Origin of the sequence: Thiocapsa marina 5811 (assembly GCF_000223985.1) — a bacterium.
Lineage (GTDB): Bacteria > Pseudomonadota > Gammaproteobacteria > Chromatiales > Chromatiaceae > Thiocapsa > Thiocapsa marina.
Genome location: NZ_AFWV01000001.1, coordinates 54,224 through 111,894 on the forward strand (window position 1 = coordinate 54,224; position 57,671 = coordinate 111,894).

45 protein-coding genes (2 of these 45 running past the window's edge) are annotated in these 57,671 nt (G+C 63.5%); 27 read left to right on the plus strand and 18 right to left on the minus strand.

Annotated features, from left to right (window positions below):
- Nucleotides 1–897, minus strand: the 5' portion of a protein-coding gene (locus THIMADRAFT_RS00305; protein ID WP_040729267.1) for a Fic family protein. The gene continues 228 nt to the left of window position 1, outside the view; the window shows 897 of its 1,125 coding nt (coding positions 1–897); it begins with the start codon at nucleotides 895–897; its stop codon lies beyond the left edge, outside the window.
- Between the two features lie 150 nt (nucleotides 898–1,047).
- Between THIMADRAFT_RS00305 and THIMADRAFT_RS00310 the strand changes: the two genes are divergently transcribed.
- From THIMADRAFT_RS00310 to THIMADRAFT_RS00365, 13 genes are all read left to right on the plus strand, one after another.
- Nucleotides 1,048–1,278: a hypothetical protein gene (locus THIMADRAFT_RS00310; RefSeq protein ID WP_007190940.1), complete on the plus strand. Its 231-nt coding sequence runs from the start codon at nucleotides 1,048–1,050 to the stop codon at nucleotides 1,276–1,278.
- Between the two features lie 20 nt (nucleotides 1,279–1,298).
- A complete protein-coding gene (locus THIMADRAFT_RS28160; protein WP_007190941.1) occupies nucleotides 1,299–1,433 on the plus strand; it encodes a hypothetical protein in 135 nt (44 codons plus the stop codon).
- A 267-nt stretch (nucleotides 1,434–1,700) separates the two neighbouring features.
- Nucleotides 1,701–1,949: an antitoxin gene (locus THIMADRAFT_RS00320; RefSeq protein ID WP_007190942.1), complete on the plus strand. Its 249-nt coding sequence runs from the start codon at nucleotides 1,701–1,703 to the stop codon at nucleotides 1,947–1,949.
- 195 nt (nucleotides 1,950–2,144) lie between these two features.
- Nucleotides 2,145–2,294, plus strand: coding sequence for a PIN domain-containing protein (locus tag THIMADRAFT_RS27315; protein ID WP_007190943.1), 150 nt, complete (start codon nucleotides 2,145–2,147; stop codon nucleotides 2,292–2,294).
- Between the two features lie 214 nt (nucleotides 2,295–2,508).
- Nucleotides 2,509–4,875 carry an EcoAI/FtnUII family type I restriction enzme subunit R gene (hsdR, locus tag THIMADRAFT_RS00325; protein ID WP_007190944.1) on the plus strand — a complete coding sequence of 789 codons (2,367 nt, stop codon included), beginning with the start codon at nucleotides 2,509–2,511 and terminating at the stop codon, nucleotides 4,873–4,875.
- Between the two features lie 3 nt (nucleotides 4,876–4,878).
- A complete protein-coding gene (locus THIMADRAFT_RS00330; RefSeq protein ID WP_007190945.1) occupies nucleotides 4,879–6,336 on the plus strand; it encodes a type I restriction-modification system subunit M in 1,458 nt (485 codons plus the stop codon).
- Complete coding sequence (locus tag THIMADRAFT_RS00335; RefSeq protein ID WP_007190946.1) at nucleotides 6,333–7,493, plus strand: PDDEXK nuclease domain-containing protein; 1,161 nt, start codon at nucleotides 6,333–6,335, stop codon at nucleotides 7,491–7,493. Before THIMADRAFT_RS00330 ends, THIMADRAFT_RS00335 begins: the two co-directional genes overlap by 4 nt.
- 3 nt (nucleotides 7,494–7,496) lie before the next feature.
- Nucleotides 7,497–9,014 (plus strand): restriction endonuclease subunit S, encoded by a 1,518-nt coding sequence (locus THIMADRAFT_RS24265; RefSeq protein ID WP_007190947.1) that lies wholly within the window; start codon nucleotides 7,497–7,499, stop codon nucleotides 9,012–9,014.
- 410 nt (nucleotides 9,015–9,424) lie between these two features.
- Nucleotides 9,425–10,879, plus strand: a complete 1,455-nt coding sequence (locus THIMADRAFT_RS00345; RefSeq protein WP_007190948.1) for a DUF3375 domain-containing protein — start codon at nucleotides 9,425–9,427, stop codon at nucleotides 10,877–10,879.
- Between the two features lie 2 nt (nucleotides 10,880–10,881).
- A complete protein-coding gene (locus THIMADRAFT_RS00350) occupies nucleotides 10,882–11,532 on the plus strand; it encodes a DUF4194 domain-containing protein (RefSeq protein ID WP_007190949.1) in 651 nt (216 codons plus the stop codon).
- A 332-nt stretch (nucleotides 11,533–11,864) separates the two neighbouring features.
- Nucleotides 11,865–12,302: a DUF29 domain-containing protein gene (locus THIMADRAFT_RS00355; protein ID WP_007190950.1), complete on the plus strand. Its 438-nt coding sequence runs from the start codon at nucleotides 11,865–11,867 to the stop codon at nucleotides 12,300–12,302.
- Nucleotides 12,274–15,723: an ATP-binding protein gene (locus tag THIMADRAFT_RS00360; protein WP_233490099.1), complete on the plus strand. Its 3,450-nt coding sequence runs from the start codon at nucleotides 12,274–12,276 to the stop codon at nucleotides 15,721–15,723. Before THIMADRAFT_RS00355 ends, THIMADRAFT_RS00360 begins: the two co-directional genes overlap by 29 nt.
- Nucleotides 15,720–16,985 carry a DUF3322 domain-containing protein gene (locus tag THIMADRAFT_RS00365; RefSeq protein ID WP_007190952.1) on the plus strand — a complete coding sequence of 422 codons (1,266 nt, stop codon included), beginning with the start codon at nucleotides 15,720–15,722 and terminating at the stop codon, nucleotides 16,983–16,985. The genes THIMADRAFT_RS00360 and THIMADRAFT_RS00365 overlap by 4 nt, the downstream gene beginning before the upstream one ends.
- A gap of 98 nt (nucleotides 16,986–17,083) precedes the next feature.
- Here the strand turns inward: THIMADRAFT_RS00365 and THIMADRAFT_RS00370 are convergent, their stop codons facing one another.
- The 4 genes from THIMADRAFT_RS00370 to THIMADRAFT_RS00385 all read right to left on the minus strand — a co-directional run bounded on the left by THIMADRAFT_RS00370 (nucleotide 17,084) and on the right by THIMADRAFT_RS00385 (nucleotide 22,888).
- Nucleotides 17,084–18,478, minus strand: a complete 1,395-nt coding sequence (locus THIMADRAFT_RS00370; RefSeq protein WP_007190953.1) for a DUF945 family protein — start codon at nucleotides 18,476–18,478, stop codon at nucleotides 17,084–17,086.
- On the minus strand, nucleotides 18,475–20,451 hold the full coding sequence (dxs, locus tag THIMADRAFT_RS00375; RefSeq protein WP_007190954.1) for a 1-deoxy-D-xylulose-5-phosphate synthase: 1,977 nt from the start codon (nucleotides 20,449–20,451) through the stop codon (nucleotides 18,475–18,477). Before dxs ends, THIMADRAFT_RS00370 begins: the two co-directional genes overlap by 4 nt.
- A gap of 173 nt (nucleotides 20,452–20,624) precedes the next feature.
- The gene (locus THIMADRAFT_RS00380) at nucleotides 20,625–21,938 is read right to left on the minus strand and encodes a glutaredoxin family protein (protein ID WP_007190955.1); all 1,314 of its coding nucleotides are present in this window, start codon (nucleotides 21,936–21,938) and stop codon (nucleotides 20,625–20,627) included.
- A complete protein-coding gene (locus tag THIMADRAFT_RS00385; protein WP_007190956.1) occupies nucleotides 21,938–22,888 on the minus strand; it encodes a LysR family transcriptional regulator in 951 nt (316 codons plus the stop codon). The genes THIMADRAFT_RS00380 and THIMADRAFT_RS00385 overlap by 1 nt, the downstream gene beginning before the upstream one ends.
- 279 nt (nucleotides 22,889–23,167) lie before the next feature.
- On the opposite strand from THIMADRAFT_RS00385, the gene THIMADRAFT_RS00390 reads away from it, so the two are divergent.
- From THIMADRAFT_RS00390 to THIMADRAFT_RS00400, 3 genes are all read left to right on the plus strand, one after another.
- The gene (locus THIMADRAFT_RS00390; protein WP_007190957.1) at nucleotides 23,168–24,586 is read left to right on the plus strand and encodes a form I ribulose bisphosphate carboxylase large subunit; all 1,419 of its coding nucleotides are present in this window, start codon (nucleotides 23,168–23,170) and stop codon (nucleotides 24,584–24,586) included.
- 158 nt (nucleotides 24,587–24,744) lie between these two features.
- Nucleotides 24,745–25,101, plus strand: a complete 357-nt coding sequence (locus THIMADRAFT_RS00395; protein ID WP_007190958.1) for a ribulose bisphosphate carboxylase small subunit — start codon at nucleotides 24,745–24,747, stop codon at nucleotides 25,099–25,101.
- A gap of 122 nt (nucleotides 25,102–25,223) precedes the next feature.
- On the plus strand, nucleotides 25,224–26,030 hold the full coding sequence (locus THIMADRAFT_RS00400; protein WP_007190959.1) for a CbbQ/NirQ/NorQ/GpvN family protein: 807 nt from the start codon (nucleotides 25,224–25,226) through the stop codon (nucleotides 26,028–26,030).
- Between the two features lie 193 nt (nucleotides 26,031–26,223).
- On the opposite strand, the gene THIMADRAFT_RS00405 is transcribed toward THIMADRAFT_RS00400, so the two are convergent.
- Nucleotides 26,224–27,141: a Fic family protein gene (locus THIMADRAFT_RS00405; protein WP_233490100.1), complete on the minus strand. Its 918-nt coding sequence runs from the start codon at nucleotides 27,139–27,141 to the stop codon at nucleotides 26,224–26,226.
- A 247-nt stretch (nucleotides 27,142–27,388) separates the two neighbouring features.
- On the opposite strand from THIMADRAFT_RS00405, the gene THIMADRAFT_RS00410 reads away from it, so the two are divergent.
- Entirely contained in the window at nucleotides 27,389–29,770 is a 2,382-nt protein-coding gene (locus tag THIMADRAFT_RS00410) for a nitric oxide reductase activation protein NorD (protein WP_007190961.1), read from the plus strand.
- Nucleotides 29,771–30,043: 273 nt separating this feature from the next.
- Here THIMADRAFT_RS00410 and THIMADRAFT_RS00415 read toward each other — a convergent pair whose 3' ends face one another.
- On the minus strand, nucleotides 30,044–30,679 hold the full coding sequence (locus tag THIMADRAFT_RS00415) for an alpha/beta family hydrolase (protein WP_233490102.1): 636 nt from the start codon (nucleotides 30,677–30,679) through the stop codon (nucleotides 30,044–30,046).
- Between THIMADRAFT_RS00415 and THIMADRAFT_RS00420 the strand changes: the two genes are divergently transcribed.
- On the plus strand, nucleotides 30,678–31,091 hold the full coding sequence (locus THIMADRAFT_RS00420; RefSeq protein WP_007190963.1) for a DUF2177 family protein: 414 nt from the start codon (nucleotides 30,678–30,680) through the stop codon (nucleotides 31,089–31,091). The genes THIMADRAFT_RS00415 and THIMADRAFT_RS00420 overlap by 2 nt on opposite strands.
- A 98-nt stretch (nucleotides 31,092–31,189) precedes the next feature.
- Here the strand turns inward: THIMADRAFT_RS00420 and THIMADRAFT_RS28330 are convergent, their stop codons facing one another.
- The gene (locus THIMADRAFT_RS28330; protein ID WP_007190964.1) at nucleotides 31,190–31,849 is read right to left on the minus strand and encodes a hypothetical protein; all 660 of its coding nucleotides are present in this window, start codon (nucleotides 31,847–31,849) and stop codon (nucleotides 31,190–31,192) included.
- Between the two features lie 256 nt (nucleotides 31,850–32,105).
- Here THIMADRAFT_RS28330 and THIMADRAFT_RS00430 point away from each other — a divergent pair, with 256 nt between their 5' ends.
- Entirely contained in the window at nucleotides 32,106–33,161 is a 1,056-nt protein-coding gene (locus THIMADRAFT_RS00430; protein WP_007190965.1) for an AI-2E family transporter, read from the plus strand.
- Between the two features lie 70 nt (nucleotides 33,162–33,231).
- Here the strand turns inward: THIMADRAFT_RS00430 and THIMADRAFT_RS00435 are convergent, their stop codons facing one another.
- The 5 genes from THIMADRAFT_RS00435 to rpoE all read right to left on the minus strand — a co-directional run bounded on the left by THIMADRAFT_RS00435 (nucleotide 33,232) and on the right by rpoE (nucleotide 37,554).
- Nucleotides 33,232–34,650 carry a DegQ family serine endoprotease gene (locus tag THIMADRAFT_RS00435; protein ID WP_007190966.1) on the minus strand — a complete coding sequence of 473 codons (1,419 nt, stop codon included), beginning with the start codon at nucleotides 34,648–34,650 and terminating at the stop codon, nucleotides 33,232–33,234.
- A 180-nt stretch (nucleotides 34,651–34,830) separates the two neighbouring features.
- A complete protein-coding gene (locus THIMADRAFT_RS00440; protein ID WP_007190967.1) occupies nucleotides 34,831–35,313 on the minus strand; it encodes a SoxR reducing system RseC family protein in 483 nt (160 codons plus the stop codon).
- Nucleotides 35,310–36,284 carry a MucB/RseB C-terminal domain-containing protein gene (locus THIMADRAFT_RS00445; protein WP_139052643.1) on the minus strand — a complete coding sequence of 325 codons (975 nt, stop codon included), beginning with the start codon at nucleotides 36,282–36,284 and terminating at the stop codon, nucleotides 35,310–35,312. The genes THIMADRAFT_RS00440 and THIMADRAFT_RS00445 overlap by 4 nt, the downstream gene beginning before the upstream one ends.
- A complete protein-coding gene (locus tag THIMADRAFT_RS28165) occupies nucleotides 36,268–36,870 on the minus strand; it encodes a sigma-E factor negative regulatory protein (protein ID WP_083829158.1) in 603 nt (200 codons plus the stop codon). Before THIMADRAFT_RS28165 ends, THIMADRAFT_RS00445 begins: the two co-directional genes overlap by 17 nt.
- Nucleotides 36,871–36,975: 105 nt before the next feature.
- Nucleotides 36,976–37,554, minus strand: coding sequence for an RNA polymerase sigma factor RpoE (gene rpoE / locus THIMADRAFT_RS00455; protein WP_007190970.1), 579 nt, complete (start codon nucleotides 37,552–37,554; stop codon nucleotides 36,976–36,978).
- A gap of 293 nt (nucleotides 37,555–37,847) precedes the next feature.
- On the opposite strand from rpoE, the gene nadB reads away from it, so the two are divergent.
- Nucleotides 37,848–39,476 (plus strand): L-aspartate oxidase, encoded by a 1,629-nt coding sequence (gene nadB, locus THIMADRAFT_RS00460; protein WP_040729285.1) that lies wholly within the window; start codon nucleotides 37,848–37,850, stop codon nucleotides 39,474–39,476.
- Nucleotides 39,477–39,978: 502 nt separating this feature from the next.
- Complete coding sequence (ppsA, locus tag THIMADRAFT_RS00465; protein ID WP_007190972.1) at nucleotides 39,979–42,357, plus strand: phosphoenolpyruvate synthase; 2,379 nt, start codon at nucleotides 39,979–39,981, stop codon at nucleotides 42,355–42,357.
- A 171-nt stretch (nucleotides 42,358–42,528) separates the two neighbouring features.
- Here the strand turns inward: ppsA and THIMADRAFT_RS00470 are convergent, their stop codons facing one another.
- The 3 genes from THIMADRAFT_RS00470 to THIMADRAFT_RS24275 form a co-directional block, all read right to left on the minus strand.
- On the minus strand, nucleotides 42,529–43,284 hold the full coding sequence (locus THIMADRAFT_RS00470) for a hypothetical protein (RefSeq protein WP_007190973.1): 756 nt from the start codon (nucleotides 43,282–43,284) through the stop codon (nucleotides 42,529–42,531).
- A gap of 4 nt (nucleotides 43,285–43,288) precedes the next feature.
- Nucleotides 43,289–45,151, minus strand: coding sequence for a phosphoenolpyruvate carboxykinase (GTP) (locus tag THIMADRAFT_RS00475; RefSeq protein ID WP_007190974.1), 1,863 nt, complete (start codon nucleotides 45,149–45,151; stop codon nucleotides 43,289–43,291).
- 120 nt (nucleotides 45,152–45,271) lie between these two features.
- A complete protein-coding gene (locus tag THIMADRAFT_RS24275) occupies nucleotides 45,272–48,865 on the minus strand; it encodes an EAL domain-containing protein (RefSeq protein WP_007190975.1) in 3,594 nt (1,197 codons plus the stop codon).
- A 637-nt stretch (nucleotides 48,866–49,502) separates the two neighbouring features.
- Between THIMADRAFT_RS24275 and THIMADRAFT_RS00485 the strand changes: the two genes are divergently transcribed.
- Genes THIMADRAFT_RS00485 through THIMADRAFT_RS00500 form a run of 4 tightly spaced genes read left to right on the plus strand, consistent with a single transcriptional unit; the run spans nucleotide 49,503 to nucleotide 53,774 of the window.
- Nucleotides 49,503–50,408, plus strand: coding sequence for a cytochrome c3 family protein (locus THIMADRAFT_RS00485; protein ID WP_233490106.1), 906 nt, complete (start codon nucleotides 49,503–49,505; stop codon nucleotides 50,406–50,408).
- Nucleotides 50,408–51,067 carry a cytochrome b/b6 domain-containing protein gene (locus tag THIMADRAFT_RS00490; protein WP_007190977.1) on the plus strand — a complete coding sequence of 220 codons (660 nt, stop codon included), beginning with the start codon at nucleotides 50,408–50,410 and terminating at the stop codon, nucleotides 51,065–51,067. Before THIMADRAFT_RS00485 ends, THIMADRAFT_RS00490 begins: the two co-directional genes overlap by 1 nt.
- On the plus strand, nucleotides 51,064–53,256 hold the full coding sequence (locus THIMADRAFT_RS00495) for a cytochrome c3 family protein (protein ID WP_007190978.1): 2,193 nt from the start codon (nucleotides 51,064–51,066) through the stop codon (nucleotides 53,254–53,256). The genes THIMADRAFT_RS00490 and THIMADRAFT_RS00495 overlap by 4 nt, the downstream gene beginning before the upstream one ends.
- A 35-nt stretch (nucleotides 53,257–53,291) precedes the next feature.
- Entirely contained in the window at nucleotides 53,292–53,774 is a 483-nt protein-coding gene (locus THIMADRAFT_RS00500; RefSeq protein WP_007190979.1) for a coiled-coil domain-containing protein, read from the plus strand.
- 167 nt (nucleotides 53,775–53,941) lie between these two features.
- Here the strand turns inward: THIMADRAFT_RS00500 and THIMADRAFT_RS00505 are convergent, their stop codons facing one another.
- Both THIMADRAFT_RS00505 and THIMADRAFT_RS00510 read right to left on the minus strand, forming a co-directional pair.
- On the minus strand, nucleotides 53,942–54,760 hold the full coding sequence (locus THIMADRAFT_RS00505) for an arsenite methyltransferase (RefSeq protein WP_007190980.1): 819 nt from the start codon (nucleotides 54,758–54,760) through the stop codon (nucleotides 53,942–53,944).
- Between the two features lie 222 nt (nucleotides 54,761–54,982).
- The gene (locus THIMADRAFT_RS00510) at nucleotides 54,983–55,525 is read right to left on the minus strand and encodes a DUF1415 domain-containing protein (protein ID WP_040729185.1); all 543 of its coding nucleotides are present in this window, start codon (nucleotides 55,523–55,525) and stop codon (nucleotides 54,983–54,985) included.
- Nucleotides 55,526–55,942: 417 nt separating this feature from the next.
- Here THIMADRAFT_RS00510 and THIMADRAFT_RS00515 point away from each other — a divergent pair, with 417 nt between their 5' ends.
- Together THIMADRAFT_RS00515 and THIMADRAFT_RS00520 are read left to right on the plus strand one after the other, a co-directional pair.
- Nucleotides 55,943–57,025, plus strand: coding sequence for a hydrogenase small subunit (locus THIMADRAFT_RS00515; protein WP_007190982.1), 1,083 nt, complete (start codon nucleotides 55,943–55,945; stop codon nucleotides 57,023–57,025).
- Nucleotides 57,022–57,671, plus strand: partial view of a nickel-dependent hydrogenase large subunit gene (locus THIMADRAFT_RS00520; protein WP_007190983.1) — the beginning only. Its footprint extends 1,141 nt past the window's final position; 650 of the gene's 1,791 nt are visible here — the first part of the coding sequence; the start codon lies at nucleotides 57,022–57,024; its stop codon lies off the right edge, out of view. Before THIMADRAFT_RS00515 ends, THIMADRAFT_RS00520 begins: the two co-directional genes overlap by 4 nt.

A 57,671-nucleotide genomic window follows, 5' to 3' on the forward strand; every position in this document is an offset into this window, starting at 1 on the left:
CCAGAACCGTGTCTTGACGAACACGGCGTCGAGGCTGTGCTGTGCCTGATCGAGGGCGCGATGGAGGGTGTCGAGAAACCAGGCGAGCCACTCGGTGACATTCATCGACTGTTTCTGAGTCCGTTCCAGAATGTCGTAGTAGGCCGTGCGTTCCCGCTGGATCTGCGCCGACAGGCTGTAGAAGCGCTGGGGGCTGCCGTCGGCGCGCGCCAGCAACAGATCACCGATGGCTCGGGCGATACGGCCGTTGCCGTCGTCGAACGGGTGCAGGGTGACGAACCACAAATGGCCGAGCCCGGCCTTGATGAGCGGAGGATCCTTCGAGGCATCATTGATCCAATCGAGGAATCGACGCGTTTCCGCGTCCAGACGATCCGCCGGCGGCGCCTCGAAATGGACACGCTGTCGGCCGATCGGGCCGGACACGACCTGCATCGGACCGCTAGTATCGTCGCGCCAAGTTCCGACCTTGATCTTGGACAGACCTGAGTAGCCGGTGGGAAACAGCGCTGCGTGCCAGCCGAACAACCGCTCGCGTGTCACCGGCGCATGGCAGTCGGCGGTGGCATCAAGCACCATCTCGACCACGCCTTCGACGTGACGATCAACCGGGGCCAGGGCGCCGATATCCACGCCAAGACGACGGGCGATGGACGAACGCACGGATTCGACATCGAGATGCTCACCCTCGATCTCACTGGTCTTCACCACGTCCGCGGTGAGCGCGCCAAGGCTGGCCTGATCGCGCAGCGCCATCCCGACATCGGCCAGGCGTCCCAGCAAGAAACCCTGTGCGCGACTCACGTCCGCCATCGGACCGGCCAATGTCGCCAGGTCAAAACGCCAGTTCGGCCAGTCGTTGGTCTGCCAGATGTACTTGCAATCACCGCTGTTCATGCGGAGATTGTGGGCCGGATTCTCCGCATCGGGCAAGTTATTCACCGCACCTTGTGCGGTTAAAGTGGGCGCTATTCGCCTTGGTCTGTGGTCAGCCACTCCGCGATGCCCTACCCTGTGACATCAAGATTCATCTTGACGGAATCGGCCATGTCGACCACTGCCCGCGAGAAGTTCTCATCCCAAGCTGCGCCCGAGGTTCTGGCAGCACTGCGTCAGATCGCCGAAGGCCAAGGGCGCCAATTCCAATCCGTGTTGGACGAAGCCCTGCGCGAGTACATCGACCGCCAGCAGAAGGAGCGGCCGCGGCGGCATGTCATGACCGCGTTCGCCTCCAGTCTCGATGAGTTCGAGAGCCTGTATCGCGAACTGGCCAAGTGACCAACCGAGATTATCCAACCATGGCCGATGTCATCGGCATACACACTCTCTTGATCCGGCGCTATGGCGCAGCGCCCGGCATGCGCGATCCAGGCGCGCTGGAAGCAGCGTTGTTCCTGCGTCAGACCGGTTACCACAAAGACATCCTTGCCTAAGCGGTCGCAATGGTAGAGAGGCTCGGCCTCAACCATCTTTTCGTGTACGCAAACACGCGAGTCGCCTTTGCCGCCATCGACGTCTTTCTGCGCAGCGACCGACGGCACTTAGCCCTGTTGCCTCACCCGGCCTGCACGCAAAATAGTTGCCGCGCATGAAGCGCAGAGAGCATTTCCACAACCGCCGCTCCCGACATCTCGCGCGACCCCAGCAATTGGCATATGCTCGCGCGTATGTCTTCGCCCTTCCCGTCGGATCGATCTCCTATGCACCCTGAACGCCACGTCCGCCTGTTTCGCAACGGTCGCAATCAAGCTTTACGCATCCCTCGGGAGCTCGAGCTGGACGCGGACGAGGCGATTATCCGCAAGGACGGCGAGCGTCTGATCGTCGAGCCGGTGAAGCGACGGCCGGACCTCGCCACGCTACTCGCCGGATGGGAGATGTTGGACGAGACCCTCCCCGATGTCGACGAAGGGCTATTGCCCTTTCGGTTGGACGACATCCGACTTTAAACCGCGCCCGGTGCGGTATGCGATGTTTTTGGATGGGATCGGCCCCGGCAAACTTGACGACCGCTGAAGTCGGCGCGGTTTAGATATTAAAAAGAACTAGAATTTTAAACCGCGTCCACGCTAAGGGCCGTGGATGCGCGAAACGTCGTTCTCGCTGGAAAATGGGCATCTCGCTCTGGACGCGGTTTAAGTGCCATGGCAAACATTGCGGGCCTGCGCTACCTGCTCGACACCAACATCCTCTCCGCGCTGATCCGTCAACCCCGGGGAACGGTGGCCGCGACGCTCGCTCGGCGCGGCTACGGAAAGGGATCCGCCCCTTGCCCCCACGACATTCCGTGCTGACCTTGCCGGACGATTCCACCATCGCCGACTATCCACCCTTACTTCCGCCAGAGAATCGTCATCCCGAGCCGCGCGGCCGGGGCTCCCCCTTCCCTATGGAGTTGCGTAGACTGGCGCCCGAACTGCCGGTACAAGGTTGGGCTCGTATTCTTGGGACGTCAGCCCGTCTCCGAGCCCCGCGCACCGTGAATCCAACAGGGAAGCTCACCCGGGCATGAACAAGAAGGCGCTGACCGAAGCAGACATTCGCTCCAAGTTCATCACGCCCGCGCTGGTCGGTGCGCATGGGGACAAGTGGGACCTCCTGACACAGGTGCGCGAGGAGGTCTACTTCACCAGAGGCCGGGTCATCGTTCGCGGGAAGACGGTGAAGCGTGGCGTCGCCAGACGCGCCGACTACGTCCTCGTGTACAGGCCCAACATCCCGCTCGCCCTCATCGAGGCTAAGGACAACAATCACGCCGTCGGCGACGGCATGCAGCAAGCGCTGGACTGCGCGGAAACCCTCGATATTCCCTTCGTCTACAGCTCCAACGGCGACGCCTTTCTGGAACACGACCGCACGGTGACCACCGGAGCCGTGACGCGCGAAATCCCCCTCGACCAATTCCCCACCCCGGCCGAGCTCTGGGCGCGCTACTGCAAGGCCAAGGGGTTGGTCGCGGAAGGGCAGGCCGTCACGGTTCAGGACTATTTTGACGACGGTTCCGGCAAGGCCCCCCGCTATTACCAGCGCATTGCCATCAACCGCACCGTGGAGGCCATTGCCCGCGGCGCGAGCCGAATCCTGCTGGTCATGGCCACGGGGACGGGCAAGACCTACACCGCCTTTCAGATCATCTGGCGGCTGTGGCGATCGGGCGCCAAGAAACGCATCCTGTTTCTGGTGGACCGCAACATCCTGGCCGACCAGACCAAGACCAACGACTTCAAGCCCTTCGGTCAGGCCATGACCAAGATCACCAACCGCACGGTGGACAAGGCGTTCGAGATCTATCTCTGCCTCTATCAAGCGGTGACCGGTACCGAGGAAGAGCAGAACATTTACAGGCAGTTCTCCCCGGATTTCTTCGATCTGGTCTTCGTGGACGAGTGTCATCGGGGCAGCGCCGCGGACGATGCCGCCTGGCGAAAGGTGCTCGAATACTTCTCCACGGCGACCCAGATCGGGATGACGGCCACCCCCAAGGAGACCAAAGAGGTCTCGAACATCGACTACTTCGGCGAGCCCATCTACACCTACTCGTTGCGGCAGGGCATCTCGGACGGCTTTCTCGCGCCCTACAAGGTCGTACGCATCGGGCTTGATCGGGATCTCGACGGCTGGCGCCCGGAGTCCGGGCAAACCGACAGGTTCGGTCATGCCATCGAGGACCGCGAATACAACGACAGCGACTACGACAAGAACCTCGTCCTCGACCAACGCACCACCCTGGTCGCCGCCAAGATCACCGAGTTTCTCAAGGCGACGGACCGTTTCGCCAAGACCATCGTCTTCTGCCAAAACATCGACCATGCGGAGCGCATGCGTCAGGCCCTGGTCAATGCTAACCCGGACCTGGCAGCCGCCAACAGCAAGTACGTGATGCGCATCACCGGCGACAACGACGAGGGCAAGGCACAGCTCGACAATTTCATCGACCCGGAATCCACCTTTCCCGTCATCGCCGTCACCTCCCAGCTCATGTCCACCGGTGTGGATGCCCAGACCTGCCACCTGATCGTGCTCGACAAACGCATCGACTCCATGACCGAGTTCAAGCAGATCATCGGCCGCGGCACCCGCATCAACGAGGACTACAACAAGCTCTACTTCACCATCATGGATTTCCGGCGGGCGACCGCCCTTTTCGCCGACCCGGACTTCGATGGCGATCCCGTACAGATCTACGAGCCAGGCCCCGATCAGCCGCCCATCCCGCCGGACGATAAGCCGCAGGAAGGGGAAGGAGAGGCCGGCGGGGAGGGCGACGCTGATCCGTTCGACGGCAATCAAGACACGTCCGGCCCCGGCGTCACGCGCTACTACGTGGACGACGTCGAGGTCCGCATCGTCACGGAGCGGGTGCAGTACCTCGATGCGGACGGCAAGCTCATCACCGAGTCCTTGCGGGACTACTCCCGCAAGACCTTGCGCAAGACCTACGCCTCCCTGGACGCCTTCCTCAACGCCTGGAACGACGCCGACCGCAAGCAGGTCATCCTGGAAGAGCTTGTCGCCCAAGGTGTGTTCCTCGACGAGCTCGCCGAACAGGTCGGCCGCGACTACGACGCCTTCGATCTCGTCTGCCACGTCGCCTTCGACCAACCGCCCCTGACGCGGCAGGAACGGGCCGAGAAGGTGCGCAAGCGCAACGTCTTCGGCACCTATGGCGACCAGGCCCGCGCTGTCCTCGATGCCCTGCTCCAGAAATACGCCGATGCCGGCATCCGCAGCGTCGAGTCCCTGGACATCCTCAAGGTGGACCCGCTGCCCACCTTGGGCACCCCGATGGAAATCGTCAAACTCTTCGGCGGCAAGAGCGCCTATCTTGCCGCCGTGCGTCAACTTGAAACCGCCCTGTATCAGAAGGCCGCCTGACCCATGCCAAATGTTTCCAATCTCGTCAAGACCATCCAGGACATCATGCGCAAGGACGCCGGCACCTACGGCGACGCGCAGCGGCTCGAACAACTCGGCTGGATGTTCTTCCTCAAGATCTTCGACGACCGCGAGAAGGAGCTGGAGCTGTTGCGGGACGACTACCGCTCGCCACTCCCCGAGCGGCTGCGCTGGTCCAGTTGGGCGGCGGACGACGAAGGCATCACCGGCGATGCCCTGCTCGACTTCGTCAACAACAGCCTGCTGCCCAGGCTCAAGGCCCTGACTGGCGGCGGCGACAAAATCGCCGGGCTCATCCGCATGAGCTTCGAGGATGCCAACAACTACATGAAGAATGGCACCCTGATGCGGCAGGTGATCAACAAGATCAACGGCATCGACTTCAACGCCTCCGATGACCGCCACCTGTTCGGCGACATCTACGAGAAGCTGCTGAAGGATCTGCAGTCCGCCGGGAATGCCGGGGAGTTCTACACCCCGCGCGCCGTCACCCAGTTCATCGTCGAGCAGGTCAATCCTCGCCTCGGCGAGACCCTCCTCGACCCCGCCTGCGGCACCGGCGGCTTCCTCGTCTGCGCCATCGAGCACCTGCGCAAACAGGCCAAGACCGAGGCCGACGAGCGCACCATCCAGGACTGCTTCGCCGGGATCGAGAAGAAGCACCTCCCGCACGTCCTGTGCATGACCAATCTGCTCCTGCACGGCATCGACGTCCCCTCCAACGTCCGCCACGACAACACCCTCGCGCGTCCCTTGCGTGACTGGGGACCCAAGGAGCGGGTGGACGTCATCGTCACCAATCCGCCCTTCGGCGGCATGGAGGAGGACGGCATCGAGGCCAATTTCCCCGCCGAGTTCCGCACCCGGGAGACCGCCGACCTCTTCCTCGTACTGCTGATGAAAGTCCTCAAGCCCGGCGGCCGCGCCGGCCTGGTGCTGCCCGACGGCACCCTCTTCGGCGAAGGCGTGAAGACCCGGATCAAAGAGGCCCTGCTCACCGACTGCAACCTCCACACCATCGTCCGCCTGCCCAACGGTGTCTTCAATCCCTACACCGGCATCCGCACCAACCTGCTCTTCTTCAACAAGGGTGCGCCCACCACCCACGTTTGGTACTACGAGCACCCCTATCCGCCCGGCGCCAAGAGCTACAACAAGGGCAAACCCATCCGCATCGAAGAGTTCGAGGCCGAGCGCGCCTGGTGGGGCGACGAGCAGGACGGCTTAAAGGCTCGCGTGGAAAACGAGCAGGCCTGGCGCGTCTCCATCGACACCATCAAGGCCGGCAACTTCAACCTCGACCTCAAGAATCCTCACAATTCGGACACAGGTCCGGGGGATCTGGACCACCTTCTACCCGAATACGAAAAGCTCCTCGCCCAGATCGCCGAGACCCGCGGGCAGTTGAAGGCACAGCTCATGGAGGCCCTGACGCGATGAAGGCTCAAGAGCTTGCTGACTATCGCGACCTGCTCGGGGACATCAAGGCCCGTGTCCGCCAAGCCCAGCGCCGCGCGGCCCTGTCCGCCAATGCCGAGATGATCCGCCTCTATTGGGATATCGGCTGCCTGATCGCCGCGCGGCAGGAACGGGAAGGCTGGGGGGCTGGGGTCATCCCGCGACTGGCCCTGGATTTGAAGAACGAACTGCCTGAGCAGAAGGGATTTTCAGAACGGAACATCAAGCGGATGCTGCGATTTTTTCGCGAATACCCGAGGTTGCTGCATCCCGCTACTGGTGCAGTGCCGCCGCCTGCGGCACTTTTGCAGAGACTCGACGAGCATGGATCCGCAATTGTGCCGCAGCCTGCGGCACAATTGGCATCCGCCGAGGCTGAAACCGACACCGGTGCAATGCCTGCTGCGCTCGCCTTCGGAATCCCCTGGTTCCATCACGTCATACTCATTGAAAAGATCAAGGATCCGCCGACCCGTCTCTGGTATGCCCGACAGACCCTGGACCAGGGCTGGAGCCGCGAGACGCTCACGGTTCAGATCAAGCAGCGGGCGCACGAGCGTCAAGGCGGCGCCGTGACCAACTTCGCGAGCACACTGCCGCAGATTCATGCCGGCATCGCTCAAGGGCTACTAAAGGACCCCTACCTCTTCGACTTCCTGACGCTGGAAGAGCCATTCCACGAACGCGAGCTCGAAACCGGCCTGCTTGCACACATCCAGACCTTTCTGATCGAGCTCGGACGCGGCTTCGCCTTCGTGGGCCGCCAGTACCGGCTAGAGGTCAGCGACCACGAGTTCTATCTCGACTTGCTGTTCTACCACCTTCACCTGCGCTGCTTCGTCGTGGTCGATCTCAAGAAGGGTGATTTCAAGCCCGAATATGCGGGGAAGATGAATTTCTACTGCTCGGTCGTCGATGACAAAGTCCGCCACGAAGATGACGCGCCAACGATCGGACTTATCCTGTGCCAGACGAAAGACCGCATCCTCGCGGAATATGCCCTGCGCGACATCAATAAGCCGATTGGTATTGCTGACTATGAATTGACTCGGGCGCTGCCTGCGGCATTGGCGAGCAGCTTGCCGAGTATCGAGGATATTGAGGCGGAACTTTCTTTAAGTATGAAGGATGAAGATTGAAGTATGAAATCGGATCGCGCTGCCCCTTCATCTCTCATCCTTCAAACGTTCCTCCAGAAGTTCGACCAGTTCGCCGCCGCACCCGATACGGTGGCGAAGATGCGGAAGCTGATTCTGCAACTGGCTGTTCAAGGGCGATTGAAATCGCAAGGCGATGAATTGAGCTTTCCGCAAGTTCGCTTGGACAGTCTGGGCTCTTGGGCGCAAGGTTGCGGTTTCCCGGTGGCTGAACAAGGGCACGCTGATCGGCCGATTTTGTTCTCAAAAGTAAGCGACATGAATCTTTCGGGGAATGAGCGCGAGATCCTCAAGACGAACCACACAATCGACGAAGCGGCGGCGAAACGCCTGCGGATAAAGGTGCATCCGCCTGGCACAGTGATTTTCCCCAAGATTGGTGGAGCCATTGCGACAAATAAGCGACGTGTGCTCGTGCGGCCTACGGCCATTGACAACAATTGTTCAGGAATCATTCCGAACGAGTCGTGCAGCACGCATTGGCTCTTCCTCGTTCTGAGTGCGATAGATCTCGCGGAGTATCAGTCAGGAACTTCAGTGCCTGCCGTAAATCAAGGCGCACTTGGCGAGATTGAAGTCTCCCTCCCACCGCTCGCCGAGCAGAAGCGGATCGTGGCGAAGGTGGATGAGTTGATGGCGTTGTGTGATCGGCTGGAGGCGCAGCAGCAGGAACGGGAGACGCGGCACGCCGCGCTCGCCCGCGCGTCGCTGGCCCGCTTTGCCGACTTGCCTACCCCGGCCAACCTCGATTTTCTCTTCCATTCATCCTTCAGCATCCAACCTTCAGACTTACGGAAGTCTATCCTCACCCTCGCCGTCCAAGGCAAACTCGTCCCCCAAGATCCCAAGGACGAACCGGCGGAGAACAGCGTCGGTCGGAACGAAGAATTGAGTGCCGATGCGCCATTCGAGATACCTGACCAATGGAAGTGGACTCAGTTGAGCCAACTCGCGGAAATCAACGGTGGCTTCGCATTCAAAAGCACTGCCTACACGGATGAAGGCATAAGAGTTGTTCGAATCTCAGACTTCGACGAATACGGCTTTAAAGATCACAAAGTTGTTCGGTATCCGTTCAGTCCTGATCTTCGAAAGTTCACGCTCGCCGAGAGTAATATTTTGATGGCAATGACTGGAGGGACCGTTGGCAAGAGCTACTTCGTGAGGTGTCTGCCAGAGCCGATGGTTGTGAATCAGCGGGTCGCGACGATCAAAGTGTCCGAGAACATAGATCCGAGTTACGTCGATATTGCGATCAGATCGGAGATGACCCAGGAAGTCATCCGGAAAGCGAAAAACTCTACGAACGACAACATCTCAATGGTTGAAATCAAAGGATTTGCGATCCCAGTCCCACCCCTCGCCGAACAACGCCGGATCGTCGCCAAAGTGGACCAACTGATGGCCTTGGTGGACGCCTTGGAAACGCAGCTCGCAGCCTCCCGCGCCACCGCCGCGAACCTACTCGAAGCCCTCGTCGCTGAGCTCACCGCTCAGGTCTGATCGATGCCGATGCGTCCACAAAGACCCTTCGAGCACGAAGCCACCCTTGAAGAGCTCGCGGGCGTAGGCAAGAACTCCGCTTCGACGCGGTCATCGACGATGAGGACGTTGAAGCGATCTTGTCAGCGCAGTTACGTCATCCCGTTCGTGGGTGCCGGTATGTCCAAGGGTGCGGGATGCCCCGAGTGGATGACGATCGCACGAGCTGATCCGAGGTCCGCACCCCGGATCGGCCTTGCTCGTAACTCCGTCCATCGTGCCACGTGGCGCAGAGCGCCAGGCGCATGCGTGACACCGCAGAGCGGGTGTCACGAGCGAGTGATTCTTTGGGTTGCCGGTCTTCCGAGCAAGGCCCCCCGGATCCACCAAAGGTCGCAGCCGATCCACTCCTGAGGCTTCATCCTCGAACCATGGACTTCGCCACCCTCGACACCCTGCGCACCCATCACCCCGCATGGCGGCTGCTGCGCTCGGATCATGCCCCGCTGGTGGCGAGCTTTCTGAACCGCGTCTTCGTTCAGCCCAACGTCCGGGTGATGGCGGCGGCGGATCTGGCCGAGGCGCTCGAAGACGAGTTGTATGCACTGCGCGAGCGTCTCGGCGAGGGCAGCTTCCCCAAACCGGCGTTGGACTATCTCAACGATTGGGCGGGCCCGGAGAAGGGCTGGCTCCGTAAGTTCTACGCCCGTGACTCGGACGAGCCGCAGTTCGATCTGACACCGTCGACCGAGAAGGCGATCGCCTGGCTCGACACCCTCTCCGAGCGCAGCTTCGTGGGGACGGAGTCGCGGCTCTTGACCCTGTTCGAGCTGCTCAAGCAGATGAGCGAGGGCAGCGAGGCCGATCCCGAGAAGCGCATCGCGGAGCTCGTCAAGCGGCGCGACGAGATCGATGCCGAGATCGCGCGGGTGCTGGGCGGCGACGTGCCGCTGTTGGACGACACGGCGCTGAAGGATCGCTTCCAGCAGTTCATGCAGTTGGCACGTGAGCTGTTGACCGACTTTCGCGAGGTCGAGCATAACTTCCGTCTGCTCGATCGGCGGGTGCGCGAGCGGATCGCGCTCTGGGAGGGTGCGAAGGGCGCGCTCTTGGAAGAGATCATGGGCGAGCGCGACGCCATCGCCGACTCCGACCAGGGACGCAGCTTCAGGGCCTTTTGGGATTTCCTCATGTCCAGCCGTCGGCAGGAGGAGCTGACCGAGCTGTTGGACCGGGTGCTCGCCCTGCCCCCGGTCGCGGAGCTGAAGCCGGATGCGCGCACCCGCCGGGTGCATTACGACTGGCTCGAGGCCGGCGAGCACACCCAACGCACGGTCGCGCAGCTCTCGCAGCAGCTGCGGCGCTTTCTCGACGATCAGGCGTGGCTCGAGAACCGGCGCATCATGGACATCCTGCACGGGATCGAGGCCAAGGCGCTGGCCCTGCGCGAGCATCAGCCGACGGGCGAGGTGATGCGCATTGCCGAGTCCGCCGCCGCTATCGAGCTGCCGATGGAGCGCCCGCTCTACACCCCGCCCCTGAAGCCGGTGATCGCGGATCTAGAGCTGCAGGCAGGCGACGCCGATCTGGACGCCGATGCGCTCTATGCGCAGGTCGTGGTCGACCGCGCGCAGCTTGCCCGACACATCCGCCATGCCTTGCAGGATCGCTCCCAGGTCACGCTGCGCGAGCTGACCGAGCTGCAGCCCTTGACGCAGGGCCTCGCGGAGCTGGTGGCCTATCTTCAGTTGGGTAGCGGCGCCTTTAAGACGACCCTGGACGAGAATGCCCCGGAGGTGATTGTCTGGGAGACGCGCACCGGCGACGGCATGGCGGTCCAAAAGGCCGCCCGACTGCCCCGCGTCATCTTTGTCAGAGAGAGGTGAGGATGGACGACGACCAAGGACAGGCCCGGGACGCCCCGGCGCTCGCGGCCGGGGCGGAGCTGTCCGCGCTGGTGATCGGCCTGCTCAAAGGGGTCATCTATCGCGAGGGCGACGAGCGACTCTGGGGCACGCTGGTCGACCTGCAGGCGCGGGTTCGGGACTATGTGTCGGTGCTCGGACTGGAGCTGGTGCTCGACGAGGCGGAAGGCTACGCCTTCCTCAAGAGCCGCGCCGAGACCGCCGAGGACGAGGCCGCGCCCAAGCTGCCGCGTCTGGTCGCGCGTCGGCCACTGTCGTTTCCGGTCAGCCTCTTGCTGGCCTTGCTGCGCAAGAAGCTCGCCGAGTTCGATGCCGGCGGAGCCGAGACGCGACTCGTGCTCTCGCGCGACGAGATCGTCGAGCTGGTGCGGGTCTTTCTGCCGCAGAGCAGCAACGAGGCGAGACTCATCGACCAGATCGAGACCCACATCAACAAGGTCGTCGAGCTGGGCTTCCTGCGCCGGCTCAAGACAGCCGGCGGCTCCGCCCGCGGCCCGGACAGCTACGAGGTGCGGCGGATCCTGAAGGCCTTCGTCGATGCCCAATGGTTGGCGGACTTCGACGCACGGCTGGCGGTCTATCGGGCGCAGGTCGATCCGGACAAGGGCGCTTGAGCCGTCAGGGCGACGGCCTCGATCATCGTTTCGGCCACATCGGCAGTGTCCAGATCGCCGCCCGGGTACGCCGACTTTAGTCGGCTCCTGGGGAGGCGGACTTCAGTCCGCCGTGCGAGCGCGCTCGGGCGACTGAAGCCGCCCAAGCGCGCGAGCCGACTGAAGTCGGCGTACCCGGGCGTGCGGCCGGAGTTTGGCATCCGGCCGGGGAACCCGAGAGGCCTGGACGAAAGGATCAGCAAGGCCGGGGCGACGAGCGCAAGGGGTTGAAACCATTCGGCAATCGCGTGACGATGTGACGATCATTCAACGCAAAGGGTGCGAGGCGTTTCATGACACCTCTTTACGAGCAGGATTTCTCCGAATGGGTCGAGCGCCAGGCGAGCCTCCTGCGGCAAGGGCGGTTCGATGACTTGGATGTGGCGCATCTGATCGAGGAGTTGGACAGCATGGGGGCAAGCGAGCGGCGCGAATTGATCAACCGTCTGGCGATACTCCTGGCGCACCTGCTGAAGTGGCGGTATCAGCCGGAGCGACGCGGCAACAGTTGGCGCTTGACCATCAAGATCCAACGACTCGATGTGGCGGCCTTACTCCGTGACAATCCGAGTCTTCGCGCCCGTCTCGATCCCTTTATCCACGACGCCTACGCCAAGGCGACACTTCAGGCCGCACGTGAGATCGGCGTCGAGGAGACGCTGTTTCCCGCCGTATGCCCTTTCACCGTCGAACAGATACTGGATGATCACTGGCCCGATGCAGCCGCTTGAATCGCTCGACCTGGACTTCATCGCCGACGACCGCCTGTCCGGCTTTCGTCTGTCGCGTCTGGAGGTCTTCAACTGGGGCACCTTCAACGGTCGCGTCTGGACCCTGTTGCTCGACGGCAAGAACGGGCTGCTGACCGGCGATATCGGCTCGGGCAAGTCGACCCTGGTGGATGCCGTGACGACCCTGTTGGTCCCGGCCCAGCGCATCGCCTACAACAAGGCCGCGGGTGCGGACAGCAAGGAACGCACGCTGCGCTCCTACGTGCTCGGGCATTACAAGTCCGAGCGCAACGAGGTGACCGGGGCGGCCAAGCCCGTGAGTCTGCGCGATCACAACAATTACTCCGTCATCCTCGGCGTCTTCCACAACGCCGGCTACGACCAGACCGTCACACTCGCGCAGGTCTTCTGGATGAAGGAGGCGCAGGGTCAGCCGGCACGCTTCTTCGTCTGCGCCGAGCGTGATCTCGCGATCGCGACCGATTTCTCCCGCTTCGGAACCGACATCGCTCAACTGCGCAAGAAGCTGCGCGGGCTCGGTGCCGAGATCGAGGACGCCTTCCCCAAATACGGCGCCTGGTTCCGGCGCCGACTGGGCATCGACAGCGAACAGGCGCTCGAGCTCTTCCATCAGACGGTCTCGATGAAGTCCGTCGGCAACCTCACCGATTTCGTGCGCGGACATATGCTGGAGCCCTTCGCGGTGGAGCCCCGCATCAAGGCGCTGATCGCGCACTTCGACGACCTCAACCGCGCGCACGAGGCGGTGCTCAAGGCCAAGCGCCAGGTCGAGATGCTCACGCCCTTGGTGGCGGACTGCGAACGTCATGCCGGCCTGACGCGCGAGGTCGAGGATCTCAGAGGCTGCCGTGACGGATTACGTGTCTACTTCGCGGGCTTGAAACTGGCGCTGCTCGAGAAACGTCTCGCGCACCTGCAAGAAGACCGGGAGCGCGTCGATGCCTTGGTCAAGCGCCTTGAGGGCCGCCGCGAGGAGCAAGGCAACCAGGTCTACGAGCTCAAACGCGCGGTGGCCGAAAACGGCGGGGACCGTCTCGAACGCCTGGCCGCCGAGATCAAGAAGCTGGAGGCGCTGCGCGACGCCCGGCAGAACAAGGCACGACGTTACGCCGAGCTGACGGCCGGTCTCGACGAGAGTCCGGCCGCGGACGAAACGGCCTTCCTTGCGCAACGGCGTCGGCTCGCGGAGATGCGTGAGGGTTTGCAGGCGCGCGACAGCGATCTGCAGAACGCGGTGACCGAGCACAGCGTGACCCTGCGCCAAGGCCAGCTCGAACGCGACGCCCTTCAGGCCGAGATCGAGAGCCTGAAGCGTCGCCGCAGCAATATCGACGACCAGCAGATCCGGATCCGTGCCGCGCTCTGCGAGGCGCTGGGTCTTACGGAGGAGTCGATGCCCTTCGCGGGCGAGCTGCTGCAGGTGCGTGATGACGAACGCGACTGGGAAGGTGCGGCCGAGCGACTGATGCGCGGCTTCGGCCTGTCCCTCTTGGTGCCGGACACGGCCTACAAGGCGGTCGCCGAGTGGGTCGACGGCGCCCAGCTGCGCGGTCGGCTGGTCTATTTCCATGTGCGCGCCCGGGTGCGTGCCCAGTTGCACACAGGGGGACGGGGCGACCTGCCCGAGCTGCACCGTGATTCGCTGGTGCGCAAGATCGCCGTCAAACCGGACTCGCCTTTCTACGACTGGCTCGAGCGCGAGCTGGCGCACCGTTTCGACGTAGCCTGTTGCATCACGCAGGAGCAGTTCAGGCGCGAGACCCGTGCCATCACACGCGCCGGCCAGATCAAGGACCCGACCGGACGTCACGAGAAGGACGACCGTCACCGCATCGACGACCGCAGTCGCTATGTCCTGGGCTGGACCAACGCGGCCAAGATCGAAACGCTGGAGGCCAAGCGTCGCCGGCTCGAGGCACATCTCGCCGAGATCGCCGCAACCACGGGCAAGCTCTTGTCCGAGCGACAGGCGCTCGGTGACCGCCTGAACGCACTGACGCGCCTGGAAGAGTTTGTCGACTTCAACGAGCTGGACTGGGCTTCGGTCGCGACCGAGGTCGCCGCACTGATCGACGAGCGGCAACGCTTGGAATCGGCATCCGATCTGCTCAAACAGCTCAATGAGCGCCTGGGCGAGGCCGTCCAAGCGCTTGCGGTGATCGAGGGCGAGCTGGAAGAGGCGAGATCGAAACGCGCCAAGATCGAGCAAAAGCAGGAGGATGCCGAGGCACTCCAAGTGCAGACCCGCGCGATCCTCGCGCCGAGCGGTGACGCGGAGCGGCCCGCGGCGCCAGCCGAGCTGACCGAGCGGCTCGAGACCATGCGCAGCGAGGCGCTCGGCGAGCATCAACTGACCGTGGAGTCCTGCGACAACCGCGAGCAGGATATGCGCGCCTGGCTCCAGAACCGGATCAACAACGAAAGCGGCAAGATCAATACCCTGCTCAACCGGATCATCACCGCAATGGTGGCCTACAAGAACGCCTTCGAGCTCGAAACCCGGGAGCTCGACGCCAACGTCGAGGCGGCCTTCGAGTACCGACAACAGCTCGATCAGCTGGGACGCGACGACCTGCCCCGCTTCGAGGAGCGCTTCAAGGAGCTGTTGAACGTCAACACCATCAACGAGATCGCCAACTTCAATGCCCAGCTCGCCCGCGAGCGCGAGACCATCAAAGAGCGCATCGGCCGCATCAATGAGTCGCTCACCCAGATCGACTACAACCCGGGACGTTATATCGCGCTCGAATCCCAGATCAGCCCGGACGCCGAGATCCGCGATTTCCAGTCCGAGCTGCGTGCCTGCACCGAGGGTGCCCTGACCGGCTCCGAGGATGCGCAGTATTCCGAGGCCAAGTTCCTGCAGGTGAAGACCATCATCGAGCGCTTCCGCGGGCGCGAGGGCCAGACCGATTCGGACAGGCGTTGGACGGCCAAGGTCACCGATGTGCGCAACTGGTTCCTGTTCGCCGCAAGCGAGCGCTGGCGCGAGGACGGGACCGAGCATGAGCACTACTCGGACTCGGGCGGCAAATCCGGCGGCCAGAAGGAAAAGCTCGCCTACACCATCCTGGCCGCCAGCCTCGCCTATCAATTCGGGCTGGAATGGGGCGCCGTGCGCTCGCGCTCCTTCCGCTTCGTCGTGATCGACGAGGCCTTCGGGCGCGGCTCGGACGAGTCAGCCCAGTACGGTCTACGGCTCTTTCAACAGCTCAACCTGCAACTGCTGATCGTCACGCCGCTGCAGAAGATCCACATCATCGAACCCTTCGTCTCCGCCGTGGGCTTCGTGCACAACGAAGGCGGTCGGGAGTCCAAGCTGCGCAATCTGACGATCGAGGAATATCGCGAGGAGTCCAGAGCGCGCAAGGCCGAGCCGAGCGCAAGCGTGCCGGCATGAGCTGGACGACAGCGGCGGATCTCAAGGCGCAACTGAACCGACTCTGGGAGCGTGGCGAGCTGCTGCGCCCGCTGGTCACGGACGACGTGGCCAGCGCGAGCGGATTCCCGCTGCGTCTGAGGCTGAAGGGACCAGGCTCCGCGGATCTGGCCGATCGGTTCGAGGCGGTGCGCGCCTGGATTGCCGAGCTGACGACTATCCCGCGTCTGCGGATCGAATGGCGCGCGGTCAATCATCGCGTGCTCGGTCCTCAGCGTCTGCCCGAGACCCTCTGGGTCGACCGACTCGACGACGCGCTCGCACTGATCGGCCGACGGGGCGATGCGGCCCGGTTCACGCGTTGCCTGGAGATGACGCGATCGCGGCAACCGGCGCTGCTCGAGTGGCTCGGCCAACGTCCCTTGCAGGCGATCGCGCTGGCCGACGACTGGGAGCGCCTACTGGCCGTCGTGGACTGGCTGAGCCGCCACCCGCGTCCCGGAATCTACATCCGGCAGGTCGACATCCCGGGTATCCACAGCAAGTTCATCGAGGCGCATCGTGGGGTGCTCTCGGAGCTGTTGGATCTTGTCTTGCCGGCGGAGGCGGTCGCTGCGGATCGCGTCGGCGTCGGTCGGTTCGCCGCGCGCTACGGCTTTCTCGACAAGCCCAACCGGGTCCGGTTTCGCCTGCTCGATGACGCTGTTCGCTTGCTGCCCAGTCCCGCGCGCGCGGACGTCACCCTGGATGCGGAGAGCTTCGCCCGGCTCGCGATCCCGATTCGACGGGTTTTCATCACGGAGAACGAGGTCAACTTTCTCGCCTTCCCGGACGCGACCGCCTCGCTGGTCGTCTTCGGCTCGGGCTACGGCTGGGATGCACTGGCCCGCGCCGAGTGGCTCGGGGCCTGCACCCTGCACTACTGGGGCGACATCGACACCCACGGCTTCGCCATCCTCGACCAGCTCCGCGGCCGATTCGGTCAAGTGGCCTCCTTCTTGATGGATCGCGCCACCCTGATGGCACACGAGACCTTCTGGGGCGAGGAGCCCGATCAGGTCATGCACGATCTGCCCCGGCTCACGGCGTCGGAACGAGCCTTGTTCGACGACCTGCGCGACAACCGCATCCGCAAAGGCTTGCGTCTGGAGCAGGAACGGATCGGGTTCGGATGGGTGGAGACGGCACTTGCGGATGCGCTGCTCGAGAACAGCGGCCGGGCCGTGGAGGGGATCGACTCGATCGCCGCACCGATCAGGCGTCGTTCATCATCCCGGCTGTAGGGTGGACGAGCGAGAGCGAAGTCCACCGGACCCCGCGCCGGTGCTGGTGGACTGCGCTGCGCTTATCCACCCTACGGCGACGACCAGTTTAGGATCGTCTACCGAAGCGGCACCGTCTTGCCGTTGACGGTCAAGAGTCCGTCGCCCAGACGCAATGCCGAGGAGACCCGGGTATCGCGCCGGGTGACCCAGCCATCCCGGATCCACCCTTCGAGCAGTGTCTCCGCCTCTTGCCGCGCGGCGTGTTCGGCCGCCGGCTCCGAGGCCGGCAGAGCCCGGCCCTCGACGTCGGGGGCGAGCGAGCGGGCGATCCAGTCCAATGCGACCGCCTCGGGAAGCTCCAAATCGCCGTCGGCCCGCAGCAGGACCAGCCAATCGACGACACCCGAGGTCAGCCGGCTCGGTGTATTGGCGCTCGGGTCCAAACGCAGATCGAGCCGCCCCAAGGCAAGGCCATCCGGGGTCTCGATCCGAATCGGCTCAACGCCGATCCGTGTCGCGCTCGCGACGAAGCGCGGGGCAAGACGCGCGATCAGGCCGCCTGTAATCAGACCCCGCATCTCCTGCCCGACCTGGTCCGAGGCCAGCAGGCGGATACCCTCGCCCAGATCGGCGAGCGCCTCGGCGTCCAGGCGTTCGGCCGAGAGTCCGAGCTCCGATCGACCGTAGGCGACGGAGGCCGTGGTGAGCTGCCGCGCGGCGAGTCCGAGACGCAGATCCAGGAGGCCTTCCCGAAGCGCTCGCGACAGGGTCGCCGAGAGTCCCTCGATGCGCAGCGACGGCGGCGCGGTTGCCGCCGAGCCAGTCGCGCCCGCGGCATCCATCTCGACCAAGGCCACCTGCAAGTGCCCCCTGCCGGAGGCATCATCGGGCCGATCGGCCTCGAATCGCAGATCGGTCAAACGTACGAGCGGTCCCGCGGGTGTCGTCAGAACGCCATCGGAGAGCATCAGCCCCATCTCGAGGGCCTCCTGCCCCGCCGACACAAGCAGCTCGCCGTCGAGCGCTCCATGCCGCAGACCCATCACCTCCGCCGTCGGGAGGGTCTCGCCTGGGGGTAGACGCAGCTGCATCCGGCCGGAGCCGTCCGCATGCAGATCGATGCTCGCCGGAAGCGCCGGCAGGGCAACGGGGAACCCCTCGATCTCGATCCGGGTGTGAATGCGGCCGACGACCGGCGGAAAGCCTGTCGTGAGCCAGATCCATGGCCCTTGCTCGATGCGGCTGTCCAGTCGAACCCGGGTGGGCCGCAGCGGCGCTTGCGCCCCCGGATCGGGCGGGATCAGCACCTCGAACGCGGCGCTGGAGGCGAACCAGCCTCGCTGGTAGCTGTTCTGCAGAACCTCGCGTTCCGGAAGATCCTCGATGAGATCGGCGAGGAGATCCTCGTAGCCGGCCTTGGCCAGATATCCGAGTGCGAACGGCCCGCCCGCGAGGAACAGGCCGAGCAGGATCGCGATCGCGAGGACCGTACCGCCGAGAAAACGCCTCATGCGGCGCCGGCGCTCTGATGTCTGACCCGGGCGCCGACCGCCGACCCGGCGTTCGCGACCTCCAGAAGATCGCGATCGGGAAACCGAAGCCCGTAGGCGTCGCGCACGGAGGCGCGGATGCCCTCGGCATCCAAACCGCACGCGGCGAGCTGTTGGGCATGCTCGGCATGGTCGATATAGCGATCCGGCAGCCCGAGATGCACGCAGGGGATGTCGATGCCCTCGGCGGCCAACCACTCGGCGACGCCGCTCCCGGCGCCACCGGCGACGCTGTTCTCCTCGACGGTCACCAGCAGATCATGTCCCTCGGCCAGCGCGCGGATGAGCGGACCGTCGAGAGGCTTGACGAAGCGCATATTGGCCACCGTCGCATCCAAGGGCTCCGCTGCCTTGGATGCAGGCGTCACCATGCTGCCGAAGGCGAGCAGGGCGACCCGGCTCCCCTGCCGGACGATCTCCCCGCGGCCGATCGGCAGTGCGGGCGTCTCGGGGTCGATCGCCACGCCCGGCCCGTTGCCGCGCGGATAGCGGACCATGGCGGGGCCCGGATACTCGTACGCGGTCCGCAGCATGGCGCGACACTCGTTCTCGTGGGCCGGTGCCATGATGACGAGCTTGGGAAGCGGCCGGCCGAAGCTCAGATCGAAGCTGCCGGCGTGAGTCGCTCCGTCCGCACCGACCAGACCGCCGCGGTCGACCGCGAAGGTCACGTCCAGCCCCTGGAGACAGACGTCGTGGATCAGCTGGTCGTAGGCGCGCTGCAGGAAGCTCGAATAGATGGCGACCACGGGTTTAACACCCTCGCAGGCCATGCCAGCCGCCAGGGTCACCGCGTGCTGCTCGGCGATTCCCACATCGAAGAAGCGCTCCGGAAAGCGTTTCGAAAAGACCGTGAGGCCAGAGCCCTCGCACATCGCCGGCGTGATGCCGACCAGGCGCGGATCCGCCTCGGCCGTGTCGCAGAGCCAGCTGCCGAAGATCTGCGTGTAGGTCGGGCCCTTGGAGGCGCCCTTGCGCAGCTCGCCGGTGCGTCGATCGAACGGCGTAACACCGTGATAGGTGACCGGCTGGCCCTCGGCAGGCTCGTAGCCGTGGCCCTTCTGAGTCACCACATGGAGGAAGCGCTGACCCCGCATCTCCTTGATGTTGCGTAGGGTCTTGATGACCGAATGCACGTCGTGTCCGTCGATGGGGCCGATATAGTTGAACCCGAGCTCCTCGAACAGGGTGCTCGGCATCAACATGCCCTTCATGTGCTCTTCCCAGCGTCCGACCAGATGACGCAGCTGCGGCATCCCGCGCAGAGCGGTCTTGCTGCCCTCGCGCATGGTCGTGTAGATCTTGCCCGAGAGCAGCCGCGCGAGATGGTTGGTGATCGCACCGACGGGCGGGGAGATGGACATCTCGTTGTCGTTGAGGATGACGACCAGATCGATATCCATCGAGCCCGCGTGATTCAGCGCCTCGAAGGCCATGCCGGCGCTCAAGGCTCCGTCGCCGATAACGGCGACGGCATCGCGCTGCTCGCCTTGTTGTTTTGCGGCCAAGGCCATGCCGAGCGCGGCACTGATGGAGGTGCTGGAATGGCCGACGCCGAAGCAGTCGTAGTCGCTCTCGCAGCGCTTGGGAAAGCCGGAGAGTCCGTCTTTCTGACGCAAGCTGAGCATGCGATCGCGTCGCCCGGTCAGGATCTTATGCGGGTAGGCCTGGTGGCCGACGTCCCAAACCAGCCGGTCTTCGGGTGTGTCGAAGACGTAATGCAGACCGACCGTCAACTCCACCACGCCGAGGCCGGCAGCAAGATGACCGCCGGTTTGCGAGACGGTGTCGACAAGGAAGCCCCGCAGCTCGTTGACGACCGAGGGCAAGAGATGCTCCGGCAAGGCGCGAAGATCCGCCGGAGAGTTGATCGAAGCCAGCAACGGATAGCGGTGCAGGGTGATACCGGTGTCACTCGAAGGGCGGTCGGGCATGGTCGGCATTCGCGCATAGCTGAGACGGTCGGTTAGTTTAGACGAATCCCCGCGCGGCTGCGAAGCGACAGATCCTTTTCAGTCCGGTCTCGCCGCCGTCGCCCGCGCACCGACACGCAAGTCGGCGGCCGAATCGCGGCGTCGACCGAGCGGACCAGACCGGCCCGCCGCTCTCAGACGGCGGTCCTGCCGAAGACTGCCGCAAGACTCGTCGCCCCGAGTGCCGAGAGCAGAAGAAGCAAGCCGACGCCCGGATGGACGAGCATCTCGGGCGCAAGCAGCATCACGACCCCCAGCCCCGACATCATCAGACCCGAGAGGAGCTTCAGGATCCGCCCCTGGCGCTCAGTGAGCTTCTTCGACCCAAGCGTGAAGGTGAAGGCCAGAACGATGGCCAGCAGCGGCAGGACGTAGATCAGGTTGTAGAGTGCCAGATAACCGTAGTAGGCGGGCGCGGAGAGATCGTGAAGCGTCAGGACGCGCGTGTAAACCATCGGGAAACCCGCGGTGCAGAGCAGCTCGTAGCTGTTCGCCGCCAACGCCAGGACGAGCGTTCCGATCAACATGGCCCCGAGTCGATCGGCCGCGAGCAGACCGCGCATCCGCGCGAAGAGTCCGGGCTTCGCATGGTCGGGGATGGAGAGGCTCGGCCCGCGACGAAAGAAAAAGTAATCCTTCACGTTCAGCCCGCCGACGAGGAGTGCGACCAGCCCGGCAATCGTCGTCACCACCGCCGCCCCGCCGACAACCAGGAAGAGGTTCAGCCAAGCAGCCATAAACAGGAAGTAGACCAGACCGGAAAAGAGCACGAAGGTGCCGCCGATCAGCAGCATCCGCGCCCGGCTTCGGGCATGGACCATCAGACTCAGCAGGAACAAGAGAACAAAGAAGGCGCAGGGATTGAAGGCATCGAGCCCGGCCAGAACCAGCGTGAAGGCGGGCAGCGACATGGCCCCGGGATCCAACTCGCCCAGGAGCGGCACGCGGACGCCCTCGGCCGGCGTCGCGACCGAATCGTCGGCATCGACCGCGCCGTCCTGACCCGCGACCTGACGACAGAATCGCGCCAGCCCGACCAGCTGCGCCCCGACCCCGTCGGCGTCGTCGAAGCCGGTCAGCATCCGCCCGCACACGAAGAAGGCCGGCACCGACCGGGCCTCTTCACCCAGCGACCGAGCCATCTCGACATAGCGCCGGACATGCGCACGATCGGCCGCAAGCTCGTAGGCTCGGACCTGAATCCAAGGTGCCTCTTCGCGCAGCCTGTTCAGAAAACCCAGGGCCGCGCTGCAATGCGGACAGGTCCTGGACCAGAAAACGTAGAGCGGAACCCGGACTTCGCCCCCGCTGTCGGTCACGACCCAATCCGGTAAGGGATCGCCGAGAGGATCGACAAGCGGGTCGATCGATGCGGCAAGAACGGTTGTCGGCAATACCGACAGGCAGGCCAGGACAAGAATCCGCAAGAGACTCGACAAGACCATCATCAACACCGAAGTGACACCGCGCCGGCTTCCGACAGCCGAGCCGGACTTTTCGGGGAGGCGATGAGCGCGGCCTCCGTCAACACGAAATCCCGAAAGGCGTTGGCCGCGGGCGAGAGACGCTTACCTCGACGATAGACCAGATACCACTGCCGCTGATCCGGAAAACCCTGTACGTCCAACGTGACCAGCCGCCGAGTCTCGAGCTCCAGCTCGATGGTATGCAAAGACACCACACTCAACCCAAGCCCGGAGCGAACCGCCTGTTTAACGGCCTCGTTGCGGGTCATCTGCATCCCGTGACGGATCGCCAAACCGCGCTCGCCGAAGAAGCGCTCCATCGTCTGACGGGTCCCCGAGCCGGGCTCGCGCATCACGAAGATCTCCTCGGCCAAGCGCTCGGAACAAATCGCCCGCTCGCCTGCGAGCGGATGGTCGGGCGGAGCGATCACCACCAGCGGATTCTCCATAAAGGCCTCGGACTCGACATCCATGTCGGTCGGCGGCACCCCCATCAGCACCAGATCGACCGTGTTGTCGCAGAGCATGCGCACGAGCTGCTCGCGATTGGTGACATCGAGCTGCAGGCCGATCCCGGGGTAGCGCTGCTGGAAGAACGCCAAAAGGCGCGGCGCGAAATAGTTGACCGTGCTCGCAACCGCAAGATGCAGCCGACCGCGGCTGACCCCTTTCAGAGACTCGAGCACCTCCTCCATTTCCTGCAGCGCGCCGTTGATCGTCCGGCCATAGTCGTAGACCTCCCGACCGGCCTCGGTCAACACGATACGATTGCCGAGACGCTCGAACAACGGCAGCCCGGCCTCGTCCTCGAGCTGACGCACCTGCATCGAGACGGCAGGCTGGCTGAGGTGCAGCTCCTCGGCCGCTCGCGTGTAGCTCAGATGACGCGCGACCGCCTCGAAGACCTTCAGTTGTCGGATTGAGACATGCACGTGCGTTGGTCCTCTCTCGTTCGGAGCCGCCTGCGTCCTGCCGCCTGCCGCCTGCCTCCTGCTAACAGCCTCTGTCCGCTTGCTGGCGGCTGGCGGCTGGCGGCTAAACCATAGACATAAGTCTATGCTTATGTCGACTATAAGCAATATTAACTAGTAATTATAAGGGTTTTGCATATACTGCCGCCCCAGGTTCCAAGCGCGCAGCGCATCAAGCGGGACTGCGGACCAGCCTTCTGGACCGGCGAATTCCTTCACTACTTCCGAGGACAAGCGAACATGGCAAAGACCTACAGCGCGGGCGTCAAAGAGTATCGCGAAACATACTGGATGCCGGACTACACCCCGTCGGAGACCGACCTCCTCGCCTGTTTCAAGATCACCCCGCAAGCAGGCGTTCCGCGTGAAGAAGCCGCCGCCGCCGTCGCCGCCGAGTCGTCCACCGGCACCTGGACCACGGTCTGGACCGACCTTCTGACCGACATGGACCACTACAAGGGCCGCGCCTACGCCATCGAAGACGTCCCGGGCAACGACGACGCCTTCTACGCCTTCATCGCCTACCCGATCGACCTCTTCGAAGAAGGCTCGGTCGTCAACGTCTTCACCTCGCTGGTCGGCAACGTCTTCGGCTTCAAGGCCGTGCGTGCACTGCGCTTGGAAGACGTGCGCTTCCCGATCGCCTATGTCATGACCTGCAACGGCCCGCCGCACGGCATCCAGGTCGAGCGCGACATCATGAACAAGTACGGCCGCCCGATGCTCGGCTGCACCATCAAGCCGAAGCTGGGTCTGTCCGCCAAGAACTACGGCCGTGCCGTCTACGAGTGTCTGCGCGGCGGTCTGGACTTCACCAAGGACGACGAGAACGTCAACTCGCAGCCCTTCATGCGCTGGCGTCAACGCTTCGATTTCGTCATGGACGCGATCGACAAGTCCGAGCGCGAGACCGGCGAGCGCAAGGGCCACTACCTGAACGTCACCGCGCCGACCCCGGACGAGATGTTCAAGCGTGCCGAGTACGCCAAGGAGATCGGCGCGCCCATCATCATGCACGACTACATCACCGGCGGCTTCTGCGCCAACACCGGCCTGGCCCAGTGGTGTCGCGACAACGGCGTCCTCCTGCACATCCACCGTGCCATGCATGCCGTACTCGACCGCAACCCGAACCACGGCATCCATTTCCGTGTGTTGACCAAGATCCTGCGTCTGTCCGGCGGCGACCATCTGCACACCGGCACCGTCGTCGGCAAGCTCGAGGGCGACCGCGAGTCGACCATCGGCTGGATCGATCTGCTGCGTGAGTCCTACGTGAAGGAAGACCGCTCGCGCGGCATCTTCTTCGATCAGGATTGGGGCGCGATGCCCGGTGCCTTCGCGGTCGCCTCCGGCGGCATCCACATCTGGCACATGCCTGCGCTGGTCAGCATCTTCGGCGACGACGCCGTCCTGCAGTTCGGCGGCGGCACCCTGGGTCACCCCTGGGGCAACGCAGCCGGCGCCGCGGCCAACCGTGTCGCGCTCGAAGCCTGCGTCGAGGCCCGCAACCAGGGTGTGCAGATCGAGAAGGAAGGCAAGGAGATCCTCACCAACGCCGCCAAGAGCAGCCCCGAGCTCAAGATCGCCATGGAGACCTGGAAGGAGATCAAGTTCGAGTTCGATACCGTCGACAAGCTCGACGTGTCGCACAAGTAAGCTGTCAGCCATCAACTGTCGGCGATCAGCCATGGGCGGTCGGCGCGAAGCGCCGGCCTGTTGCTGAGAGCTGACGGCTGAAAGCTCAACGCCAGCAACGCTTACGATCGACTATCCAACCGATTTTCACCACGAAACCAGTTTCGGAGTAGCACACCATGAGCACCATGCAGGACTATCAATCCAGCCTCGACGATCCGAACAGCCGCAAGTTCGAGACCTTCTCCTATCTGCCGGAGATGGATCAGGCCCGCATCCGCAAGCAGGTCGAATACATCGTCGCCAAGGGCTGGAACCCGGCCATCGAGCACAGCGAGCCGGAAAACGCGTTCGACCACTATTGGTACATGTGGAAGCTGCCGATGTTCGGCGAGACCGATGTGGACACCATCCTGGCCGAAGCGGAAGCCTGCCACAAGGCGCATCCGGACAACCATGTGCGCCTGGTCGGCTACGACAACTACGCCCAGTCCAAGGGCGCCGAGATGGTCGTCTTCCGCGGCAAGCCGGTCTGAGGATCGGTTTTCGCTTGGGCGAAAACCGATGATCCAACAACGGATCGACGGAAACAGCCCCTGTCCCGACGTGCAGGGCGGGGGCTTTTTTGTCGTCGGCTTGTGAACGAGAGAGCAATGAGATGAGCGAAATCGACCGCGACCAATACCTGATCAAGGACGAGCCCTATTACCGCCCCGTGCAGAACGAGGTCGTCATGTACGAGGCGGCCTACGACGCCCGCATGCCGGTGATGCTCAAGGGACCGACCGGTTGCGGTAAATCGCGTTTCGTCGAATACATGGCCTGGAAGATCGGCGCGCCACTGATCACGGTCGCCTGCAACGAGGACATGACCGCCTCCGATCTCGTCGGACGTTTTCTGCTCGACATCAACGGCACCAAATGGCAAGACGGCCCGCTCACGGTGGCCGCACGCATCGGTGCCATCTGCTATCTGGACGAGGTCGTCGAGGCCCGTCAGGACACCACGGTCGTGATCCATCCGCTGACCGACCATCGCCGTCAGCTGCCGCTCGAGAAGAAGGGCGAGCTGGTCCATGCGCACCCCGATTTCCAGATCGTCATCTCCTACAACCCCGGCTACCAGAGCCTGATGAAGGATCTGAAGCAGTCGACCAAACAGCGTTTCGGTGCCTTGGACTTCGACTATCCGTCCGCCGACATCGAGACCGAGATCGTCGCGCACGAGGGCCATGTCGACAAGGCGACCGCCGAGAAGCTGGTTCAGGTCGCCCAACGCAGCCGTAACCTCAAGGGCCACGGTCTCGACGAGGGCATGTCCACCCGCCTCCTGGTCTATGCCGCCCAACTCATCGGCAAGGGTATCGATCCGCAATCCGCCTGCCGTATGGCGTTGGTCCGACCGCTGACCGATGATCCCGATATGCGCGATACGCTGGATGCGGCGGTGAATACCTATTTCTGAGCGGTTAAACCGCGTCCAGAGCGAGAGGCCAGCTTTCGATTGAGCTCGACGTTTGGTGCATCCACGATCCTTGGCGGGGACGCGGTTTAAAATACTGTCTTTTTATTCTCCTAAACCGCGCCGGCTCCAGCGGTCGTGAAGTCCGCCGGGGCCGGTCCCTTCGAAAAAAATCGCATGCCGTACTGGGCGCGGTTTAGCTTTCGAGTTCAGCGCCCGTCAGCGGATCGAAACGAGCGGATGACCACTGAAGGTTGGATTCGGCTTCTTCCAAACGATGATTGAGATCCGCCGGTGCTTCGAAGAGGAACGCCTGCCCGGCCTTCCGCTTGGAGAGTAGACCCAGCTCGACCAGTTGCAGCAGATCCGAACGGGCGGTTTGGTAGACGACAGCGTGGTTTTGGCGATGCCCCTCGATGGTGTAGGCCGATTTCGGGTGGCGCAACGCATGACGGAGCAGTGCCAACTGCCGGTGATTGAGGCGTTCACGCAGCCGCGCGGAGCTTTGAAGGATCGCTTCAACGACCTTCGTCTCGCCGGCCTTGCGCCGCAGATAGGCATGCAGTCCGTCCATGGCTGCGACGATGGTTTCCAGTTGATGGATCAGAAAATAGGTAACGTCGGACTCGTCGGTTTCCGTAAAAAGATAGGCGCGGGCGTACTGAGCCGGGGCCTTTTTCAGGATGCTGGAGATCGAGACGAATTCAAGCAGCCAGTATCCCTGCGAGAGCGCTGACCAGTAAAAAAGTGCGCGGGCGACCCGGCCGTTGCCGTCGACGAAGGGATGATCATGGGCAAGCGCGAAGTGCAGCAGGATGGCGCGAATGATTGGCGGCACGAAGGGGTCGGTGTCGCGCGCGTTCGCAACATCGCAGAGGCGCTCCAGCCGCGCGGGAAGCTCGTCGGCATGCGGCGGGACATGAAGAACGCGCCGGTCTCGGTGATCGACAATATCGATGTGCTCGTCGGCTCGCCGCAGGCGTCCGGCCGCGGTGGGATCATCCAGCGTGTCGCGAGTCAGAACGCTGTGGAGCTTAAGGATGGCTTCAGGCGTCAGCGGTTCCCCGACGCGCTCGGAGATGGAGCGCATCGCCTGGAAGTTGTTGAAGATCATCGTCTCGCTCTTGTCCCTCGGACGGCGTCCTTGGCGAAGCATCTCCTTTGCGACTTGCCGGGTGGTCGAGGCGCCTTCCAGTTGGCTGGAATTGATAGCCTCCTCGATCAGCGAGCGGATCAGATAGCTGTCGCGTTGCTCGGGGTTCGCGACACGAACTACTAATTTAGTAGCGATTAGTACCAAATTAGGACCAGCAGTGATAGCCCGTCACCGGGTATGACAACCTTCGATCCGGGATAGCGCCATGAGCATCGACTTCTCCGAATACCTCTCCTGCCTCAAGGCCGACGCGGATCACCCGCACACCCAGGCGTTGGAGGCGAGCTACCACGAAGCCGCGCGCGTCATGTCGCCGCGCGGACTGGAGCATTACCTGACCGGCATCAAGGCGATGTGCGGCCTGAACAAGGGCGCCGATCTGGTCCTGACCTATGTGCAGGAGATGCCGCGGGTCGCCAAGGAGGTGGGCGAGGACATCATCCCCGAGGTGGTGAGCGCCTTGATGAAGCTCGCATCCCACACCTCCGGGACGGTGGTGGCGCTGATCATGTCCAGCATGCCGCTGGCCGCGAGCCGGCTCGGGGATGCGGAGGTGCTGCGCGGGTATCTCAACCTGCTGCATCAGCTCTCGGGCAAGTCGCCGCGGGGCCTGCGCCCGATGATGGAGAACATGGACGAGCTGCTCTCCAAGCTCACGCTCGGCGGTCTGCGCCGCTGGGCGCTCTGGGGCGCGCAGGCCCATGCGCGCGACCTCGACGGCCAAATGGCCTATTTCGGGCTTCAAACGGAGTCCTCGCGCGCGGTGCTTCAGAAGGAACGGCGCGGGACCCTGCTCGTCGACAACCAACGCAAGCTCAATTTCTATCTGCGTGCGCTCTGGGCCCGGTCCTTCTTCATGCGCCCGACCTCGGGCGACTACGAGTCGCGCCAAGGTCTGCGGCCCTTCATCGAAGACTTCCAGATCCATCTGCCGGACGCCTTCGACAGCTTCCGCGGCATCTCGGGGATCGAGACCTACCGCGCCGCCGCCGCCCACTGCGCGGCACACATGGTCTACGGCACCAACGCCATCAGCGCCGAGCAGCTAATGCCGGCGCAGATGAAGCTGATCGAGATGTTCGAGGACGCGCGTGTCGAGGCGCTCGCCATCCGCGATTTTCCGGGGCTGAAGAAGCTCTGGCTGTCCTTCTTCACCGCACAGCTCGGACCGATGGACGACGCCGTCGATCTGCATCCGATGATGGATCTGATGCTGCGCCAGGCGCGTGCCCTGCTGGATCCGGACTATGTCGACGGACTCTCGCTGATCGACGACACCGCCGTCGCCTTCCGCGCCGCGCTGGCCGAGCGTCCGCACGACAACCGCATCAGTTGGGACGCGGGCGTCACCTTCTACAACCAGGCCATCAAGACCGTCGCACTGCCCAACTTGCGCATCCTCGAGAGCTGGCCGATCCCCTATCGCGACGACAATCGCTATGTCTGGAACTGCGGCGAGAACCTCTTCCTGACCCGCGGCGTCGACTATCTGCCCGCCTCGCAGCAACAGGTGCGCAAGTACGTCTCAGCGATGGAGATGGCCAACGAGGTCGATGTCGAGACCGCCGGGGACGACGCACAGGAGATCTGGGTCTGCGCCACCGAGTTCTTCCCCTACGAAGACGAGGGCGTCTCCTTCAACGCGATGGAGGGCAAGGAGCCCATCTCGGACCCCTACCACTATCAGGAGTGGGACTATCAGGTCCAACTCTTCCGCCCGGACTGGGCGACCGTCATCGAACGGCGTCAAGGCCGCGGCGACCCGGCGCTCATGGACGAGATCCTCGTCAAGCACAAGCCGGTCGCGAGCCGCATCCGGCGTCTGATCGACGCACTCCAGCCGCAAGGCATCGTGCGCCGGCGCGGCTACGAGGAAGGCGAGGAGCTGGACCTGAACGCCGCCGTGCGGGCCATGATCGACGTGCGCCGCGGCACCATGCCGGATCCGCGGATCAATATCCGCATCACCCGCCATGTCAGGGATCTCGCCATCGTGGTGCTCATGGATCTCTCCGAGTCGACCAACGAGAAGGTCGGGGTCAAGAAGGACGACCCGGATTACGCAACGGCACCGAGCATCCTCAGCCTCACCCGCGAGGCCACCGGGCTGCTGGCCTGGGCCATCGACGGCATCGGCGACCGTTTCGCCGTTCATGGCTTTGCCTCCGACGGCCGCCACGACGTCCAGTACTATCGCTTCAAGGACTTCGATCAGTCTTACGACGACAACGCCAAGTCACGCATGGCCGGCATGAAGGGCGGACTCTCCACCCGCATGGGCGCGGCGCTGCGCCACGCCGGCTGGCACCTCACCCGCCAACCGGCCCAAAAGCGTCTGGTGCTGGTGATCACCGACGGCGAGCCGGCGGACATCGACGAGCGCGATCCGCAGTACCTGCGCCACGACACCAAAAAGGCCGTCGAGGAGCTTCGCATGCAGGGCGTTCACAGCTACTGTCTGACGCTCGATCCGCAGGCCGACCGCTACGTCGCCCGAATCTTCGGCGAGAATCAGTATTCCATCGTCGACCATGTCGAGCGCCTGCCCGAGCGGCTACCGGCGGTGTTTGCAGCGCTCACGGGATAGGCCGCGAAACGGCCCACCTGACTCAGGGTCCGAGAGATGGTCGCTTTCCGTTGACAGGGTGAACAGGCGCCGTAGCCGTAGGGTGGACGAGCAAGAGCGAAGTCCACCGAATCCCGCGCCGACGCTGGTGGGCTGCGCTGCGCTTGTCCACCCTACGAGCCTATTGGCGTGCATATGATTCAGGATGTGGAGACGGGATCGTACCCGAATCGTTGAGCCGCTATCAAAAACCGCGATGTCAGGGCAGCGACAAGACGCGCGGCCCACATCAGGCTACTGGAGCCGCGCGGCGAACGACGCGACGGCGCCTGCCGCCAGGCTCAGGTTCTGCTCCAGCGTGACCCCGGATGCCCGACGCGGCTTAAAGCTATGCTCTCCGTCCGCGATCCAGACGATCTCGATCGACGGACTCAAATCATAGCGAGCGACCTCCTCCCGGCTTCCGAAGGGATCTCGCTCGCCTTGGCAGATCAGCTTCGGCGTTCGCAGCCCGGACAGATGCGCGACACGCGTGCGCTCCGGACGACCCGGCGGATGAAAGGGATACCCGAGGCAAACCAGGCCATCGACGCCGGCCTCGTCCGCAATCAGGCTTGCAATGCGCCCGCCCATCGATTTACCGCCGATCAACAGGCGTTCTCCCGCGCCATGGGCAACACGCTGCTCGGCGATGACCCGCAGCCAGGTCTCGATCAGGATCGGCTCGCGATCGGGAGGACGCCTTCTTCCCTCGGTCTCGCTTCGCACCATATAGGGAAACGAGAAGCGCGAGACGCGCAGCCCGGCGGCCGCCAACGCATGTGCAACCGCGCTCATGAAGGGGGAGTCGGCGCCCTGCCCTGCCCCGTGCGCCAAAATCAGATGGCAACGCGCATCGGCCGGACCATCGATCAGCAGAGGATCCATCATGCAAGCCCTCTTTTTCGTAAAGCTCTATCTCCTGACCGTCCCGGTCTTCTTCGCGATCGATCTGCTCTGGTTGGGCGTCGTCGCCAAGACCTTCTATCGCGAGAACCTCGCCCACGTCCTGAGCCCGACGGTGAACTGGCCGGCCGCACTGAGCTTCTACCTCATCTATATCGCCGGCATCCTCTATTTTGCCGTCGCCCCTGCGCTCGCGCAGGACTCGCTCGGCCGGGCCGTGCTCAACGGCGCACTCTTCGGCTTCTTCACCTACATCACCTACGAGCTCACCAACATGGCCACGCTCCCGAGCTGGCCCATCAAGGTCGTGATCGTGGATACGCTCTGGGGCATCGCACTCTGCGCCAGCGTTGCCGGCGGCAGCTTTATGATCGGAAGATGGCTCGGCGGGGTCTGATGGTCCATTCGAGGCTTCCCCGGGGAGCTTCGGAATGGCAGTGGACGGCCCGCTTCCAGACCGTCTAGCCCGGGCGGCCCAAGGCCGCCCGGTCGGACTTAGTCCTTGTTGCCTTTAAACATCTGCATCGGGTTCGGCATCATTTTCATCGGGTTCATGCCGCTTCCGCCGCGATCATCCTCGCCGGATCCGTAACCGGGTCCGTATTCGGGGCCATAACCCTGACCGTAGCCCGGTCCGTAACCCTGCCCGACGCCGGGGGGCGGAGCGTAGCCCTGGTCGTAGCCTTGGCCGTAACCGGGGGCGTAACCGGGCGCGTAGCCCTGGCCGTAGGCGGGAGCCGGGGGATAGCCCTCTGCGGTGCCTGCTCCGTATCCCGGGGCCTGCCCATAGCCCGGCGCACCCCCGTATCCCTGCGGGGGCATCTGCTGCGTCGGAGCACCACCCATCTGTGGATCCGTGTAACCGGGCGGAGGCCCGTAGCCTTGCGAGGGTGCTCCGCCATACCCCGGCTGCGGGGCTCCGTAGCCGGGTGCGGCTCCGTATCCCGGCGCACCACCGTAACCCGGTGCGCCCTGCGGATAGTAGCCTTGGGGGTAACCCTGCGGCGGCGGATAATCACCCTCCCGACTACGGTCCTTGTTGCCGCCCATCCATTTGGATGGATTCATCATGTCGCCCATGTCTACTGCGGATGCCGGCCCGCTTAGAACCAAGCCCGCAATCCCGGCTGTCAGTGCTGCTTTGATGATGCTCATAGATCTTCGATGCGCTCCTCGTCTGTTGTCATGATGTTGTCTTCCCGAGAGGAGAGTATGGACCCTGCGAGACCGGATGCCAGCACCCGTCCGGGCTCGGCGGGGTTTGCGCGGCCGTCGTGATGCCGCCGGCGGGGCGCCGGGTTAAGATTGCCGCGGCCGAGAAGGGCGGCGGAAAAAGCCCTGGCCCTGCCCCGCTCGCGTTGCCGGCTCAAGACACCATCGAACGAAGCCAATCACCGGAGGATTCGACGACATGACCAATGCACTGAGCGGTTTCAGTCCACCCGCGCGCGGCCTCCTCGTCGCGGGCGCCTTCGCGCTCGTCATCGGCCTCATGAAGATTTCGGCGCCCATCCTCGTGCCGCTCCTGCTGGCCGTATTCATCGCCATCATCGCCACCCCGGCGCTCAGGTGGATGCGGCGGCGCGGTGTACCGAAATGGGGCGCCATGGCGGTCATCATCTTCGTGCTGCTCGATGTCGGCAGTCTCCTGGCCCTGGTCACCACGGGGGCGATCGAGGGCTTCAGGGACAGCCTGCCGACCTATCAAGAGCGCTTTATGCTGCTGAGCGATCAGCTCGGAGGCTGGATGGAAGGCGTCGGCGTCGGCGGCTCGCGCGAAGCGATCCCGGATTTGCTGGACCCGAACAAGGTCGGGGTCGCCGTTCGGTATCTTTTGTCCAATGCGAGCGGGTTCTTCGCCACCGGACTGCTGGTGCTGCTCGCCGTCGTCTTCATCCTGCTCGAGGCCAATTCGCTTCCGGCCAAGCTGAAGGTCGCCTTTCGGATGACCGAGGCAGGCGATGCGCGCCTGAAACGGCTGTTGGACGCGATCAAGGGCTACATGCTGATCAAGAGTCTCACCAGCCTGGGAACGGCCGTGTGCGTCTGGCTCTGGCTGTGGTTTCTCGGCATTGACTTTGCCATCCTTTGGGCGGTAATGGCCTTCTTCCTGAACTTCATCCCCGTGGTGGGCAACATCGTGATGATGATCCCGGCGACCCTGCTCGCGCTGGTGCAGGTGGATGTGTCCACCGCCATCTGGGTGGCTGTCGGCTATCTCGTCATCAATACGGTCATCGGCAATGTCCTGGAGCCCAGGATCATGGGCAAAGGGCTGGGGATCTCGACGCTGGCGGTCTTCATCGCCTTGTTGTTTTGGGGGTGGTTGTTCGGCACGGTCGGCATGTTCCTCGCGGTACCGCTCACCGCAACCCTGATCATCGCACTGGACGCGAGCCCGCATACGCGCCCGATCGCCATCCTGCTCGGCCCCGAGATCAAGGAGGAGGCCGAAGCCGAGCGCTAGCCAGGCGGGCTCTTCGGCCTCTCTCGGGAGGGGCCGTCGATCGGCTTTCGGGACACGGTCTCGGAGACCCTCAAGGGACCCGTATCGCGTGGAACATGCGTCCGTCTCCACGTTGCACGAGAACCGCTACCGACCGACCGGACGGGATCGCATCGAGGATCCTGTTGAAGCCGGCCAAATCCTGCACGGTCTGGTTATCGAGCATCAGGATCACGTCGCCCGAGCTCAGCCCCGCCTGTTCCGCGGGCCCGCGCTCGACGTCGTCCACCAGCACGCCGCCGCCCGTGACCGAGAGCTGCTCGCGTTGCTCGGGCGTGAGCTCGCTCACGAAGAGGCCGATCCGATTCGCAGACGCCTTCTCCGGCTCGCTCGACCGCGCGGCGAGTTGATCCTCCTCGGGCAGCTCGCCGATCTCGACCTCGAGATCGACCAGCTCGCCGCCTCTGAGCACTTGCAGCTTCACCCGATCGCCGACCGGCGTAATCCCCACCATGGGAGGCAATGCGCTCGAGGTCAGGATGTCGCGTCCGTTGTAGGTGACGATGATATCGCCCGGCAGGACCTTCGCCCCCTCGGCAGGGCTCCCCGGAAGGATCTGGGCCACCAGTGCGCCGCGGGGCTGCTTCATGCCGAAGCTCTCGGCCAGCTCGCGCGTGACGTCCTGAATCAAGACGCCGAGCCAACCGCGACTGACCCGGCCTTTGGTCTGGAGCTGATCGACCACGTCCATCACGACGTCGATCGGGATCGAGAACGAGAGCCCCATGAAGCCGCCCGTGCGGCTGTAGATCTGGCTGTTGACGCCGACCACCTCGCCGTCGAGATTGAACAGCGGCCCGCCCGAGTTTCCCGGATTGATGGCCACGTCGGTCTGGATGAAGGGGATGTAGTTTTCGGTGGGAAGGCTGCGGCCCTTGGCGCTGACGATGCCTGCCGTGGCCGATGACTCGAACCCGAAAGGAGAGCCGATCGCCAAAACCCATTCGCCGACCTTGAGCTCCTGAGCCGTGCCGATCTTCACCGCCGGGAGCCCCTCCCCTTCGATCTTGAGCAGCGCGATGTCGCTGCGTTTGTCCGTTCCGACCAGCGAGGCCACGAATTCGCGCCGATCGCTGGTGCGCACGATGATCTCTTCCGCACCCTCCACGACATGGGCGTTGGTCAACACGAATCCGTCGGCCGAGACGATGAACCCCGATCCGAGCGAGCGAGACGGAAGGTAATCATTCGGGAGCTCGCCGTCCTCACCGAAGAAATGCCGGAAGAAATCCTGCAAGGGGCTGTCTTCCGGTAGGTCGGGAACGGAAAACTCGGGCAACTGCTCGACCGTCACCGGCGCCTGCTTGGTGCTGATGTTCACGACCGAGGGCGCGTTCTCGGCGACCAGATCCACGAAGTCGGGAAGCATGCGGCTGGCCGCAAGACCGGGCATGAGCGCGCCGCAGACCAATGCCGCGAGGGCGAAGGAGAAGGTTGGTATGGGACGCATGGACGCTCCGGAATAGATGGATTCGATCGGACGGCCGCCGCGACCGCGGCGGTGCCGGATGTGACGGGAGAGAATTTGGACGGTGCCGAAACAAGCACCGCTGCCGGGCCGGGCCGCTTTACACCTTCGGTTTGGTTCGCCGAGCGCACGCGTCGCCGGCCGTCGCGGTTACGCTGCGGTTCAGGGCCAGGGAAGGATCTGGACCGGCGGGCTCCGCTCGATCCGACACACGACCGCATGCTGCTCGGAACGGTTCCGAGATCGCGCACTGTAGCCGCGTAGCCAGAACAACGCCAGAGCGAAGCCGAACGCCGCACCGAGCAGTGCCGCCGCGTCAGTCCAAGCGCTTTCGGCCGTTCCGGCAAGCAGGGCCTCTCCCGCGAACGCACCACCGAGCAGACCGACCAAGGGCACGAAATAGACTGCAAACGACGCCGAGAGGAGACCCCGCTCCGAGATCCCGAGCATCACGCGCTCGCCGACCGATGCCTGCGCCTGATTCAAGGCTCGAACCTGCGTCGAGCTGCGCCCGAAAAAGCGCTCGATCAGGGATGTTCCGCAGGCACCCTGCGCCGCGCATCCGCCGCAGACCGTTCGGCGCTCGACCCGAACCAAGGCATAGCGGCCCTCGGTCGAGACGACGACACCCGCTTCTTCGATCATCGCGGGGCTTTCTCGACGCGTCGAGCACTGAGCACCGCCGCCTGAACGGTCTCGGACGGAACCTCGCCGACAGCGGTGATCTGGTAGCCGTCGATCTGCCGCCCGGCGGCATGTACGGCACCGATGTGGGTCGATCCGCTTAGACCGTCCCGGGTGTCGTCCTCGATGTAGACCGAGTAGGCCGAAAGCCGATCGGTGAAGAGAAAATGCTCGACGGCCGCACCGCTCGGATGATCCATCACGCCCTGGCTCACCAATTGAAAGCCCGGCGGAGGCTCGTCGAAGCGCCAGCGTCCTTCGACGCGGGCGACGGGAGCGCGCCGCAGAGCGTCTGCCTCGACCTCGACCTGCGCCGGGGCGGCCGGGGCCTCCGTGTCGACCGTGATGGCGGTGAACATCAACTGCTCCAGCGACGCGCCGTTGCTGTCGATGAGATCGGACTTCAGCGGAAGGAAGGTCTCCTGATCGACGTAGAACCGATACCCGTACCTCAAATCGTCGCGCGGGATGATACCGACCACCTCCGTATCACGGCCGGCAACGCGCGCGATGCCTTGGATCTCGATGCGATAGAACTCACCGAGCTGCTCCGGCGAGATGCCGTCGGTGTTCAGGAGCCCGCCTGCGCCGGATGGACGCTTCACCGAGATCGGATGCCCGTCCGGCAGCACGCACATGACCCGATCGGGTTCGCGAGTCACTGCCCGCACCGGTCCGTTCAGGGAGAGCAACCGCTCTTGAACCTGGCCTTCCTCGTAGCGGTGGACCAAGTGAAGGGCTTCAAGCCGGTTCTCGTGAGAGTACACCAGGGTCCCCTCGTAATTGAGCGACCTCAGCGCGTCGGCCATCCGCCGGAGCAAATCGCTCGCACGCTCGATCGTGTCATCCGCGAGGCTCGCCTGGACCACGAGCGAGAGCACGAGGAATATGCCCAGCCGGGCCGGGAGCCTCGGCTCAACGACCCGCTTCATAACCGACAAAGGTCGCATAAGGCAGCATGCCCTTGGCCCCGGTTGTCGGGGCAGTCTCTTGGTGGGTAACGAGGAAAAGATCGAGTTTGTTGATCAGCTCGGGGTGTTCCAAATCCCAGCGCTTCGCCGGGATCACGACGACGTCTTGTTGCGCGGCGAAGGTCGGTGCCGTCGCAGGAATGCTCGGGAGCGAGCTCACGCCGTCGAACAGGCCAGGGACAACGAAAACCGCGAGAAAGGCAGCTGCAGCGGCAAGTGCCATGCCGGCGATCGGTCTCCTGCTCGTCGACCGCTTCGGGTCGCCGCGGCGCGGGGCCAAGACCGTCGGCTCGCGCGCGACGCGCTCGCGAACCAGGTCCGCAACAGGACGACGCGATGCATGAACGGCCTCTCCGCGAATTGCCGAACCGATCGCGTGGTAGCGCTCCCATGTGCCTCGTAAGTCCGGATCGCCCGCGATGGCATCGACTAGTCGCGCGGTGCCGGCGGGATCGAGCTCGCCGTCCTGAAGCTCGGAAATGCGTTGTCGTAGCTCGTCGCTCATTGCTTCATGCCTTGGCTGAGAATTCATTGACTGGATGGACATCGTCGTCCGAGGATTTCGACCTCACGTCTCCTGCGAAGGTGCCGACAGGCGCGCCGGACAACGCCCGACGCAGCCGCTCGCTGCCGATTTGACGCCGCCGAGCCGTCATGGTTCGAGGAGTGGCCGCAACCGCTTGTCGATTGCATCGCGGGCACGAAAGATACGTGAGCGCACGGTGCCGATCGGGCAAGCCATCGCGGTCGCGATCTCTTCGTAGCTCATGCCCTCCAACTCGCGCAGCACGATGGCCGTGCGCAGATCGTCGGGCAGGTCGTCGAGCGCGCGTTGAACGGTCTGTGCGATCTCCTCGGTCAACGCAAGCCGCTCGGGCGTTCCGGAATCCCGCAGGCGAACACCCATGTCCATCTGCTCGGCGACTTCGGCCTCGACGTCGTCCCCCGGGGGGCGACGCCCCTGCGCCACCAGGTGGTTCTTCACCGTGTTCACCGCGATACGATAGAGCCAGGTGTAGAAGGCACTCTCGCCGCGAAACGCCGGAAGTGCACGGTATGCCTTCAGGAAGGCATCCTGACTGACGTCCATCACCTCGCTCGGATCGCGGACATACCGGGAGATCAGGTTTGCCACCTTTTGCTGATACTTCAACACCAGCAAGTCGAAAGCGCGCTTGTCTCCGTTCTGGGCGCGCGCCACTAGCTCCTGATCGGCGGTGCGCTCAGACATGGACACGAGCCTTGGCGCTGCTGACCAGCGATTCCGTTGGCATTGACAATTCCCCGATTCGGAAGTTCGTGAGCACCCTCACGTGCGGCCGAGGCCCCTCAAATAAAGCGACAAACCTTGATCCCGCCCATGAAATGGGTGAGTTTACGGCGAACCGCGCGAATCGCCCAAACTCAACCCGATCACCTTCGAGATCGAGGATCATGACGACGCCGAACCTCGATCCGTCCGACCTCGGCGCCTGTTCCGGTCCACTCATGCCTGTCCGATCCCCTAATGTGAAGGTTCCGACCATGCAAGCTACGCCTCACCGCCACGACGTCCTGATTCTCGGCAGCGGCGCCGCGGGACTCAGCCTCGCACTGCGCCTGCACGACGACCTTTCGGTCGCCGTCATCTCCAAGCGCGAGCTCAGGGAAGGAAGCACGCTCTATGCGCAAGGCGGTATCTCGGCCGTGCTGGATGCGACCGACTCGATCGAATCGCACGTGCAGGACACCCTCAAGGCCGGCGCCGGACTCTGCGACCGCCGCGTGGTCCGGCACATCGTGGAGCGCGGACCGGACAACATCCGCTGGCTGCTCGATCAGGGTGTGGAGTTTACACGTGACGAGGCCAGCGCATCGACGGGCGGCTATCACCTCACGCGCGAAGGCGGCCACACCCATCGCAGGGTCATCCACGCCGCCGATGCGACCGGCCGTGCCGTGGCGACAACGCTCGAGGCACAGGTGCGCGGCAAGCCGAACACGACACTCTTCGAGCAGCACATCGCCGTCGACCTCATCACCTCCAAGCATCGCCCCGGCAAGACAAACCACCGCTGTCTCGGCGCCTACATCCTGGATTTGGGCACGGGCCAGGTCGAAGTCCACCTTGCACGTTTTGTCGTCTTGGCAACCGGGGGCGCAAACAAGGTCTATCTCTACACCAGTAATCCGGATGTTTCGACCGGCGACGGCATCGCGATGGCCTGGCGAGCCGGGTGTCGCGTGGCGAACATGGAGTTCATGCAGTTTCACCCGACCTGCCTCTACCACCCCGAGGCGCGATCCTTTCTGATCACCGAGGCACTGCGCGGGGAAGGCGCGCGTCTGTTGCTGCCCGACGGGGAGCGCTTCATGCCGCGGTTCGATCCGCGTGCCGAACTCGCCCCGCGCGACATCGTGGCACGCGCCATCGACCACGAGATGAAGCGGCTCGGTACCGCCTGCGTCTATCTGGACATCTCGCACCGGCCGGCCGACTTCGTGATCGAGCACTTTCCGACCATTCACCAGCGCTGCCTCGAGCTCGGAATCGACATCACCACCGATCCCATTCCGGTCGTTCCGGCCGCACATTACACCTGCGGCGGCGTCATGGTCGACGAGCGCGCCCGCACCGACCTGCCCGGCCTCTATGCCAGCGGCGAGACCGCCTACACGGGCCTGCACGGCGCGAACCGGATGGCGAGCAACTCCCTTCTCGAGTGCCTGGTGTACTCCGAGCTGGCGGCCGAAGACATCGCACGCCTGATGAACGACATTCCGGAGCCGCCCGAGGTGCAACCCTGGGACGAGAGCCGGGTCACCGAGCCGGACGAAGAGGTGGTGGTGACACACAACTGGGACGAGCTGCGTCGCTTCATGTGGGACTACGTCGGCATCGTGCGCACAAACAAACGCCTGCGCCGCGCCAAACGCCGCGCCGACCTGCTCCAACAAGAGGTCATCGAGTATTACAGCCGATTCCGGGTCAGCAACGACCTGATCGAGCTGCGCAACCTGCTCGAGGTCGCCGACCTGATCATCCAATCGGCACTGCGCCGGCGCGAAAGCCGCGGGCTGCATTACACCCTGGATTTTCCGGACAAGGACGCGACCCAACGTACACCGACCATCCTGATCCCGGACAGCTACCGCCCGCGACACGGCGATTGAGCACAAAGCCACCGCCGGGCTGCCGATGAGACCGTCTGCATCACCCCGACGCACCCTGCCGGGGCCGTGAAATAGAGCCGGGATGTAGGGTGTGGTGACGAAGGAACCGCACCGATGCCCGGTCCGGTCGTCGCTCGGTGCGGTTCGTACCTCACCGCACCCTGCACGCCGACCCGTAAGTCGGCATCCCGATGCCGGCACGGGCGTCCCGATCGTCGGCAGGGTCCCGGGGCGCCGACAGACATCGCCCTATCAATCCTCAACATTGACTCAGACCGAAGGCGACCATTTTCGAAGTAGGTTATATTGCCGCGTTACGTCGGAACGCTCAGACGGGTCTTCGCGCGCGCAGCCTTGCGCGGTCCGATCCGATGCGCCGCCCGACCCGAGCGTCGCATACCTGCGGCACAACGGCACCGCGTCGGTTCCGTCCGCCTCCGATCGGCTCCGATCGGTTCCGATCGGTTCCGCCCGACATACCCGCAATTGGAGAACGATCAAGATGACCGACTATGTCCGCTGGCTGAGCGAGCTCGGAATGGACGACGTCCCCGTCGTCGGCGGCAAGAACGCGTCGCTCGGCGAGATGATCCAGAACCTCACCGATTTGGGTGTTCAGGTGCCGGGCGGGTTCGCTACGACCGCGGATGCCTACCGCGAGTTTCTCGCCAAAGACGGACTTGACGAGCGCATCCAAACGGTTCTCGACGCATTGGACGTCGACGATGTCACGGCCCTCTCCCAAGCCGGTCCGCGCATCCGCGGCTGGGTCATGGAGCAGCCCTTCCCGGCCGCACTGGAGGCGGCGATCGACGACGCCTTCGCCCGTCTGACCGCCGATGCCGGGACCGCCGCGGTGTCTTGGGCCGTGCGCTCCTCGGCAACCGCGGAGGATCTGCCCGACGCCTCCTTCGCGGGTCAGCAAGAGACCTTCTTGAACGTCGAGGGTCTGGACAACATCAAGCACCGGATCAAGGAGGTCTTCGCCTCCCTGTTCAACGACCGGGCCATTTCCTATCGCGTGCATCAGGGGTTCGAGCATCGCAATGTCGCCCTCTCGGCCGGCATCCAGCGCATGGTGCGCAGCGATCTGGCCGCCTCCGGCGTCATGTTCACGCTGGATACCGAATCGGGCTTCCGCGACGCCGTCTTCATTACCTCGAGCTACGGGCTCGGCGAGATGGTCGTGCAGGGCGCGGTCAACCCGGACGAGTTCTATGTCCACAAGCCCACGCTGGCCGCCGGACGCCCCGCCATTCTGCGCCGCAGCGTCGGCGACAAGGCGATCCGCATGGTCTACGACGCCGCTCCCGGCGCCAAGAGCCCGGTGCGCACCGAGGACGTCCCCGAGGCCGAGCGCCCGTTGTTCAGCATCACGGATGCCGAGATCGAGCAGCTCGCACGACAGGCCGTCCTGATCGAGCAGCACTACGGACGCCCGATGGACATCGAATGGGCGAAAGACGGCAACGACGGCAAGCTCTATGTGGTGCAGGCGCGTCCCGAGACCGTACAGAGCCGCTCGGGCAACGTGATCGAGCGCTATGTGCTGCGCGAGAAGGGGCCGGTGCTGACCACCGGGCGCAGTATCGGCAGCCGCATCGGCGCCGGCGCGGCCAAGATCGTCTCGAGTATCGCCGACATGCACCGTGTCGAAGCCGGCGACGTGCTCATCACCGACATGACCGACCCCGACTGGGAGCCGGTCATGAAGCGCGCGGCGGCCATCGTCACCAACCGCGGCGGGCGCACCTGTCATGCCGCCATCATCGCCCGCGAGCTGGGCGTGCCGGCCGTGGTCGGCTGCAACAACGCGACCGATGTGGTGCAGGACGGCCAGCTCGTCACCGTCAGCTGCGCCGAGGGCGACACGGGTCTCATCTACGACGGCAAGCTGGCGTTCGACTACAAGACCGTCGAGCTCTCGGCCATGCCCGAGATCCCGGTGAAGATCATGATGAACGTCGGCAACCCGGACCGCGCCTTCGCCTTCGCGGCGACGCCGAACGCCGGTATCGGTCTGGCACGTTTGGAATTCATCATCAACAACATGATCGGGATCCATCCCAAGGCGCTGCTCGAATTCGACCAGCTCCCGGCGGACCTCAAGGCCAAGATCGCACCACGGATCGCCGCCTATACCAGCCCGCGCGAGTTCTATATTGCCAAGCTCGCCGAAGGCATCTCGACCCTGGCCGCGGCATTCGCGCCCAACACCGTCATCGTGCGCATGTCGGACTTCAAGTCCAACGAATACGCCAACCTGGTCGGCGGGACCCGCTACGAGCCGGAAGAAGAAAACCCTATGATCGGATTCCGGGGTGCCGGGCGCTACGTGGCGGAGAACTTCAAGGACTGCTTCGAGCTCGAATGCGAGGCGCTCAAGCGCGTGCGCGACGACATGGGTCTGACCAACGTCGAGATCATGATCCCCTTCGTGCGGACGCTCAAACAGGCCAAGGCGGTCGTCGAGGCGCTCGCCGAGCAGGGACTTGCGCGCGGCAAGAACGGGCTGCGGCTCATCATGATGTGCGAGCTGCCCTCCAACGCCGTGTTGGCCGAGGAATTCCTGGAGTATTTCGACGGCTTCTCGATCGGCTCCAACGACATGACCCAGCTCACCTTGGGCCTGGATCGCGACTCGAGCCTAGTCGCCGAGAGCTTCGACGAGCGCGACCCGGCCGTGAAGAAGATGCTGTCGATGGCGATCGCCGCGTGCCGCGCCCAAGGCAAGTATGTCGGCATCTGCGGTCAGGGCCCGTCGGATCACAAGGACTTCGCCGACTGGCTGCTCAAGCAAGGGATCACCAGCATCTCGCTCAACCCGGATACCGTCATCGATACCTGGATCTATCTGGCGGAGCAGGCAAAGACACTCTGAGGCTTTCGGAGGGCGGACAAGCGCTGTAGGGTGGACAAGCGCTGTAGGGTGGACAAGCGCTGTAGGGTGGACAAGCGCAGCGCAGTCCACCAGCGCCGGAGCAGAGTTCGGTGGACTGCGCTGCGCTTGTCCACCCTACCGGTTTGTCGCACCGCACGATGAGCACGCCGGTCACCGGCGAGGCCGCACCTCGAACTTGATCAGCGGATGGGCCAGGCCGTCGCGCACCACGGCGCGATTCCAAGGCACCAAGGCCGTCTGAATCACCTCGCGAAATCGCGCGCGTGCCGAGCTGTCCAGATCCACGGTGATCAGGCAGCGATAACCGCGAATCCCGAAACCGTCGTCCGGACGCACCTTCAGGTCGTAGCCTGCGGCCGGGATGAGCCCTTCCTGCAGGCACTCGGCGAGGACCTCGGTCACGCAAGCGCCTATCGCATCGCTGCCCGGATCAGCGGCGTGCCGGGAACCGGTCCAACCGAGCCGCCTCGCGCGGATTGCCTCCTCCGGGGCAGCCAACAGCTGCTCCCGCCGCTGCGCGATCCACTCCCCCGCCACAAGCTGTACGGCTACCGAGGCCACGGACTCCGACGCAAACCGTTGACCTGCCAACGCCACGACCGAGCGCGGAACAAAAGTGCCATAGAGGCGCATCGTCCGATTCATGCACGGTGCGCCGGCCCCGCGATCGGCCAGTACATACCAGCGCCGCGCCTCGGCCATGGCATGGGTGTCGCGCACCGCCACCTCGCCGCCCGCACCGAGCTCCCAGCCGTCGGGCCAGAGTGCGACCTGATAGGCCGGTAAGGCCGCGACGACACGGGCGGCTCGATCTGCACTTGCGTCCTTGCCCGAGCGCTTAAGCCGCACGGGCGACAGGGACGCAAACAGCCTCGACGGACCGGCCGCGAAGGATCGGCTCGGCACCCGATCAGGACCTCTTGGTGCTGGAAAGATCCCAAAGCGCCGGGGAGTGAAAGAGCCTGGCGAGCTGAAGCTCGCGCTCGCTCTCGAGCTCGCGCGGCATATGATCCCCGAAGCGCGTGAAGAGCTCCTCCTGATCATGGGTCTCCAGTCGCGCCGATTCGCGATCGATGTTCATGATCGAGTAGAAGCGCTCGCGATCGAAATCCAGCCCGTCCCAGTTGAAAGCCTCGTAGTCCGGGATCCAGCCGATCGGACTCTCGACCGCCGAGCCCTTGTCGTTGCAGCGTTTGACGATCCATTCGAGCACACGCATGTTCTCGCCGAAGCCCGGCCAGATGAAGCGCCCGTGATCGTCCTTACGGAACCAATTGACGCGGAAGATCCGCGGCGGGGTGGAGACACAGCGCCGCCCGATCCGCAGCCAATGCCGCCAATAGTCCGCCATGTTGTAGCCGCAGAAGGGCAGCATCGCCATGGGATCGCGCCGCACGGCCGCCTGCCCGATCGCCGCCGCGGTGGCCTCCGACCCCATGGTCGCGGCCAGATAGACCCCGTGCTCCCAGTTGTAGCTCTGAAACGCCAGCGGGAAATGCCGACTGACCCGGCCGCCGAACAGGAAGGCGCTGATGGGCACGCCCTTGGGGTTCTCCCATTCCGGATCGATCGAGGGGCATGCCGAGGCAGGCGCGGTGAAGCGTGCATTCGGATGGGCCGCGTGCCGACCGCAACCCGGCGTCCAGTCCTCGCCCTTCCAATCGATCAGGTGATCGGGCGGCTCCTTGGTCATGCCCTCCCACCAGACGGAACCATCGTCGGCCAGCGCGCAGTTGGTGAAGATGGCATTCGCGCGCAGTGCCGCCATGGCGTTGGGGTTGGAGTCCTCGTTCGTCCCCGGCGCCACCCCGAACAGGCCGTACTCGGGGTTGATCGCGTAAAAGCGCCCGTCGGCGGGATTGGGCTTGATCCAAGCAATGTCGTCGCCGACCGTGGTGATCTTCCAGCCCTCGAAGCCTTTGGGCGGAATGAGCATGGCAAAGTTGGTCTTGCCGCAGGCGCTCGGGAAGGCGGCGGCGACATAGCGCTTCTCGTGCTCGGGCGACTCCACGCCCATCACGAGCATATGCTCGGCCAGCCAACCTTCGTCACGCGCCATGACCGAGGCGATGCGCAGTGCGAAGCACTTCTTCCCGAGCAGGGCATTGCCGCCGTAGCCGCTGCCGAAAGACCAGATCTCGCGGGTCTCCGGGAAGTGGGCGATGTATTTATCCTCGATGCTGTTCGCGCAGGGCCAGGGCACATCCTGCTCGCCGGGTTGCAGGGGTGCGCCGACCGAGTGCACGCAGGGGACGAAGTCCCCGTGATCGCCCAGTGCGTCGAGCACCCGCTGGCCCATCCGGGTCATGATCCGCTGATTCACCACCACATAGGGCGAATCCGTGACCTGCACACCGATATGCGCGATCGGCGAGCCGATCGGACCCATGCTGAAGGGGATCACATAGAGCGTGCGCCCGCGCATGCAGTCCTTGAACAGCCCCTTGAGCAGCGCCTTCGCCTTACGAGGCTCGAGCCAGTTGTTGGTGGGCCCCGCATCTTCCTCGCGCAGCGAGCAGATGAAAGTGCGGTCCTCGACCCGCGCGACATCGCTCGGGTGTGAGCGGGCCAGGAAGCTGTTTGGATGCGTCTCGGGATTGAGCCGGACGAAGGTACCGGCATCGACCATCTCGGTGCAGAGTCGGTCGTACTCCTCTTGAGAACCGTCGCACCAATAGACGCGATCGGGTTGGCAGAGCTCGGCCAACTGCGTCACCCAATCCAGGAGATGACGGTTTTGAGTACGGGTCTCCCCGTCGTGCCTGGTGGTCATGCCGGACTCCTTACTGTCGAAACAAGACTGGATGCTGCCGATCATGCTAGAAAGAGCGACCGGCTTCCAGCCTCCAAGCAGAACTTCGGCGCCAAGCCCCGACAAAGCCGCCCTGCCGATCTATCCAGCCGGAGAACTGCCCCAGGATGCGCATAGGTCCGCAGCCGGCATCGGTCGGCCGTAGAGATAACCCTGCCCGATGTCACATCCCTCCCGGCGCAAAAACGCATTCTGCGCCTCGCGCTCGACGCCTTCGGCGATCACCTCCAGGCCTAGACTCTTTCCGAGCCCGATAATCGCACGAGCAATCATGCCGCCGTCCTCGGCGGCATCCAGGTCTTGAACGAAAGACGCGTCGATCTTCAGACGATTCAGAGGCAATTGCCGGATATAACCCAAGGAGGAATAGCCGGTCCCGAAATCGTCGACGGCGATCGCGATGCCCAGAGCACGGAGTCCGCGCAATGCGTCGATCGCCCGGTCGGCCCTTTGCATGATCATGGACTCGGTCAGCTCCAGCTCGAGCCTGGCCGGCGCCAGTCCGGTCTCTTCCAGGATGTCGCTCACCTGGCCCACCAGCGAGTCACGACCCAGTTGCTGCGCAGAGAGGTTGACGGCCACCCGCGGAACCGACAGGCCGGATGCGTCCCAATCCATCATCTGAACGCACGCGGCACGCAGAACCCAGACGCCGATCTCGTCGATGATGCCCATCTCCTCCGCAACCGAGATGAAACACCCGGGAGCCAGCAGTCCCTGCTCGGGATGCTGCCAACGAACCAGCGCCTCGACACCGGCGAGTCGACCGGTCGAAAGCTGAATTTGGGGCTGGTAGTGGACCAACAGCTCGCCTCGGCGCACCGCCGCACGAAGGTCGTTCTCGAGACGCAGGCGATCGAACGCACTCGCGGTCAGGTCGGGCTCGTAATACTGGTAGGTGTTTCGGCCCATCTCCTTGGCCGTGTACATGGCCGTGTCGGCGTGCCGCAGGAGGTCGTCGGCGGTTTCGCCGTTTGAAGAAAACAGGCTGATACCGATGCTCACGGTGACGTAGAGTTTGCGGTCGTCCAGAGTGAGCGGTTCTGCAAAAACGCTCAGCAGGTTTGCGGCGAAAACACCGGCACGACGCTCGCTGACGCCATCTTCCAACAAGACAACGAATTCGTCCCCGCCGAGGCGCGCCAGGGTATCGCCGCCGCGAATTCGAGAGGCTAAACGCCGGGCGACCTGCTGTAGAAGGCTATCGCCCGCAGGGTGCCCCAAGGTCTCGTTGATTGTCTTGAAGCGGTCCAAATCGACCAGCAGAACAGCCAACGGGGACCGCGCCCGCGCAGCGTGCGCGATCGCATGCTCCAGACGGTCTCGCAAGAGTACGCGGTTCGGCAGACCCGTGAGTGCATCGTGATGAGTCAAAAAGACAAGCTGCGACTCCGATTCCCGGAGAGCCGAGATGTCGGCGAACACCGCGACGTAGTTCGTCAAGGTTCCCACGTCATCGTAGACGCTCGCGATCGTCATCCACTCGGGATAAATCTCCCCGTTCTTGCGCTTATTCCAGAGCTCGCCGCACCACCGACCCGTCGTCCCGATACTGGCCCACATCCCTTCGTAAAAGGCCCGGCCGTGGCGCCCGGATTGAAGAATCCTCGGATTTTGCCCGAGAACCTCGGCCTCGCTGTAGCCGGTGATCTCGGTGAAGGCAAGATTCACCGAGACGATGTTGCCCCGTGCGTCCGTCACTGTGACGCCTTCGGCTGCACTTTCGAAAGCGCGAGCTGCCTGCCTCAGTCGCTCCTCGGCCTCGCGTCGCTCCGTTATGTCGCGGGTCGTGGCGACCAATGTCAGCTCACCACCCGCCTCGGCACGGCACTGTCGAGAGGTCGTCTCGACCCAGATATGGGTTTCGTCCGCCCGACGAAGCCGATACCGAAGCGTCGGCAGCGGCGCCGAAACACCCGCCTCAAGCCCGGCTCGCTGTTGCGCGGCGAGCAGGGCATGGTCCTCCGGATGGATGAAGTCGTAGGCGCTTTTGCCTAATAGCGCCTCCGCATCGAAGCCAAGCAGCGTCCGACACGCCGGTGATACATAGAGGTAACGTGACTCGACATCGTGCACCGAAATCATGTCGGTCGCATGGTCCGCCAACAAGCGATAGTGGCGTTCGCTCTCGGCGAGGGCGGCTTCGCTCGCGACGTGCTCCAGAGTGTAGGACACGTCCATCGCCATCTCTTCCAAGAGCCCGTTCACCTGCGGATCGAAGAAGTCCGCATCGCCCGCATAGAAGACGATAACGCCGACAATCCTTTCTTGCTCTCGCAACGGAAAGGCTACGCAGCTGCCGATGTCCTGACTGGACGACTCGCCGCCTGCGCACGGAGTCTTGTCACCAAGCCGACAGTCCGCGCATCGGGCGGGCTTGCCATGCATCGCCGCCACCAGTCCGTGAAGCAATCCCTCCGGACCGTCCTCCGCAAGCGAAACCCCCGCAAGACATCCGGGGTCCGTACCGTGGCTGCCCAGCAGCGAAAGATAATCTGCGTCAACCTCGAAACCATAGATGGCGCAGGCCACCAATCCACCATGCTCGACGGCGATCCGGGCGATCTGCATCGAGAATGCGGCGGGATCATGGATGCGAACCATGGCGCGGTTGGAATGGCTCAGGGTGTCGTACAAACGCGACATCCGCTCTGCGCTCCGCTCCGCTGCGTGGCGCGCCGTGATATCCCGATTGACACCGCGGCGACCCGAATAGGTGCCGTCGTCGTAGACTGCTTGGCATTGGTGCTCGACCCAGCGTGTCTGTCCCGACTGCTCGATCAGCCGCAACCGCATTTTCGTGTGGGATCCGTTGGCCGGAGAATAGGTATCGACGTGGTGACGATCCCATGCCATGCGGTCGTCCGGATGGAGCAAACGCCGGAAAAGGTCAGGGTCGGCAAGGAATGCCTCGGGCGGATAGCCGGTCAGCGTGCGACAAGCCGGGGAAACATAGCGATAGTGTCCGTCGGAGCCCACCCAATAATCCCAATCCAACGAGTAGTCCGCAAGGATGCGATAGCGATGCTCGCTCTCCGCCAAGGCCCGATGCGCGGATTTGATCGCCTCCGCTTGAGCCAAGGGCTCCGTGAGATCCACGATTGCACAAACCAGCTCCATGGCCTCGGCATCACGCGTCGGCAACCGAGCAACGTGGAGCTCGCCCTTGAAGGGCGTGTTGTCCGAGGTGCGAAAGACCACCTCGTGTTGGACACTGGAACCATTCGACGAGGCCGCCGCCAACGCCTCCCCGAGCTGGGCGGTGGAACGCTTGTCCAGGAGACTTGCGAGAAACCGGGGCCGACCGCGAATACCGTCCAAGAGAAACAGCCGCATGGCTTCGGCACTCGCCTCGAGGATCATGCCGGAACGCTCGATGACCAGCGCGGCCAGCGGCAATCCCGCGAAAAATGCCCTCGACCGACCGACAGCCACTTCGGCGATCGCTTGAGACTCACGCAGCTCCGCGTTCTGCACTTCCAGCTCGGCCTGGTAAACCCGAAGCTCTTCGATCAGCTTGGCCGGATCGAAATCAGCCTCCGCAAGTCCAGCGTCGAGCGCGTCGCACGGCAGCGGACCATCGAAGCACGGTCGCGCAGATGAAGTCGGCTCGACACCGCCGACATTGGAATCGCGGGCAGGAGGGTTGTCGCTGGTGTAGGGAACCTTGGGCATCGCGTTGAGCTCCTTGCGCTTTCGACGAAAAGATGCCCTTGATCCAGCAGGCGACCTGGCACTGGAGTCTAAACGAGTCGCGGTGGGAAAACGAGATCGGCTCCGCGAAACTACGAGGCGTTATTTCACATCAAGCCGCCGTCGGCACCGCACTTGGCCGAACGCCGGCCCGCAGTTCTGGAATCGGATTTCCGGTGCGCGTAAGATCCGGGTTAGCCGCTTCTCTTGCCCCGTCATGAGATCTCGCATTTTAGCCCGACATCGCTGACGGCACTTCAACGCATGCTCGGCCGCGACGAGCGGGTGATTCAAACTTCGAATTCAACGGATATTTGTATCGGAAGATCCTGAATCCATGGCGAGCGCGCTCGATGGCTACCGGCGCACCGAGACGACAGTCACGATTGCATCCCGGGCCAAGCCATCGATTGATCAGGCTACGCGGTTTCGGTCTTGCGCGCCGGCGATGAATCCAAGCCGAACGCCTCAACCAGGACGTGAAATGAAAGCATCACGCAGTCGGGCGATCCAAGGTATCGACCAAGCCCGACCAGACGATGAAAACCCACAACGGAGCGCCCGGCCGGCAAGCCCGCGGGCCCGACTGCTGCTTGGCGTTTGCCTCGGACTGTTGGCCTTGAGCGCAACTGCCGACGGGATCGAGGTAGCGCCTCCAAAAACCACCGACGAAGCGATCGACCTCCAGCTCGCCGAAGCCGCTGCGGATCGGCACGCCTGTCTGCGCTGTCATGCAATGTCGACCCTTGCCTATCGAAACCCCGAGAACAGCGACATCGTCGGTCTCTCCCTCGATCGCGAAGCACTCGCGCACTCGGTCCACGGCGAGCTGGCCTGCATCGACTGCCATCGCCGCAGCTATCGTCGCTATCCGCATCCGGACCGGCCTGCTCCCGGCGATCTGGACTGTATCGGGTGCCACGAAGACGAAGACCAGAACCTGAGCCGAGGGTGGGTCGACATCGATGCCGAGTTCAAGCGCAGCGTCCATGCGGTCTCGGACTCGCCGGAGGCCGCGGGCTTCAGTTGTCACTCCTGTCACGACCCGCATCGCTTCCGCCCGGCCGCGGTGGGAGAGCCCATCGCCCAGATCGTGCGGAACCACAACGAGGTCTGCCTGTCTTGCCATGAGAAGCTCGTCGCGCCATTGAACACGAGCCATGACTGGCTGCCGAACCGAGACGCCCACTGGGCATCGGTGCGTTGTGTCGACTGTCACACGCCTGCCGCCGTCTTTGCGAATCACGACATTCTGCCCGCCGAGCAAAGCGAGAAGAACTGCGTGAGCTGTCACTCCTCCGACCCGCAGCTCCTCGCGCGGCTCTATCAATTCCGATCGGAGGACGATATTGCCCGCCGCGGCTTGCTCGCCAAGGCCGTCTTCAACGAGGCCTATGTGGTCGGATTGAGCAAGAGCCCGGCGCTCGACCGACTCAGCCTGATCATCATGGGCCTGGTGGTCCTGCTGCTGGCGGCGCACGGTGTCGGTCGCTATCTCGCCCGTCGGGCGAACAGGAGGGCATGATGACATCGCTGTATCTCTATCCGGCTTGGCTGCGGCTTTGGCATTGGATCAATGCGCTCTTGTTCCTGACCTTGGTCGCCTCCGGGGTCAGCATGCATTACGCCGGAGCCGATTGGCTGATGCCCTTCGCCGCTGCGCGAGTCGTGCACAATACCGCCGGGATTCTTTTGACCGTCGCTTGGATCGGATTCGTCGTCGCGAATGCCAGGAGCGCGAATGCGCGCCACTATCGTGTCCGGTTTCGCACGCTTATCGGGGATTTGATCGCCCAAACGCGCTACTACATGATCGGAATCTTTCGGCTCGAGCCGCATCCATTCCACGTCACCGAGGCCATGAAGTTCAACACACTTCAGCAGCTCAGCTATCTCGGCGTCATGTACGGGCTGATGCCGATCCTCATCATCAGCGGCTGGGCCTTCCTCTATTCGGTCTATCTGCCGGAGACCCTGTTCGGTCTCGGCAGCGTTTGGGTCGTTGCCATGACCCATGTCGTCGTCAGCTATCTTCTGGCACTCTTTCTCTTGGTGCACATGTATATCATCACGACCGGCGAGACGGTTTTCTCGAATCTCCGCGCCATGATCACCGGTTGGCATCGCGAAAACGACCCGCCCCGCCCAGAGACCCCGGCTTCGGCCCCGCGTGAGACGCCATGAACGCATTCGCCAAGACCCTGTTGACACCCAAGAACGCACGTCGGCTCCTCATCACGGTTGCAGTCGGACTACTTGTCCTGTTCGTACTCTACAAGGTGGTGTATCCGATCGCTTTCGACGCCTATGTGGGCAAATCAAACGCGCCTTTGACCTATGCCAATAGTCAGCCGATCAGCGAGGCCGAGCTCGAAGCGATGGCGACCGAGCTCTCGCTGAGCTCGCGCCGCGCGGCCGCCGAGGCGATCGTCGGACAAAACGACGGCGCCTTCGCCCGCCGGGTCAAGGTCGAGATGCTCATGAACACGCAGTCCTTCATGCGTGAGCACGAGCCGACGCATATCAAGTACTTTCGTGATGCGAATATCCTGCAATACGAAGGACCCAAGACCTGCCTGCAGTGTCACGCCACCATCAAGGTCCGGCATCACGACGGGCGCACCTCCGAGGTCGACACACTCGACGACATCGTCAACTCGGTCCATTTCAAGTTCCAAAGCGACGGCGGCGGCGGCTTCTCGACCTACGGCTACGACGGGCGCCAGGTGAACGCAGAGGGCAGTCGCCCGATCCCGGTCGGCAAGATCAACCGCGCCTGCGGGATCCCCGGCAGCTTCTCCTGGACCGGCTGGGCGGCGTTGGTGGAGAGTCGACCCGAAGCGACGCATGGCGAGGTTGAATTACGCAGCGAAGGCTGCGGCCAATGCCATATCGGCGGGAACTATCAGCCGGCGACCGAGAAGATGATGCCGATCGGCGACGTGCCCGATGTTGCCAAAGAGGGTATCGATTGTTTGATCTGTCATTCCACCGAATACGACATGAACCAACGGTATGTGATCCGCGATGATGTCGGATTGCGCTGGAATCAGGACCGGACGATGCGCGCCGCGCTCACCGTGGGGCGCTCGACGACCAAGAACTGTCTGAACTGTCATCAGCACAACATGGGCGGGGATGCCTATCTGCACAACGAGGCTGCACAGGCACTCGGCGATAAGAACCAGCGCCTGCTTCATACGGGCGCCAAACGCGGCAACCCGTTCAGCCCGCAGGACGACGTGCATGCCGCGGCCGGTCTGCAATGCACCGATTGCCATGTTCCGGAAGGCCACAAGATCCCGCGCGGCCGGATGGGTGTCGATCTCGTCGCCAACGATCTGCCGAATGTCGAGGTCTCCTGCACCACCTGTCACACCGCCGCACCGCACAACCGCTCCGAGCACAAGGCGTTGCTCAACGGGCATCTGGATCGGATCGCCTGCGAGACCTGTCATATCAGGGAGCTTCAGGAGAACAATGTCGTGCTTCGCGACTGGGTTCACCCGACGTGGGATGCGGAGGAAGGCATCTTCACGCCCACCGACATCTATCGCTCCGGCGAGGTCAACAAGGGCTTCACCTTCCTCTGGTTCAACGGCAACGGAACCTTCCTTGCGAACGCCCTGGGCAACAATCCGAACGGCTCGACCGAGTACGACCCGCTCATGGCGCAACTGGCCCGGATCGATGATCCCGAGATCGTCGCCGCCGTGCGCGAGAAGGCGATCGAGCTGAAGAAGACCTATCCCGACATCGACGTGGACGCCTATGTCGAAGCCGCAACCGACCCGCTGTCCCAGCTCACGCCCGAGCAATTGGATAAGCGGCGCCGAATGCTGGATGAAAACCTGCGTGCGCATATGAACGACGGAGAAAGCCGCATCTATCCCTTCAAGCTCTTCAACGCCATGATGTACGAAGACATGGGAAATCAAGGTCCGTTCGGCGCCATGATTCTGCCGTTCGATTACGCGACCTACTACGAGACGGGAGACACGACCGCGTCCGTGAAGCAGGCAATCCAAGATCCCATCGTCCAGCGCATGTATCAAGAGCCGTTCAAGCTCTATATGATGGACGAGTTCATGGCCTATTTCGGTGTCAGCGGCGGATGGAAGACCCATTACCCGCTGGTCGACGGCAAGCTCGAGAACGTCGAGCCTAAATGGATGCGACAGATGGGCTCGCTCATGATCAATCACGGCATTCAACCCGTGGGCCGCGATTGCGTCGAATGCCATTCGCCGAACGGCATCCTGAATTATCGTGCCTTGGGCTATTCGCCGGAGCGTGCCGCGGAGCTCGAGAACCTCGACATCGTCGAGAATCTCCGCCCCGCGGCAAGCTTTTCCGCGACGGATGGCGGCTAGCTCGCCTCCCGGGACCTCGATATCGGAATCACCGCATGGGACTCGCACTGAGACTCTATGAAAGCCTGACCGAAGCGCCGGACGATACGACGCGCTTTCGGCTCATCGTCGACACCATCGATGCCTTGGAGCAACAGTGGCCGCGAGGCGGCGATGTGGCACTTCGGTCGGATGTCCGCGAATCCGAGCTGCGGCTCCAAAAGGAAATCGAGCAGGTCAGAAGCGAGCTCAAGAAAGACATCGCTGAGCTTCGTGCGGACATGCACAAAGAGATCGCCGAGCTTCGTGCGGACATGCACAAAGAGATCGCCGAGCTGCGTGCGGACATGCACAAGGAGATCGCCAAGCTACGGGGCGAGGTCCAAAAGGACATCGCCGAGCTACGGAGCGAGGTCCAGAAGGATATTGCCAACCTCCATGCCGCGATCGAGCGCACCAAGGTCGATCTGCTGAAGTGGATCGTCCCGCTGATGCTGGGCCAAGTCGCCGCGCTCGCGGCCTTGGTCAAGCTCCTTTGAAGAGACCGCGCAAGCTCGCCGCGCTCGCGCCGATCGCAGTTGCACCGTGCCCGGCGCGGCTTAAAGTATTAAAAAATATTAAATTCTAAACCGCGTCTCACCGGGATCGAGGATATCTCCGAAGCCAAACGCACAATCAGAACGACGCATGCCGCTCCGGGCGCGGTTTAGCCCGGCTTGTTCGCCTCGATGCTCGCCGAGACCAGATAATCCGTGACCGGCGTTCCCGGGGCCCAGTCCTGAATAAAGTCCCGGCTCTCGTCCTTCGGCGACACGCGCACCTGATCGAATCCCGCACCCTTCAGCATCTGCTCGAGTACATCGATCCGGGCCGCCCCCGCCATGCACCCGGTGTAGAGCGACAGGTCCGACCGGAGATCCTCCGGCAGCTCGGCAGTCGCGACGATGTCCGAGATGGCCAGTCGCCCGCCCGGCTTGAGCACCCGAAATGCCTCCGCGAAGACACGGGCTTTGTCCGGAGACAGGTTGATGACGCAGTTTGAGATGATGACGTCGACCGAGCCATCCGCCAGCGGCAGGTTCTCGATCTCGCCGAGTCGAAATTCCACGTTCCGATAACCGACCGCCTCGGCGTGCGCATCCGCGTTGCTGCGCGCCTTGGTCAGCATCTCCGGTGTCATGTCGACGCCGATGACGCGACCGGTCTCGCCCACTTGCCGGGAGGCGAGAAAAGAATCGAACCCGGCGCCGCTGCCCAGATCCAATACCGTCTCACCCGGCTTCAGCGCGGCGATCGCTTGGGGATTGCCGCAACCCAAGCCGAGATTCGCACCCTCGGGTACGGCGGCGGTCTCGGCCTCGCTGTACCCGAGCAGGGTCGATTGGATCGGCACGGGCGCGCAACAACCGCCCGCAGAGGACGGGGCGCAGCAATCGGCCCCCTCGCCTCCCGCCACCGCTCGTGCCGTCGCACCGTAGCGATCGCGCACCGCTTGGCGAAGGTTGTCTTGCTCGTTATTTTTCATTCTGTTCTCCCGTCGGGTCATGCCGAGAACGAACTAAACCACGTCCAGAGCGCGATGCGTCATTTTCATTTTGCATTTGGCTTTGGAGATGCCCTCGATCTCGGTGAGACGCGATTTAAATTTAATAGTCTTTAATCTCTTAAACCGCGCCGACTCCAACGCTCGTTACGTCTGCCAAAACCGATCCCATCCAAAAACATCGCATACCGCGCCGGGCGCGGTTTAAAAACAGGCATCCCTCAACGCCTTCATATAGTCAAGCCCCTTCTCGCGGGCGAATGCGATGTTTCTTTCAGGGATAGCATCCGCATCAGGGTATCGGTCAAGCACATGTTCAATGCTCTCTTCGCGGAGCAGGTGCAACATCGGATAGAGCGATCTGTTCGTATAGTTTGCAGGATCATCCTCGGGCGCATCGGCGAACCGATAATCGGGATGGAATCCGGCAACCTGATACTGACCTTCATAGCCTTTCGCTTCGAGAAGATCTTCCGCCATTGCGACCAATTCCAGGTAATCGTCGAAATCCGGAAGAGCACCGGGGAGGATCAACAGCGTTGTCTCGATCGACGGGTCTTCATCGAGGCGAAGGCACTCTTCGAGAAAGGCCTCGAGGCAGGCTTCCATGTCGGAGTCGATTAAGACTCGATAGTGTATTGCGCCGCGATTGAACTCTTTTGCCGCAAAGGGACACATGCGACATCCCATCACAACCTCGGAGATCCATTTCTTGGTCCGCGCGACAACGTCGTCGGATGCAACCATCAGTTTCAGCCCGGTTCCGGCGATTGGAAAGGTGAATTCGGGACGGTTCCGGAGCCCCGAATCAGGGGTGCAGTATATACCGATCGCACGTGGGTTTTCCGCGGCATTGCACGTCCCGCTGGACGTCAAATCCGAAGAGCGTGGAAACCTCCAGGAGAGGAGTCAAGGTTCCTCGGCCGGGAGCCGTCCGATGGCCTCACCTCGCACTGCTGCTGCGCATGCTCGATTGCAAAGTATCTTTTCATTAGGTGGTCAAACTTGTCAGCCGCGTTTGCGCTCTAGACCGAGGATAACTCGCATAGACATCGTACGCTACTGTTCTTAAAAATAAATTCAGAATGGCATCTCTTTTGCTTTTCACCTCCTCGACCGTCCGGCACCATCCAGGCGCCGACGTACAGCGGGGACGACAACCAGATGCCAACCACCGAAACCTATTACGAGGTCATGCGGCGCCAGGGGATCACGCGCCGCAGCTTCCTCAAGTTCTGCAGCCTGACAGCCACCGCGCTCGGGCTCGCGCCGACCTTCGCCGGAAAGATCGCGCACGCGATGGAGACCAAGCCGCGGATCCCGGTCGTCTGGCTGCATGGGCTCGAATGCACCTGCTGCTCGGAGTCCTTCATCCGATCCGCACACCCGTTGGTCTCGGACGTGATCCTCTCGATGATCTCGCTGGATTACGACGATCTCATCATGGCGGCGGCCGGACATCAGGCCGAGGCGATCCTGGAGGAGGTGCGCCACAAGCACGCCGGGAACTACATCCTCGCGGTCGAGGGTAATCCGCCACTCAATCAAGACGGTATGAGCTGCATCATCGGCGGTCGTCCCTTCGTCGAGCAGCTCCTGGAGATGGCCGACAGCTGCAAGGCCGTCATCTCTTGGGGCTCCTGCGCCTCCTGGGGCTGTGTTCAGGCGGCCCGGCCCAATCCGACACGTGCCACGCCGGTGCATGAGGTGATTCGCGACAAACCCGTAATCAAGGTGCCGGGCTGTCCGCCGATCGCCGAGGTCATGACCGGGGTCCTGACCTATATCCTCACCTTCGACCGGCTGCCGGAGCTCGACCGCCAGGGTCGCCCGCTGATGTTCTACGGACAGCGCATCCACGACAAGTGCTACCGCCGGCCGCACTTCGACGCCGGCCAGTTCGTCGAGTCCTGGGACGACGAGGGCGCGCGCCGCGGCTACTGTCTCTACAAGGTCGGCTGCAAGGGCCCAACCACCTACAACGCCTGCTCGACCATCCGCTGGAACGGCGGGGTGTCCTTCCCGATCCAGTCCGGACACGGCTGTATCGGCTGCTCGGAGGACGGCTTCTGGGACAAGGGCAGCTTCTATCAGCACGTCACCGACACCCACGCCTTCGGCATCGAAGCCAACGCGGATCGCACCGGCATCGCCGTCGCGACCGGCGTGGGTGCGGCCATCGCCGCCCATGCGGCCGTCAGCGTCTACAAACACGCCCAAGACAAGAAGGGAGATGACCAAGCATGAGCGTCGTCACGGCCAACGGCTTCGAGCTCGATACCGCCGGACGACGCCTCGTCGTCGACCCGGTCACCCGCATCGAGGGGCACCTGCGTTGCGAGGTGAATCTCGACGAGAACAACGTGATCCGCAACGCGGTCAGCACCGGGACCATGTGGCGCGGACTCGAGGTCATCCTGCGCGGCCGCGATCCGCGCGACGCCTGGGCCTTCACGGAGAGGATTTGCGGCGTCTGCACCGGGACCCATGCCCTGACCTCGGTGCGCGCGGTCGAGGATGCACTCGGGATCGCGATCCCGGAGAACGCCAACTCCATCCGCAACATCATGCAGCTCACGCTCCAGGCGCACGACCACCTGGTGCATTTCTATCATCTGCATGCGCTGGATTGGGTGGACGTGGTCTCGGCCCTCGGTGCCGATCCGAAGGCGACCAGCGCGCTGGCGCAGAGCATCAGCGACTGGCCCAAGTCCTCGCCGGGCTATTTCCGCGACGTTCAGAATCGGCTCAAGCGTTTCGTGGAGTCGGGTCAGCTCGGGCCCTTCATGAACGGCTACTGGGGCAGTCCGGCCTACAAGCTGCCGCCCGAGGCCAACCTGATGGCGGTCACCCACTATCTGGAGGCGCTCGACTTCCAGAAGGAGATCGTGAA

Excerpts from the sequence above, each read along its gene's own strand:
- THIMADRAFT_RS00310 (WP_007190940.1), top strand. The coding sequence starts at position 1,048 with ATGTCGACCACTGCCCGCGAGAAGTTCTCATCCCAAGCTGCGCCCGAG.
- THIMADRAFT_RS28160 (WP_007190941.1), top strand. The coding sequence starts at position 1,299 with ATGGCCGATGTCATCGGCATACACACTCTCTTGATCCGGCGCTATGGC.
- THIMADRAFT_RS00320 (WP_007190942.1), top strand. The coding sequence starts at position 1,701 with ATGCACCCTGAACGCCACGTCCGCCTGTTTCGCAACGGTCGCAATCAA.
- THIMADRAFT_RS27315 (WP_007190943.1), top strand. The coding sequence starts at position 2,145 with ATGGCAAACATTGCGGGCCTGCGCTACCTGCTCGACACCAACATCCTC.
- hsdR (WP_007190944.1), top strand. The coding sequence starts at position 2,509 with ATGAACAAGAAGGCGCTGACCGAAGCAGACATTCGCTCCAAGTTCATC.
- THIMADRAFT_RS00330 (WP_007190945.1), top strand. The coding sequence starts at position 4,879 with ATGCCAAATGTTTCCAATCTCGTCAAGACCATCCAGGACATCATGCGC.
- THIMADRAFT_RS00335 (WP_007190946.1), top strand. The coding sequence starts at position 6,333 with ATGAAGGCTCAAGAGCTTGCTGACTATCGCGACCTGCTCGGGGACATC.
- THIMADRAFT_RS24265 (WP_007190947.1), top strand. The coding sequence starts at position 7,497 with ATGAAATCGGATCGCGCTGCCCCTTCATCTCTCATCCTTCAAACGTTC.
- THIMADRAFT_RS00345 (WP_007190948.1), top strand. The coding sequence starts at position 9,425 with ATGGACTTCGCCACCCTCGACACCCTGCGCACCCATCACCCCGCATGG.
- THIMADRAFT_RS00350 (WP_007190949.1), top strand. The coding sequence starts at position 10,882 with ATGGACGACGACCAAGGACAGGCCCGGGACGCCCCGGCGCTCGCGGCC.
- THIMADRAFT_RS00355 (WP_007190950.1), top strand. The coding sequence starts at position 11,865 with ATGACACCTCTTTACGAGCAGGATTTCTCCGAATGGGTCGAGCGCCAG.
- THIMADRAFT_RS00360 (WP_233490099.1), top strand. The coding sequence starts at position 12,274 with ATGATCACTGGCCCGATGCAGCCGCTTGAATCGCTCGACCTGGACTTC.
- THIMADRAFT_RS00365 (WP_007190952.1), top strand. The coding sequence starts at position 15,720 with ATGAGCTGGACGACAGCGGCGGATCTCAAGGCGCAACTGAACCGACTC.
- THIMADRAFT_RS00370 (WP_007190953.1), bottom strand. The coding sequence starts at position 18,478 with ATGAGGCGTTTTCTCGGCGGTACGGTCCTCGCGATCGCGATCCTGCTC.
- dxs (WP_007190954.1), bottom strand. The coding sequence starts at position 20,451 with ATGCCCGACCGCCCTTCGAGTGACACCGGTATCACCCTGCACCGCTAT.
- THIMADRAFT_RS00380 (WP_007190955.1), bottom strand. The coding sequence starts at position 21,938 with ATGATGGTCTTGTCGAGTCTCTTGCGGATTCTTGTCCTGGCCTGCCTG.
- THIMADRAFT_RS00390 (WP_007190957.1), top strand. The coding sequence starts at position 23,168 with ATGGCAAAGACCTACAGCGCGGGCGTCAAAGAGTATCGCGAAACATAC.
- THIMADRAFT_RS00395 (WP_007190958.1), top strand. The coding sequence starts at position 24,745 with ATGAGCACCATGCAGGACTATCAATCCAGCCTCGACGATCCGAACAGC.
- THIMADRAFT_RS00400 (WP_007190959.1), top strand. The coding sequence starts at position 25,224 with ATGAGCGAAATCGACCGCGACCAATACCTGATCAAGGACGAGCCCTAT.
- THIMADRAFT_RS00405 (WP_233490100.1), bottom strand. The coding sequence starts at position 27,141 with ATGATCTTCAACAACTTCCAGGCGATGCGCTCCATCTCCGAGCGCGTC.
- THIMADRAFT_RS00410 (WP_007190961.1), top strand. The coding sequence starts at position 27,389 with ATGAGCATCGACTTCTCCGAATACCTCTCCTGCCTCAAGGCCGACGCG.
- THIMADRAFT_RS00420 (WP_007190963.1), top strand. The coding sequence starts at position 30,678 with ATGCAAGCCCTCTTTTTCGTAAAGCTCTATCTCCTGACCGTCCCGGTC.
- THIMADRAFT_RS00415 (WP_233490102.1), bottom strand. The coding sequence starts at position 30,679 with ATGATGGATCCTCTGCTGATCGATGGTCCGGCCGATGCGCGTTGCCAT.
- THIMADRAFT_RS28330 (WP_007190964.1), bottom strand. The coding sequence starts at position 31,849 with ATGAGCATCATCAAAGCAGCACTGACAGCCGGGATTGCGGGCTTGGTT.
- THIMADRAFT_RS00430 (WP_007190965.1), top strand. The coding sequence starts at position 32,106 with ATGACCAATGCACTGAGCGGTTTCAGTCCACCCGCGCGCGGCCTCCTC.
- THIMADRAFT_RS00435 (WP_007190966.1), bottom strand. The coding sequence starts at position 34,650 with ATGCGTCCCATACCAACCTTCTCCTTCGCCCTCGCGGCATTGGTCTGC.
- THIMADRAFT_RS00440 (WP_007190967.1), bottom strand. The coding sequence starts at position 35,313 with ATGATCGAAGAAGCGGGTGTCGTCGTCTCGACCGAGGGCCGCTATGCC.
- THIMADRAFT_RS00445 (WP_139052643.1), bottom strand. The coding sequence starts at position 36,284 with ATGAAGCGGGTCGTTGAGCCGAGGCTCCCGGCCCGGCTGGGCATATTC.
- THIMADRAFT_RS28165 (WP_083829158.1), bottom strand. The coding sequence starts at position 36,870 with ATGTCCATCCAGTCAATGAATTCTCAGCCAAGGCATGAAGCAATGAGC.
- rpoE (WP_007190970.1), bottom strand. The coding sequence starts at position 37,554 with ATGTCTGAGCGCACCGCCGATCAGGAGCTAGTGGCGCGCGCCCAGAAC.
- nadB (WP_040729285.1), top strand. The coding sequence starts at position 37,848 with ATGCAAGCTACGCCTCACCGCCACGACGTCCTGATTCTCGGCAGCGGC.
- ppsA (WP_007190972.1), top strand. The coding sequence starts at position 39,979 with ATGACCGACTATGTCCGCTGGCTGAGCGAGCTCGGAATGGACGACGTC.
- THIMADRAFT_RS00475 (WP_007190974.1), bottom strand. The coding sequence starts at position 45,151 with ATGACCACCAGGCACGACGGGGAGACCCGTACTCAAAACCGTCATCTC.
- THIMADRAFT_RS24275 (WP_007190975.1), bottom strand. The coding sequence starts at position 48,865 with ATGCCCAAGGTTCCCTACACCAGCGACAACCCTCCTGCCCGCGATTCC.
- THIMADRAFT_RS00490 (WP_007190977.1), top strand. The coding sequence starts at position 50,408 with ATGACATCGCTGTATCTCTATCCGGCTTGGCTGCGGCTTTGGCATTGG.
- THIMADRAFT_RS00495 (WP_007190978.1), top strand. The coding sequence starts at position 51,064 with ATGAACGCATTCGCCAAGACCCTGTTGACACCCAAGAACGCACGTCGG.
- THIMADRAFT_RS00500 (WP_007190979.1), top strand. The coding sequence starts at position 53,292 with ATGGGACTCGCACTGAGACTCTATGAAAGCCTGACCGAAGCGCCGGAC.
- THIMADRAFT_RS00505 (WP_007190980.1), bottom strand. The coding sequence starts at position 54,760 with ATGAAAAATAACGAGCAAGACAACCTTCGCCAAGCGGTGCGCGATCGC.
- THIMADRAFT_RS00510 (WP_040729185.1), bottom strand. The coding sequence starts at position 55,525 with ATGGTTGCATCCGACGACGTTGTCGCGCGGACCAAGAAATGGATCTCC.
- THIMADRAFT_RS00515 (WP_007190982.1), top strand. The coding sequence starts at position 55,943 with ATGCCAACCACCGAAACCTATTACGAGGTCATGCGGCGCCAGGGGATC.